The following is a 48,610-nucleotide window of genomic DNA, read 5'->3' as shown; positions in this document are numbered from 1 at the left end:
AACGCCATGGGCGAAGCCGTCCTGTCGCGCGACAAGGCCCGCCGCGAGGAAGCCTGGACCCGCCTGGAAGCCGTCTACGAGCGCAACGAGCCGGTCATGGGCGCCATCGTCGGCCGCGTGAAGGGCGGCTTCACCGTCGACCTCGGCGGCGCCTCGGCCTTCCTGCCGGGTTCGCAGGTCGACATCCGCCCCGTCCGCGACGTCGGCCCGCTGATGGGCCGCGAGCAGCCGTTCGCGATCCTGAAAATGGACAGGCCCCGCGGCAACATCGTCGTCTCGCGCCGCGCGATCCTCGAAGAAGCCCGCGCCGAACAGCGCACCGAGCTGGTCTCCCAGCTGCAAGAGGGCGAAGTCCGCGAAGGTGTGGTCAAGAACATCACCGACTACGGCGCGTTCGTGGACCTGGGCGGCATCGACGGCCTGCTGCACGTGACGGATATGAGCTGGAAGCGCGTCAACCACCCGAGCCAGGTGCTAGCGGTGGGCGACACGGTCAAGGTGCAGATCGTCAAGATCAACCCCGACACCCAGCGCATCTCGCTCGGCATGAAGCAGCTGCAGTCCGACCCCTGGGACGGCGTGGAAGCCAAGTATCCGGTGGGCGCGAAGTTCACCGGCCGGATCACCAACATCACCGACTACGGCGCCTTCGTGGAGCTGGAAGCCGGGGTCGAAGGCCTGGTCCACGTCTCCGAAATGTCCTGGACCAAGAAGAACGTCCACCCCGGCAAGATCGTCTCGACCTCGCAGGAAGTGGAAGTCGTCGTGCTGGACGTCGATCCGTCGAAGCGCCGCGTGAGCCTGGGCCTCAAGCAGGCCATGGCCAATCCGTGGGACGCCTTCGTCGCCGCTCACCCGATCGGCTCCACGGTCGAGGGCGAAGTCAAGAACGCCACCGAGTTCGGCCTGTTCATCGGCCTCGACAACGACATCGACGGCATGGTGCACCTGTCCGACCTCGACTGGGCCGTGCCGGGTGAAGAAGCCATCGCCAAGTACAACAAGGGCGACATGGTCAAGGCCAAGGTGCTGGACGTCGACGTCGAGAAGGAACGCATCTCGCTCGGCATCAAGCAACTCGCCGGCGACCCGATGCAGGGCGACACCTACCGCAAGGGCCAGACGGTCACCGTCACCGTCACCGAGATCACCTCGGGCGGCATCGAGGTGAAGTTCGGAGAGGATGAAGCCCCGATGACGGCCTTCATCCGCAAGTCGGACCTGTCTCGCGACCGCGCCGACCAGCGCCCCGAGCGCTTCGCCGTCGGCGACCGCCTGGACGCCCAGATCGCCAACGTCGACAAGGCCGCGCGCCGCGTGTCCCTGTCGGTGAAGGCCCTGGAAATGGCCGAGGAAAAGGAAGCCATCGAGAAGTTCGGCGCGTCGGATTCCGGCGCTTCGCTCGGCGACATCCTGGGCGCGGCGCTCCGCGAGAAGGCCCAAAAAGACTAAGTTTCGACCTCTTCGAAGCTTAGGCGAGATAGCGGCGGGCCGAGCGATCGGTCCGCCGTTTTCTTTTTACCCCGTCGCCCTATCGTAGCGGCGTGCGCCGGCCTGAGGCGCGTTAGGAGCTTCTGCTTGTCCTTGCGCCTGTTGCTTTCATCTGCCCTGGCGGCGTCCGCCGTGGCCCTGTCCGCCGCCGCGGCGGATCAGCCGGCCTATGCGCCGCCCGCGCCCTGGGTCGACGTCGCGCCGATCCCACCGCCGCCGCCGGAAGAGGGGGCGCCGGCGATCCAGTTCCTGGTCGAGGACCATCAGAGCCGGCTCGATCCGGCGGGCGACGCCTTCTACAGCCGTAGCGTCTTCAAGATTCTGAAGCCGGAAGGCCTGACTCAGGTGAAATCCCTGGGCACGATCTGGAGCCCCGACACCGAGACCGTCACCTTCCACACCCTGAAAATCATCCGCGGCGACCAGGTCATCGACCTGTTGGCCGACCACAAGGCCATGCTGGTCCTGCGCCGCGAGACCAACCTGGAACAGGCCAGCCTGGACGGGCGGATCACCGCCTCGCGCCAGGTCGATGGCCTGCAGACCGGCGACGTTGTCGATTTCTCCTACACCCGCACCCACGCCGATCCCGTGCTGCAGGGCCATTCCTTCGCCAGCGACGGGCTCTCCTTCCCAGGCGTCGCCGGGCGCTTTCGCGCCACCATCTCCTGGCCCAAGGGCGAGAAGGTGGACTGGAAGGCCCTGCCGGGCTTCGGCGAACCGAAGATCAGCACGACGAGCGACGGGCGAACCCTTCTGGCGTTGGACAAGACAAACGCCGAGGCGCCCAAGGCGCCGATCGGGGCGCCCCTGCGCTTCCGCCGCGTGGGCCAGGTGCAGGCGACCAGTTTCCAGAGCTGGAACGAGATCTCCAAGCTGATGGCCCCGCTCTACATCAAGGCGTCCACCGTGGCCGCGACCTCGCCGGTTAAGGCCGAAGCCGACGCCATCGCCGCCCGAACCAAGGATCCCAAGGAACGCACCTTTGCCGCCCTGCAGCTGGTGGAGAACAAGACCAGGTATTTCTTCATCGGCATGGGCGAGGGCGGATATGTTCCGGCCGAGGCTGATGACACCTGGGCGCGCCGCTTCGGCGACTGCAAGGCCAAGACTGCGCTCTTGCTGGCCCTGCTCAAGAACCTCGGCGTCGACGCTGAACCGGTGCTGGTGAACCTAGGGGCCGGGGACGGTATCGACGAACTGCCACCGTCGCTGGCGGCCTTCAACCACGTGCTGGTGCGCGCCAGGATCGGCGAGCAATCCTACTGGCTGGACGGCACCCGGGTGGGTGACACCAACCCGAAATCCATGGAGCCGCCGCCCTATCGCTGGGGCCTGCCGGCGCGCATAGGCGGCGCGACGCTCGAAAAGATCGTCGAACCGCAGATCACCGTGCCGGAGATCTATACCGTCATCCACCTTGACGCCTCGAAGGGCCTGGAGACGCTGGCGACAGCGAAAATCAGCATCACCTATTCCGGCATCCTGGCCACCCAGGCGCGCGCACTGGTGGCGCGGACGCCGCGGGCGGACTTCGAGCGCGGCCTGCGCCAGCAGTACTCCAATCCGGCCGGCGGCATGGAGGTCGAGCAGGTGAGCTGGCGCGATGATCCGGCGCGAGATTTCTTCACCATCGAGATGAGTGGCACCGACGACATGGACTGGCACAAGAACCAGGATCTGGGCGTGCGCGAATTCCACGTCGGCACGGGCGCGGCGCCCCGGCCGTTCCCCAAGCGTGAAGCCTCCACCAACCCGTCCGCCCCGTTCGCCATCCCCTACCCGTCCTATACGAAGAGCCGCACCGAGATCGTGCTGCCCGATGGCGGCAAGGGTTTCAGCGTGCGCGGGCAGAACGGGATCGTGAAAGTGGCCGGCTATGAGATCGCGTCTGGCAGCGGCATCCAGGGCGACATCGCGAGCTTCACCGTGGATCGCCATTCGGTGGTGATGGAGATCACCGCCGCCGAGGCCATGGCCGCCAATCACCAGATCCGCGAACTACGCGACGTGGAGAGTTTCGTGCGCGCGCCGCCCCAGGCGTCGGCCGCGGCGGGGTCCTGACCGGCCTACGTCCACAGGTTGTAGGGGCCTCAAGTGAACAAGCGTCACTATTGGGACGCGTAAACCCTTTTTACGCCTTGAATACAAAGGCGGACTCGCCCATGGTCACGCCGGTTCCTGGGGGCCGCATGATCAAATCCGAGCTCATCGCCAAACTCGCCGAAGAGAATCCGCACCTGACGCAACGTGACATCGAGCGCGTCGTCAGCGTGGTGCTGGAGCGGATGATCCAGGCGCTGGAAACCGGCGGCCGGGTGGAGCTGCGCGGCTTCGGCGCGCTCAGCGTCCGTTCGCGCGACGCCCGCGCCGGGCGCAACCCGCGCACCGGCGAACCGGTCGACGTGCGCGCCAAGCACGTGCCGTTCTTCAAGAGCGGCAAGGAACTCAGAGAGCGGCTAAACCTCACCGACGATTAGGCCCGACGACTCCCATTGTCAGAGGAGCAGCTGTGTCATGAGTGAGCCGGTGAAGATCAAGCTGAGCATATTCGGCGAATTCCGCGAGTTCATCGCCCGCGGCAATGTCATCGACCTGGCCGTCGGCGTGATCATCGGCGCGGCCTTCAACGATATCGTCAAGGGCCTGGTCGACAACATCGTCATGCCCCCGGTCGGCCTGTTGCTGGCCGGCCTCGACTTCTCGCAGATGAAGCTGGTGCTGAAGGCGGCGGACCCGGCGAAGAAGGCCGCCGAGGTGGCGGTGCAGTATGGCCTGTTCTTCAACACCCTGCTGCGGTTCGTCATCGTCGCCTGGGTGGTGTTCCTGCTGGTGAAGGGCGTCAACGCCATCCGCCGCAAGGACGCCGCGGCGCCGCCCAAGGCCCCGCCGGCGCCGACCGCGGAGGAATTGCTGCTGACCCAGATCCGCGACCTCCTGAAGGGGGGCCGCCCGACGACGGGCTCGCCGGCGGCGGTCAAGGCCGCGGTCGCCAAGGCCACGCCGACCCGCCGGGCCAAGAAGAAATAGCGGCCTAGGCTGCGGCCGGCAGCTATAAGTCTCATTTCGCGTTTCGAGGACGGGATGTCCGAAGCCGTAGCCCTTTCAGATTCGCAGGCCCCGCCGGCTTGGGCGGCGGGCTTGTTCGCCCGCAAGCTCGTCCCACTGGCGCAGCGCCCCGATCCCGCCGCCACGGTCTGGGGCATCGAGGCGGACCGCATCGCCGGCCAGATCTCCGAGCAGTTCACCGCCAACGCCGGCGAGTACCACGCCCGCTACGCCAACGCAGCGCACTTCCAGGGTCTGTTCGAGCAGACCATCGGCAAGCTCGATCTGAAGATTCCGGATGCGCCGCTTATCTTCGACATGGGCTCGGGCTCGGGCGTCAATTCCATCGTGCCCTGCTTCAACCTGTTCCCCGGCGCGCGGCAGCTGGCCAGCGACCTTTCCGGCGACCTGCTCTTCATGCTGGCCGATTACGCCGCCGCCCAGGGCCTCTCGGACCGGGTGGTCTGCGTGGTGATGGACGCCATGGGGACCAATGTGCTCGCCGACCGGTTCGACCTGGTGACCGGCGCCTCGATCCTGCACCACCTGGTGCGGCCGGCGCAGGGGCTGAACGCCGCGTTTCGCGCCCTGAAGCCTGGCGGCCAGGCGATCTTCTTCGAGCCCTTCGACGGCTATGGCCTCATCCGGCTGGCCTATGAGCGGATCCTGGCGGAGGCGGCGCTGCGCAACGATCCGCTTGAACCGCAGGCGGACAAGGTGCTGCGCGCCATGATCGGCGACATCGCCGCGCGGACCGCGCCCGACTGGCGCGCGCCGGGCTTCACCGACCTCGACGACAAGTGGCTGTTCTCGCGGGAGCTCATGGAGGGCATGGCGAAGAACGCGGGCTTCGAGAGCGTGCAGTTCCTGTCGCACAACAACCACGCGAGCCTCTACCGCGACGTCGCCATGGTGCAGCTGCGGCTGGGCAGCGGCCTCGACACGCTCGCCCTGCCGGACTGGGCCAACGCCATCCTCGACAGCTTCGACGCCGCCTTCCCGCAGGCCACCAAGAATTCGATCATGCTGGAGGGCTCGGTGGTCCTGACCAAGGCCGCCTGATCTGAGGGTTGGGGACGTCTTCGCCCTTGCGGCAGGCGCGCCTAACCCCCTAATCCGCACCCATGGGCGTCCAAGCCAAGATCTGCGGAATCCGCACGCCCGAGGCCGTGACCGCGGCGCTCGACGGCGGCGCGTCGTTCCTGGGCTTCATGTTCTTCGAAAAGAGCCCGCGCAACATCGCCCCCGACGCGGCGTGGCGGCTGGCCCAGCCGGCGCGCGGCAAGGCCAGGATCGTGGGGGTGCTGGTCGATCCCGACGACGCGCAGGCCGACCGGATCGCCCAGGTCCTGCAGCCCGACCTGATCCAGCTGCATGGCCGGGAAACGCCGGCCCGCGCCCGCGCCATCGCCCAGCGCACCGGCGCCGGGATCGTCAAGGTCCTGCCGGTTTCGCAAGCCGCCGACCTCGCCGCGGCCGCAGACTATGAGACCGTGACCGAGCACCTGATGTTCGAGACCAAGCCCGCCAAGGACGCCGAACGTCCCGGCGGCCTGGGCGTCCCCTTCGACTGGACCCTGATGGCCGGGCGCCGGTTCCAGCGGCCCTGGTTCCTGGCCGGCGGCCTCGATCCCTGGAACCTCACCCAAGCTGTGCAGCAATCCGGCGCACCTATCCTGGACGTTTCCTCTGGCGTGGAGCGCGGTCCCGGACTAAAGGACCCCGCCTTGATCGCCGCGTTCCTCGACGCCGCCAAACGCGCCTGAAGCGGCCAAAGCCAGCGACCCGCAAGCATCCCAAAAAGCGCCCCAGTGAACACCACAACTCGTCCCAACGACTACAGCGCCTATCCGGACGCCGAGGGCCGCTTCGGCGCCTTTGGCGGCCGCTATGTGCCAGAGACCCTGATGCCGCTGGTGCATCAGCTGGACGCGGCCTACCGCGCGGCCAAGGCGGACGAAGGTTTCCAGGCCGAGCTCGGCGGCTATCTAAGGCACTACGTCGGGCGCCCGAGCCCGCTCTACTTTGCCGAGCGGCTGACGAAGCATTACGGCGGCGCGAAGATCTATCTGAAGCGCGAGGAGCTGAATCACACCGGCTCGCACAAGATCAACAACTGCATGGGCCAGATTCTGCTGGCCATGCGGATGGGGAAGACCCGGATCATCGCCGAGACCGGCGCGGGGCAGCACGGGGTCGCCACCGCCACCGTCTGCGCCCGCTTTGGCCTGCCCTGCGTGGTCTACATGGGCGCGGTGGATGTCGAGCGGCAGAAGCCCAACGTCTTCCGCATGAACCTGCTGGGCGCGGAAGTGCGGCCGGTGACCAGCGGCTCGGCGACGCTCAAGGACGCCACCAACGAGGCGCTGCGCGACTGGGTCACCAACGTCCACGACACCTACTATCTGATCGGCTCGGTGGTCGGCATGCACCCCTATCCGGAGATGGTCCGCGACTTCCAGTCGGTGATCGGCCACGAGGTCCGCCAGCAGATCCTGGAGGCCGAAGGCCGGCTGCCGGACGCGCTGGTGGCCTGCGTCGGCGGCGGGTCGAACGCCATGGGCCTGTTCCATCCGTTCCTGGCGGACGAGGGCGTGCGCCTCTACGGCGTCGAAGCGGCCGGTGAGGGCGTCGACACCGACCGCCACGCCGCGGCGATCAACGGCGGCCGGCCGGGCGTGCTGCACGGTTCCCTGAGCTACCTGCTGCAAGACCAGGAGGGCCAGGTCACCGAGGCGCACTCGATCTCCGCCGGCCTCGACTATCCGGGGATCGGGCCGGAGCACAGCTGGCTGCACGACGTCGGCCGGGCCACCTATCTGACCGCCACCGACCGGGACTCGCTGGACGCCTTCAAGCTCTGCGCCGAGCTGGAGGGCATCCTGCCGGCCATCGAGAGCGCCCATGCGCTGGCGCGGCTTGACCAGGTCACCAAGGAGGTCGGCAAGGACGGGATCGTGGTGCTGAACCTCTCCGGGCGCGGCGACAAGGACGTGGCGACAGTGGCGGCGCACCTGGGGATGCAGATTTGAGCACGTCTCGCATCGACGCGCGCTTCGCCGCGCTGAAGGCGGAAGGCCGCGCCGGCTTCGTGGCCTATGTCATGGCCGGCGATCCCGACGCGGCGACCGCGGGGAAGATTCTGGCCGGTCTGCCGGGCGCGGGCGCGGACCTGATCGAGGTGGGTTTTCCCTTCTCCGATCCCATGGCCGAGGGACCGCCGATTCAGCGGGCGGCGCAGCGGGCGCTCGCCAAGGGCATGACGCTGGCGGGCACGCTGGACCTTGTGCGGGGTTTCCGCAGCGCTGACACGACCACCCCGATCATCCTGATGGGCTACATGAACCTGGTCATCAGCCGGGGCTTCGAGGCCTTCGCCCGCGACGCCGCCCAGGCCGGGGTCGACGGGCTGATCGTGGTGGACTGCCCGCCCGAAGAGGCCGGGCCGCTGGCCGACGCCCTGGACGCCGCCGGCGTCTCGCTGATCCGGCTGGCGACGCCCACCAGCGACGACGAACGCCTCAAGACCATCGTCCGTCGCACCTCCGGCTTCGTCTATTACGTCTCCGTGGCGGGCGTGACGGGGGTCAAGGAGGCCGACGCGGCAGCCGTGGCGCCGCATGTGACGCGGGTCCGCAGGGCGTCGGGCCTGCCGGTCGCCGTGGGCTTTGGCATCCGCACCCCCGAGCGGGCCGCGGAGGTCGCCCGGGTAGCCGATGCGGTGGTCGTAGGCTCCGCGCTTGTGGACGAAATCGCCGAAGCAGTGGAGATGAACGAAGACGTGACCACGCGGGTTCTTTCCAAAGCAAATTCCCTGGCTAAGGCTGTGCGCTCCGCGCGAACCGGTCAGGCGACGAGCTAGAAATGGCGACGGTCTAGAACCATGGCGATGGCTGAGAAACGAAACGACAAGCCCGAGCGTCCGCCGAAGGAACGCACCGGCTGGCTGTCGCGTATCGCGCCGGGCGTGCGCAACGCCTTCTCCAAGCGCGAGACGCCGGAAAACCTCTGGGTGAAGTGCCCCGACACCGGGGAGATGATCTATCGCCCGGACCTGGAAGCCGCCCTGTGGGTGACGCCCAGCGGCCACCACATGCGGATCGGGGCCGCGGCGCGCCTGCGCTACACATTCGACGACGGGGTCTTCGAGCGGATCGCCTCGCCGGTGATCGCCGACGACCCGCTGAAGTTCCCGGACGTGAAATCCTATCCCGACCGCCTGAAGGGCGCGCGCAAGGCCACCGGCGAGCAGGACGCGCTGGCCATCGGCTACGGCAATATCCAAGGCCAGCCCGCCATGGTGGCGGTGCAGGACTTCGCCTTCATGGGCGGCTCGCTGTCGATGGCGGTGGGCGAGGCCTTCGTGAAGGCCGCGCAGGAAGCGGTGAAGCGCGAGGTGCCCTTCGTCATCTTCACCGCCGCCGGCGGGGCGCGGATGCAGGAGGGCACGCTGTCGCTGATGCAGATGGCGCGCACGACGCTCGCGTTGAACGAGGTCAAGGCCGCGGGCCTGCCCTACATCGTGGTGCTGACCGACCCGACGACCGGCGGGGTGATGGCCTCCTACGCCATGCTGGGCGACGTGCATCTGGCCGAGCCCAACGCCTTGATCGGCTTCGCCGGTCGGCGCGTGATCGAACAGACCATCCGCGAGACCCTGCCGCCGGGCTTCCAGCGCGCCGAGTTCCTGCAGGAGCGCGGCATGGTGGACAAGGTCGTCGCCCGCGCCGAGCTGCCGGCGGTCCTGGGCTCGATCCTCCTGACCCTGATGATGGGGCGCGCCCAACGCACCGCCGCCTGATGTGACCCCAACCGTCGACCACGACCCGATCCGCGCCTCCGACGCGGTGATCCAGCGGCTGCGCGCCAACCATCCGGTGCTGATCGACCTGACGACGGGCCGCGTCGAGCGGCTGCTGGCCGCGCTTGGCCATCCCGAACGGCGCCTGCCGCCGGTGATCCACGTGGCCGGCACCAACGGCAAGGGGTCCACTGTCGCCTATCTGCGCGCAATCTTCGAAGCCCAGGGCCTGAAGGTCCATGCGATCACCTCGCCGCACCTGGTGCGCTTCGCCGAGCGCGTGCGGATCGCAGGCTCGCTGATCACCGACGCCCAGCTGGAGGACCTCACCGACCGGCTGGAAGACGCCAACGACGGCGCCCCGATCAGCTTCTTCGAGATCACCACGGTGCTGGCGCTACAGGCTTTCGCCGAGACGCCCGCCGACATCTGCCTGGTGGAGGTCGGCCTCGGGGGCCGGTTCGACGCCACCAACGTCTTCGACGCTCCGGCGGTCAGCGTGATCACGCCCGTCGACTACGACCACCTGGAGATGCTGGGGCCGGAGCTGGGCAAGATCGCCTGGGAAAAGGCCGGGATCATCAAGCGCGGCCGCCCGGCCGTGGTCGCCCGGCAGCCGGACGAGGCGCTGGAGGCCATCGAGCGCGAGGCCGACGACCGCATGGCGCCGCTGTTCCTGATGGGCCGCGACTTCGACGCCTGGGAAGAGCGCGGCCGGCTGATGGTGCAGATGCCCGACCGCCTGCTGGACCTGCCGGCCCCCAGCCTGTTCGGCGGCTATCAGTTCGACAACGCCGGGCTGGCGGTGGCCGCGGCGCTGACTTTCAACCACGATCTTGGCGAGGACGAGCTCGGCCGGGGCGTCTCCTCCGCCGTCTGGCCGGCGCGGTTCCAGCGCCTGACCAAGGGTCCGCTGGCGGCCCTCGCCAAGGCGCGGGGCTCCGACCTCTGGCTGGATGGCGGCCACAACCCACACGCCGGCCGCGCGCTGGCCGAGGCCGCCTCGCGGCTGGTGGACCGGGATCCCAGGCCCCTGGTCCTGGTGGCCGGGATGTTCGCGCGGAAGGACGCCGAGGGTTATTTCCGCGCCTTCGCCGAGATGCGGCCCAAGGTCTTCACCACCACCTTCGACAGCGACATCGCCGCCACCGCCGGCGATCTGGCCGAGGCGGCGCGCCAGGCGGGGCTTGCCGCTGAGCCGGTGGCCGATGTCACCGAAGGAGTGAGGAAGGCGCTGGATGGCGCAGGCCCCGCGCCGCACGTGCTGATCTGCGGCGGCCTGCACTTCGCCGGCGAGGTGCTGGCCATGAGCCCGGAGACCTGGCCGACCTAGCGAGGGAGGCCGGCTCAGCCACCAAAGAAAAGCCGCCCGCGCCGGTGGGCGCGAGCGGCTCAATTCTCAGTGATGGTGACGTCCTAGGCGGCCGCGGCGGCGACGCCGGCCTCGTTCAGCCATTCCAGGATCTTCTGCTTGGGCATGGCGCCGACCTTCATCGAGGCCATCTGGCCGTCCTTGAACAGCATCATGGTGGGGATGCCGCGCACGCCGTAGCGCGAGGGCGTGGTCGGGCTTTCCTCGATGTTCAGCTTGGCCACGGTGATCTGATTGCCCAGATCGTTGGCGATCTGCTCAAGCGCCGGCGCGATCTGCTTGCAGGGGCCACACCACTCCGCCCAGAAGTCGACCAGCACGGGGCCGGCAGCTTGCAGGACGTCCTTTTCGAAGGATTCGTCGGTGACCTTCACAGTGCTCATGGAAATCTCCTTGCGCGTCAGCCGGTTGTGGACTTTGGCCAACGCCTCTCGATCCGCCGATGTAGGCGCGCCCACCCCAGGTATCAACCTCAACCGGCGAGATCGGCAAGCGCTTTCGCCAGCAGGTTTTCTGGGATCGGCATGAGCTTGGGCCCATCGGTCCACACCAGCGCCGCTTCGACGCGGCGGTCGGGGAAGACCTCGGCCAGCACCGCGGCGTAGATCGCCATCTGGCGCAGGTAGGCCGGGTCGGTCTCCTCGGCGCGCGCGGGGCTGGGGCGATTGGTCTTGAAGTCGGCCACCAGCACCCGGTCCGGCAGCACCACCAGCCGGTCGATGCGGCCGGAAATCTTTAGGCCCGGCGGCAGCGCGGCGGCCGAACCGGCGATGGCGACCTCGGCGCGGCTGCCCGGCCCGAACACTTCGGCGAAGCGGTCGTCGCGCAGGACCGAGAGGGCTGCGGCGGTCATTTCGGACGCTTGCGCGTCGGTCAGGTCGCGCTCGCGGGCCAAGAGCGCCTGCGCGCCCGCCGCCCAGCCCTCCGGCGCGAGGTCCGGCAGGATCTGCAGCAGCCGGTGGATCAGGTCGCCGCGCCGGAAACGCCCGAGCCCGCCCACCGCCGCGAGCGGCGAGGGCGAGGGAACGCGCGCGCCCTCGCCCAGGTCCGACGGCGAGGCGTAGCGGCCCAGCAGATCGGCCGTAGCGACTTCGCCGGCCCAGATGGGCACAGCCGCGACGGCCCGCCTCGCGCCGGCTTCGGCGGCCATGGTCAGAGGGTCCGGCCCGTATCGGGTGGCGGTGACCTCCCCGCAGGCGACCTGGCGAACCTCGCCCTCGATGTCGGCGTGCTCGAAGCCGGCGCGAATTTGGGCCCACCAGCCCTTCAGGGTCTCCTCCTTGCGGTTCGCGGCGATGCGCCCGCAGAGCACCAGCCGCTCGCGGGCCCTGGTCAGCGCGACGTAGAGCAGGCGCAGGGACTCCTCGTTTTCCTTCCGCGCGCGCAGTTCGCGGGCCTCTTTCGACGCCTCGCAGTCGCCCTTAGCCGATGTGGACCACAGGAAGCCGCCGTCCTCGGTGGCCAGCAGGGGCGAACCCCGCGCGCCGGCGCCGGTGGTGGTCTCCGGCAGGAAGACGATCGGGGCTTCCAGGCCCTTGGCGCCGTGGGCGGTCATCACGCGGACCTCGTCGCGGCCGGCCTCCAGCTCGCGCTTGACGGTGATGTCCAGGCTCGCGAAGGCGGCGGTGAGGCCTTCCAGCTCATGGACGCCACGGCTCTCGGCGGCGAGCACCTGGGCCAGGAACTCGTCCAGGGCGTCCTCGGCCTCGTGGCCCAGCCGCCGAAGCAGGCGCTGGCGCATCGACCGGTCGGCGGCGTCGCGCATTCCCAGCACCCGGCTGTAGAACTCGAAGGGCCGCAGGTCGCGCGCCAGGACCTGCACGGCCGTCAGCAGGTCGGCGGCGCCGCGCCAGTCGGACGCCTCATCCGCATGGGCGAGGAGGGTGCGCCAGAGGCTGGTCTCCCGACCCTTGGCCAAGCGATAGAGGCTCTCGTCCTCCACGTCGCAGAAGGGGCTGCGCAGCAGCGCGGCCAGGGTGAGGTCGTCGGCCGGGAACAGGGCGAACCGCGCCAAGGCCAGGAGGTCGTCGAAGACGATGTGCTCGGAGAGCGCAAGCCGGTCGGCGCCGGCCACCGGGACCTTGGCGTGCTTGAGGGCGCGCAGGATCTCCTCGAACAGCGCCCCACGCTTGCGGACCAGGATCAGCACGTCGCCGAAGCGGGCTGGCCGCCACCCATCTCGGTCCGTCACCCGGTCGCCCCGCGTCACCAGCGCCTCGATCTCGCAGGCGATGTGGCGCGCCAGCCGCTTGTTGGCGCTGCCCTCGGCCTCCAGGTCGAGCGGCGCCGTCCAGGCGTCGCGCTCTTCGCCCTTCACCTCCCGTTCCAATGGCCAGAGATCAACGCAGCCGCGCTCGCCCTCGCGCATCGCCACATGCCGCAGCGCTTCGACGCCAGGCGGCACGCCGGTGGTGAAGACCGCATCGACGAAGTCCAGCACCTCGACCGTCGAGCGCCAGGAGGAGGTCAGAGGCACCCGTCGGCCGCGCCGTTCCGCCGCCTCGATCTCGGCGATGTAGCGGTCGGTCTCCAAGTGCAAACGCTCAGGATCGGCGCCCTGGAACGAGTAGATCGACTGCTTGTCGTCGCCGACCACGAACAGGGTGCGATCCAGAGGCCGGGGCTTGCCGTCGACCCCGGCGCCCGCGAAGAACTCGCCCGTCAGCGCGCGGACGATGTCCCATTGATCCGGCGCGGTGTCCTGCGCCTCGTCGACCAGGATGTGGTCGATGCCGCCATCGAGCTTGAACAGCACCCAGGCCGCGGCCGGGCGGCTGGCCAACAGGGCCTTGGTCTTCTCGATCAGGTCGGCGAAATCGAGCGCGCCGGCGGAGGTCTTCTCGATGCGATAGGACGCCAGGTAGGCCTCGGCCAGGACCAGGGCGTCGAGCGTTTCCAAGGCGACACGGGCGCCGCGCACGCGCTCGCGGACGACGGCCAGGCGGTCCTGTTCCTCCAACAGCCCCTGGCGGAGGTCTTCGCGGGCCTTGAGGCCGGAAGTCTTGAACACCCAGGTCGCCGGCGTGCCCTCGCCCTTTTCGGTGAACAGGGCGTCGAGCGCGGCGGCCAGGGTGGCGGCCGGGTCGGCGGCCACCGCGGAGAGTTTCGCAGCGCACTTCTGGTCGGTCGCCGTGCCGGCGTTCAGCACATGGGCGGCGTCCCGCCAAAGACCGCGCGGCAGGGCCGCCATCGCCTCGGCCTCCAGCGCCTCCGGGTCCCGCCCGGGCGCGGCCCCGCAGGCGTCCCAGACCCAGGCGGCCGCGCCGTCGTAACCGCCGCGCGCGGCGAAGAAGGCGGCCAGCGCCGCGCGCCGCGCCTCGAAGCCCAGGAACATCGACTGGAAGGACGCGAAGTCCAGAGCCACCGAGAACCGGGCATAGGCCTCGGCCACTCGGCCCTCGCCGGTGAGCGCATGCCGCGCCACGGCCTTGCGAGCCTCGTCGGCGATGGCAGACGCCGCGGCGTCGTCCATGACCCGGAAGCCCGGCGAGACGCCCGCTTCCAGCGGAAAGCGCCGCAGCAGCTTTTCGCAGAAGGCGTGGATGGTCTGGATCTTCAGCCCGCCGGGCGTCTCAAGGGCGCGGGCGAAGAGGGCGCGGGCCTCCGACAGACGGCGCGTATCGAAGTCGCCCGGCCCGTCGAGGCTGAGCGGCCCCTCCAGTTTGACGAGCTCGCGCGTCAGGGCCTCGTCACCCATTACCGACCAGTCGCCGAGGCGGCCGAACAGACGCCGCTGCATCTCGGCGGAGGCCGCCTTGGTGTAGGTGACGCAGAGCACCTTTTCGGGGTCGACGCGGGCCAGCAACAGGCGCGCCACCCGGTCGATCAGGGTCTTGGTCTTGCCGGACCCGGCGTTGGCCGTGACGAAGGCCGAGATCGCCGGATTGGCCGCGATCTGCTGCGGATCGTCGTGCGAGAGCGCGCTCATCCGGCTTCGCTCCCGGCGGGGCTACGCAGGATCGCGATGCGTCCTCCGAAACCTTGGGGAAGGAGGGTCATTCGTCGCCCTCCTCGCCGCTCGTCGACCATTCGAACACGCGGGCCAGATGGTCGTAGTCACTGGCGTACTGGTGGACGAACTGTGGGGCGGTGCGCGAAACGAACGGCTGCTCGGGGTCCCAATAGCGGGCGATCAGGGTTTTCAGGCCCTCCAGGGCCTGTTCGGCGGCCGCGTGGCTCTCGTCGCCGGCGGTGGCGCGGACCTCTTCCTTGCCGGCGGGCTTGCGGCCGGTGATCTCGAGATAGGTGAGCTCGCCGGGCCTCAGCGGGCCTAGGTCGGCGAAGCCGCCATGCGCCAGGATCGCCGCGCTCAGCGTCAGCTGCGGCGAGAAGCCCGTGTCGACCACCTTCTGCGATGGCGCCTTGCCGGTTTTGTAGTCGAGGATGTGGCCGAAGCCTTCGGGATCGACCTCGATGCGGTCCGCCTTGGCGGAGAGCCTGAAGGGCCGGCCCTCGATCTGGACCACAAGGTCGCCGGTCTTCTCCACGTGGATGCCGCGCCCGTCGCCCCGGCGCCGCGTCTCCAACTCGGCGACCCAGGCGGCGGCTTCGCGGGCCAGCGCCGCCTCGCGGGCCAGCGCCTCGTGCGGCATCCCGGCCCGTTCCAGCTCCTCAAGGTAGAAGCCCTCGAAGATCCGCGCGGCGTCCGGCGGGATCTCGCCGGGGTGATCCAGGGCAAAGCGTTCGAAGGCCGCGTGGATCGCGACGCCGCGGGCGCGCGCATCCACCGGCTCGTCGGGGCGGTCCAGGGCCCTGAGCTTGAGGATATCCCGCGCCCAGACCGAATAGGGGTCGCGGGTCAGGCTCTCGACGCGGGTCACGAACAGGGCCGTCGGCCGGTCGCCGGCCGGCGGGACCGGCGCCGGGCGCTTGGCGGGCGCATAGTCGGCCGGCGCGTCGAGTCCGCGGGCCCAATCCAGCGCCTCCGGCCGGCCGGGGATCGCGACGCCGGCGCCCTTGGCGAGCGTCTCCAGCCGCCAGAGCCAACGCGACTTCACCGAGGGCGCGCCGTCGCGGCGCTCGGAATGCAGCAGGATCACCTCAGGCGCGCACGCCGCCTGGGCGAAGTCGTGGGCGGCCAGGCCCACGCGCCGCTCCGGCGGCGGCAGGCCCAGGGTCTCGCGCATGGGGCGCGACAGGAACGGATCCAGCGGCGCGCCGCGCGGCCAGACGCCTTCTTCCAGGCCGGCCACGATCAGCCGATCGGCGCGCACCAGGCGGGCCTCGATGGCGCCCAGGATGCGCAGGCGTGGATGGGTGGCGCCGCCGCTGCGAATGGTCTCGCCCTCCATCAGCCGCTCCAGCAGATCGGCAAAACCTCGGGGGCTCGCTGGGGGCAGGCCGCGGCCCTCGGTGATCAGGCCGGCCAATAGTCGGCTCATGGCCTCGCCGCCGTGGCCGCTCCAAAGGCCGCCCGTATCGCCGTCATGGTCGGCGGCCAGCGCCTCCATCGCCGTGGCGACCGCCCGGGCGAACTCCGCGGGCGCGGCCGCCTCGCGGGGCAGTTCTGAGAGAATGGCCTCTAGTCTTGCGGCCAGGGCGGCGGCGTCCGGCTGCTCGGTCAGCTTCGTGTTCAGCCCGCGCCAGCTCCAAGGCCGCGCGCCCCGCAGGCCATGGCGCTCCAGGGCTTCCGGATCGCCCAGCCGGACATAGGGGTGCTTGAGGACGCCCAGCAGGGTGATCGGGTTCAGCGGATCGACCGCTGCGCGCGCGACCAGGCCGGCCAGCGCGCCGCAGGGACAGCCGGCCAGGGTCTCGCCGGCCGAGTTGTCGGGAACCACGCCCCAGCGGGCCAGTTTGGCGGCGACGCGGCGGGCCAGCGCCTGGTCGGGCGCCACCAGGGCCGCGGTGCGGTCCGGCGTCGCCAGGGCCTCGCGCAGCAGCAGGGCGGCCACCGTCGCGGCCTCCTCGTCCGAGCGCGCGCTGACCAGGGAAAGCCCCTCCAGGCCAAACCCCACACCGTTGACGACCGCGCCGTCCTCCTCGGTATTGAGGCCTTCGATGATCCGCAGCCAGTCGGCGGTCCGCTCGGGCGGCCGCAGCGCCTCGTTGATCACCCGCTGTCGCCAGCGGCCGCGCGCCGAGGCGCCTTTGGAAGCGGGCCAGGTCTCCACCTGGTCACGACCGGCGCCAGCCTTGTCCAACAGGCGCTTCATAGCGCCTTGCGGGTGCTGCTCGCCAACCTCGGCCCAGGCCTCGTCCGACAGCGCCTCGTCCAGGCCGGGGAGCACCACACAGCCCTGCGGCGCCTCGGCGATCACTTTCAGCAGAGCCGCGGTCGCCGGCGCCGTTCCAGTGGAGCCCGCAGCCACCAGCACGCCGCGCGGGGGATGATCGGTCCAAGCCTGGGCCAGGCGCCGCAGCAGCCGCACGCGCCGCTCGCTGACATCGATGACGCCCAGCGCCGCCAGCCGCTTGGGCCATTCGGTGAGGGCCATCTCCAGGAACCGGCGCGAGACCCGCCAGTGGTCGGCGAGGTCGGCCTCGACGAGGCCGACCAGCTTTTCGAACGGCTCCAGTTCCTCGATCTGCCGACTGTCGAGGAAGCCGCCCAGCGCGTCGGCCATCTCCAGCGCCGAGGCCGCGGTCAAGTCGCGGCCTTCGAGCAGGTCCCAATGGTCGGCCACCAGGCGGGTGAGTTCGAACCTTCGCCTCAAGGGCTCGATCGCGGCGGGCAGGTCGAGCGCCAGATCTCCCGGCTCGAACGGCGGCTCGCCTTCGTCGAGGTCGCCCAGCGGCCGCATCTGCGGCGGCAGCACGGCGCGGCCTTCCGCGGCGGTCACGAAGGCGTCGGCGAGCGCGCGGGCGCCGCGGCGCGTGGGCGTCAGCACGATGGCTTGCGAGAGCGCCTCGGGGCCGAGCGGGCCCAGCGCCTCGTGCAGGCCCCGCGCCAGATCCTGCGCGAACGGCCGGTAGGCTGGGATCGTGTACCAGCGCGGACCGGCTCGTTCGAAGAAGCTGGTCACCCCGATCGGGCTCCAAGGCGCGTTTCGGCCGCCTCGCGTGCGGCGGGATCGCCGACGTGCATCCAGTAGGCGTCCATCACCGTCCCATACAGTCGGCCCTCGCCCTGCAGCCGATGCCAGGTGGGATAGATCGAAAAGGCCCCGGCGCGCGGCTGATCGTCGAGGATCTGGGGCTTGAGGATGCCGAAACCGACGTTGGCGAATGGCGTCACCACATCAGGCGAGATGGAGTGGGTCAGGCGGCCTTCGGCGTCCATCAGGAAGCCCTGCGGCCCCTCGAAGCCAGTTCCATTGCCGCGCGCCACGAGCAACAGCAGGAGGTCCATGCGCGCCGGGTCCCAGGCGGCCTTCAGCGCCTCCAGCACCGGCGTCGCGCCATCGATCCACAGGGAGTCGATGTTGGCCACGAAGATCGGGTCATCGCCCAGGAGCGCCCGCGCATGCTGGATGCCGCCGCCGGAATCCAGCAGCCCGGCGCGCTCGTCGGAGATCAGGATCTCCAGGTCGGTGCGGCCTTTCAGATGCGCCTCCACCTGGTCGGCGAAGTGGTGGACGTTGACCACCGCGCGAGTGACGCCGGCCGCCGCCAGCTTGTCCAGCACCCGGTCGAGCAGGCTTCGGCCGGCTACCGGGATCAGCGCCTTGGGCGCCGCGTCGGTCAGCGGCCGCATGCGGGTGCCAAGGCCCGCGGCCAGCACCATGGCGGTCCTGATTTTGCCGCTCACGCCCGCGCCTCAGCGGGAACGAAGACGTCGAACCAGCGCTTCAGGCCGGCCAGCGCCGGGTCGGTGAGGTTGCGTTCGAGGTAGCGCCAGGTGCGCGGCATGAAGGCCTTGTACTGCGCCCGGCCGAGCAGCGCCTGGCGCGCGAACACCCGGCCGAGAATCCGCGCGGCGTTGGAGCTGGCGAGCGCCCGGTACTCGGCGCGGAAGGCGTCGGGGTCGAGCCGGGGCCGGGCGTCCAGATAGCGCGCCAGCATGGCGGCCTCGAGTTCAGGCGACACGTCGCGCCGCGCGTCCTGCAACAGGTGCGTCAGGTCCCAGGCCGGGTGGGCGCGCAGGGCGTCCTGGAAGTCCAGCAGGCCAACGCGGGCCGCGCCCTTGCGCTCAGGCAGCCAGAGGAGGTTCTGGGCGTGGTAGTCGCGATGGCAGAAGACCGTGGCGCCCGCCTCGCCGCGCACCCAGACCGGCGCCCAGAGCGCGTCCCACTCGGCGACGGCGTCGCGGCTGAAGGCCGGGATGCCCGCGAACTGCGGCCACCATTCCAGGAAGGTGTCGGTGGCGACCTTCAGGGCGAGCGTGTCGTAGGTCAGCAGCGGCCAGGTGAGGCCCTGCGCCTGCAGCAGGTCCGGCGGGCGTTGATCGTGCAACTGGACCTGCACGTCCACGGCGGCTTCGTAGAGCGGGCCCTCCGGCTCGCCCTGCGCGATCAGGGTGGCGAACAGGCCGTCGCCCAGGTCCTCCAGCACGGCGAGGCCGGCCTCGACATCGAAGGCCACGATCCGCGGCGCCGAGAGGCCGTGGTCGCGCAGGTAGTCGGCGGTGGTGACGAAGGCGGCGATCGAGCCGGCCGCCAGCCGCGCGGCGGCATTGTAGCCCAGCGCCATGCGCTCAGCGTCGCTCGCCAGGGGCGGACAGATCGGCGTTTCCAGCACCGGCGGCTGGTCCATCAGGATCAGCGGCGCTCCGCCCGCCGGATAGAGCCGGGCATAGGAGCGCGTCGAGGCGTCGCCGGCCAGCGGCTCGCGCCGCGCCTGCGCCAGGCCGTGCTCGCCGAGGAACCGCGCCTTCGCCGCCTCCCGCTCAGGGTTCAACCGGTCTTCCTTCCCACGCGCCATAGGATGTCAGCCGCGCGCGGCGGCCGGACCCCTCCAGCGAAATCTCTACATCGAGTCGATCCGGCGGAAGCCGCCCATCCAGCCGTTCGCCGAGGCGTTCTGGCCACTCGATCACCGCCGCCCCGTCCTCCAGGGCTTCGTCGAGCCCGATCTCATAGGCTTCGTCCGGATCGGTCAGCCGGTAGAGGTCGAAATGGGCGATCTTCAGGCCCCGGCCTTCGTAGAACTGCACCAGGGTGAAGGTCGGCGAGGGCACGTCCTCTTCGGGGCCGGTCAGTTCGCGGATCAGGGCGCGCGCCAGGGTCGACTTGCCGGCCCCCAGCGGACCCGACAGGCACACCGCCTCTCCGGCCTTGAGCGCGCGCGCGATCGCCGCGCCGAGCCGCGCGGTCGCCGCCTCATCAGCCAGGATCACGGCGCCAGGATCATGCGAAGGGCCGATCCGGGTCGGAAGGCAGAACGCGTTCCACATAGGCCTTCAGCTGCAGGATGGCGTCGGCCGCCTCGTCGTCGAGAGCCTGCGACGGGATCGCCGCGCCGATGGTCAGCGCATAGGCGCGGCCCTGCTTGTTCAGGAACTCATGGAAGAGCGTCATGTCCCGCAGTTCGTTGGAGAACCGGTTGAAGAAGTGGAACAGGCCCGACCAGGGCCCGCTCACGTGGATCGGCACGACCGGGGTCTCGTATTTGCGCGCCAGCGAGGCCGCAGAGGGCTGCCAGGGCGGGTCGCTGAGCAGGCCGTCCGGCTGGCGGCGCGCCAGGCGACCGGCCGGGAAGATCACCAGCAGGCGCTCGGCCTCCATAGCCTCTCGAGTCAAGATCAGGGTCTCGCGGGTCCGCTCGCGCGTGCGCTTGGCCTCGACCCATTCCACGGGGATCAGCACGTCGGAAAAGCGGGGCGAAACGCGGTGCGCGTCGGAGTTGGCGTAGAAGCAGAGGTCAGGGCGGATCGGCTTCAAGGCGTCATAGACCGCGATGCCGTCGGCGATGCCGGTGGGATGGTTGCAGACCACGATCGCGCGCCCGGTTCGCGGAATGTGCGCCAGGCCCCGGGCGGTGACCTGAAGCTGCAGCAGTTGCGAGATGTGGTCGAGCGCCGCGCCGCCGGGCAGGCCCTGGATCGCGTCGGCCATCCTGACGGCCTTGCGGTAGTCCAGCAGGCGATAGAGCAGGGGCCGCACCATCGGCCAGATGGGCGAGGCGGCCAGCTTCGGCGCCCGCTCGGCGATCAGCACATCGATGATGTGATCCCGCGGCCGCGCGGGGCTCAGCGTGTGGGCGGGCGAGGCGACCGTCATGACGCGAGGATGCGCTGGGCCGGGTGGCCTCGGCAAGCCGCGGTTGGACCCTAGGCGAGGAGGTCGATGATCAGACCGATGCCCGATGGAGGCTTGGCCCTGGGTTGCGAGCCCGGGTCCGCGGCCTCCGCCGACGCATCGCGCCCCTTCACCGCGCCGACCTGCGGCACAGGCTGGATCGGCGTGTAGACGACCGGAACGGGGATGGATGACAGCTGCAACGCGGTCTCTGGCCTGTTGAACGCGCCGCCAGACTAGGGTCCGGACCTTAAAGGATCATGAGCCGGGTTTGCGTCGGCGCGCCGAAGGGCTAAATGCCTCGCCATGCGAAACATCACCCACTTCATCGACGGCGTGTCCGTCGCCGGAACCAGCGGCCATTTCGGCGACATCTTCAATCCCAACACCGGCGAGGTGCAGGCCAAGGTGGCGCTGGCCAGCCTGAATGAGGTCGACACCGCCGTGCAATCGGCGGTCCGGGCGCAGCAGCACTGGGCGCTGGTCAATCCGCAGCGCCGCGCGCGGGTGATGTTCGACTTCAAGCGTCTCGTCGAAGCCAACATGAACGAGCTGGCCGAAATGCTCTCCTCCGAGCACGGCAAGGTGATCGCCGACTCCAAGGGCGACATCCAGCGGGGCCTGGAGGTCATCGAGTTCGCCTGCGGCATCCCCCACGCGCTGAAGGGTGAATACACCGAAGGCGCCGGCCCGGGCATCGACGTCTATTCCATGCGCCAGCCGCTGGGCGTCTGCGCGGGCATCACGCCCTTCAACTTCCCGGCGATGATCCCGATGTGGATGTTCGGCATCTCCATCGCGGTGGGCAACACCTTCATCCTGAAGCCCTCGGAGAAGGACCCCTCGGTCCCCGTGCGCCTGGGCGAACTGATGATGGAGGCCGGCGCGCCCAAGGGCGTGCTGAACGTGGTGCACGGCGACAAGACTGCCGTCGACGCCATCCTCGACCATCCGGACATCAAGGCGGTCAGCTTCGTCGGTTCGTCGGACATCGCCCACTACGTCTATTCGCGCGGCACCCAGGCCGGTAAGCGCGTCCAGGCCATGGGCGGCGCCAAGAACCACGGCATCGTCATGCCCGACGCCGACCTCGACCAGGCGGTGAAGGACATCTCCGGCGCCGCCTTCGGCTCGGCCGGCGAGCGCTGCATGGCGCTGCCGGTGGTCGTGCCGGTGGGCGCCAAGACGGCGGAAGCCTTCCGCGAGAAGATGCTGGCCGAGATCGAGACCCTGAAGGTGGGGATCTCCACCGACGCGGCGGCCCAGTACGGCCCGGTGGTGACCGCCGCACACCGCCGCAAGATCTCCGACTACATCCAGCTGGGCGTCGAGGAAGGCGCCGAACTGGTGGTCGACGGCCGCGGCTTCTCCCTGCAGGGCTACGACAAGGGCTTCTTCATCGGCCCCTCGATGTTCGACCACGTGAAGACCCCGATGCGCACCTATCAGGAGGAGATCTTCGGTCCCGTCCTGCAGATGGTCCGCGCTGAGAGCTTCGAGGAAGCGGTCGCGCTGCCGTCCAAGCACCAGTACGGCAACGGCGTCGCGATCTTCACCCGCAACGGCCGCGCGGCGCGCGAGTTCGCCAGCCGCGTCAACGTCGGCATGGTCGGCATCAATGTGCCGATCCCGGTGCCGGTGGCCTACCACTCCTTCGGCGGCTGGAAGCGCTCGGCTTTCGGCGACACCAACCAGCACGGGATGGAGGGTGTGCGCTTCTACACCAAGGTGAAGACCATCACCGCCCGCTGGCCGGAAGGCGCCACCGAAGACTCGGCCTTCATCATCCCGACGATGCAGTGATCAGCGCCGGCTGATCTGGTCCTTGGTGGCGGCGCGGGTCTTGCGGCCGGGTCCGCTCAGCTCATCGGTCTTGCGGCCGCGGGTGGCGTGGTTGGCGGAGTAGGCGGCGCCTTCGTCGGCGGGCTGGCCCCACTCCTCCCGCGGATCGGCTTGCTCGATCAGCGCCGGATCGACCTTCGGCTCGCGCTGGGCGTCGAGCTCCCGCTGGCCCACGCCCAGCCCCTGCTCGAGTTCGCGGGTCACCTCAGCCGGGGTGGGATCGAAGCTGCGGGTCTCGTCGGTCCCGGTCTTGTTCGCCATGGGGAGGTCTCCTTGCTGAGTGGGCTCTTTCCAACCCCTGGGGCCCCCGCCTGTTCCTTGGGCCTGTTCCTTGCGCATCGCGAGCGTCGCCGTTAGGCCGGGGCCATGGCCTCCGCGCTGCAAGCCGCCTACGACGCCCGCCTGGCCAAGGGCGAAATCCGGCCGGACCCGGCGCAGGCCGAGGGCCTGCGCGCCCTGCTGCGCCTGGAGGCCGACCTGGCGACCGTGGCGCGCGGCGGCTTGAAGGGCATGTTCCGCAAGCCGGAGAGCCAGCGCGGGGTCTATCTCTGGGGTCCCGTCGGGCGCGGCAAGTCGATGCTCATGGACCTGTTCTTTGAGACGGTCCGGTTCGGGAACAAGCGCCGCACCCACTTCCACGTCTTCATGGGCGAGATCCACCGGCTGATCGGCGAGTGGCGGGCCGGCGATCAGGCCGCGCGCAAGGCCCGCTTCGGCCAGCACAAGGGCGACGACCCGATCGTCCCGGTGGCCGATCTGGTGGCCGAGGGCGCGCGCCTCCTCTGTTTCGACGAGTTTCAGGTCACCGACATCGCCGACGCGATGATCCTGGGGCGGCTGTTCGAAGCTTTGTTCGCGCGTGGCGTGACGCTGGTGGCGACCTCCAACCGCCATCCGGACACGCTCTACAAGGATGGTATCAACCGCCAGCTGTTCCTGCCGTTCATCGCCCTGCTGAAACGCCGGATGGAGGTGGTGACGGTGGCCGGCGGCCACGACTATCGCCTCGACCGGCTGCGGGCGGCCGGCACCTGGTTCTCGCCGGACGATCCGGACAATCAGCGCAGCTTCGACGCGCTGTGGCGCGACATGCTGGGCGGCGAGGACGAGGTGGGCGCCACCCTGGAGGTGCTCGGCCGCAAGATCATGCTGCCGCACGCCTTCGGCGGTCAGGTGCGGGCGAGTTTCGCGAGCCTCTGCTCGGTGGCGCTCGGCCCCAACGACTATGTGGCGCTGGCCGCTGAGTTCCACACCGTGTTCCTGGAGGCCGTGCCGAAGCTGACCCCCGCGCGCCGCGAGGAGGCCCGCCGCTTCGTCATCCTGATTGACGCCCTCTACGAGGCCCACACGCGCCTGATCGTGCTGGCGCAGGCCCAGCCCGCCCAGCTGTACCCGGCCGGCGACGGCGCCTTCGAGTTCGAGCGCACCGCCTCGCGGCTCGAGGAGATGCGCTCCGCCGACTGGCTCACCGAGGACGCCGATTGATCTTTGCCGGGCGTTCCTGTCAAAAATGTTCAGTGGCCAAGCTCGGCCGCGGCCCCTAGCGTCGCGCCTTCGCTTGGGGGAAGCGGCAAGGGCGGTGGGGCAATGACGGCGTCCAGCTTAGGTCAATCGTCCCGCCGCCTGGCGCGCCCGCCTTTCGCGCCCAGCCATCCCTGGGATCGCAACTTTTTCCTGCTCTACGTGGGCCTGGCCTGGCTCGGCATCCTTTCGGGGTTCGTGCCGGAGATCGTCCACCACGTGTCGGCCCACGAGAAGGCGTTCCCGCTGATCGTGCATTTCCACGCCGTGGTCTTCATGGGCTGGCTCGCGCTGTTCAGCGTCCAGGTGCTGCTGATCCGCACCAGGCGCCCGGCGCTCCACCGGAAGCTGGGCTTCCTCATGCTGGGTCTGGCGGCGATCATGATGGTGCTGGGCCCAGCGACGGCGCTGATCGCCGACCACGGCAAGATCGGCACGCCGGAGGACGACCCCGGGTTCCTGGCGATCCAGTTCACCGACATTCTCGCCTTCGTCGGCCTGCTGAGTGCGGCGGTCGTGTTCCGTCACACGCCGCCGGTCCATAAGCGGTTGGTGCTGATGGCGACGGTCTACATCATCGACGCCGGGTTCGCGCGCTGGCTTGGAGGCGCGTTCCACAGTCTGCTGGGCGATGCGCCCTATTCCGCCTGGGCCTCGGCCTATGGCGGGACGACGTTGCTGTTCCTCGGCATCGGCCTCTACGACCTGATCACGCGCCGCCGTCTGCACCCCGCCTACCTCGCGGGCCTCGTCTGGGTCGTGGCGATGGAAATCACGGCGCTCGCGCTTTACGTCACGCCGGCCTGGAAGACCTTGGCCGCAAGCTGGATCGCCGCGGCCTAGGCCTGAAGGCTCTCCACCAGCGCCTTGGCGTAAGGGCGCAGTTCGGCGCCGGCGCGGACCACGATGGTCAGCTCGCGGATCGCCCAGTCGTCGGCCAGATCGGTGACCGCCAGCGCCATGGTCTTCACCGCCCGAGCCGCGGTGGTGGCCGGCACGACGCCGACGCCCACGCCGCATTCCACCAGCCGGCAGACCGCGTCGAAGCTGCGCAGCTGGACGCGCAGCCGCAGCGGCTTGCCCTCGCGCGCCGCCTTGCCGACCAGGAACCGCTGCAGGGAGCTCGAACGCTCCAGCCCCACCTGGTCGTAGTCCAGCGCTTGCGCGAAGCCGACGGGCCCGCGCCCAGACAGTGGGTGACCCTTCGCGGTCACCACCACGAAGCGGTCGGAGCGGAATGGGTAGGTGGTCAGCGCGCCGACATCGACGGTGCCGGCGACGATGCCGACGTCGGCGGCGCCTTCAGCGACCAGGCCGACGATCTCGTCGGAGAGCCGCTCCTCCAGGTCGACGCTGACCTGCGGGTGGTCGGCGAGGAAGGCTGACAAGGCCTCGGGCAGGAATTCGGTGAGCGCGTTGGTGTTGGCGAGCAGGCGCACCTCGCCCGAAAAACCGCCGGCAAACGCGCTGAGGTCCTCTTTCAGCCGCGCGCTCTGCGCCAGCATCGCTCGGGCGTGCTTCAACAGCGTGCGGCCGGCCTCGGTGGGCGTGACCCCCTGCCGCGAACGGATCAGCAGCGGCGCGCCCAGGGCGTCTTCCATGCCGCGGATGCGCGTGGAGGCGGCCGCGAGCGCCAGCGCGCTCCTTTCCGCGCCGGCGGTGATCGAGCCCGCGTCGGCCACGTCGCAGAACAGTCGCAAGTCCGTGAGATCGAAGCGCATCCTTCGCCTTTCGCGAAGGAAGACTACAGGAATTGCGCATTGTGTCAGCTTAGATGCTCAGGCGATGCTTCGTCTCTGGCGAATTCAATTCGAGCGGGAAGCGCCGCCATGCCCATCTTGCTGATGGAACCGACGAATCCGCCGCGATTCTGCGTCGCGGGCTTCGTTGACACCCCCTGCGCGGCGCTTAAGACTTTCGGCTTGGGACAGGGGACGGACGGGGCAGACGCATGACGGAAGCTTCCAGCACGCCGCGCGAGCGGCCGGTTTCGCCACATCTCGTCACAGGCGGCCTAGGCTCGCCGCTCCTCTGGCGCTGGCACATCACCATGTGGACCTCGATCCTGCATCGGGCGACCGGCGTGGCGCTCTATGTGGGCGGTCTGATCGTGGCGGCCTGGGCGATCTCCCTTGCGGAGGGCCCCGACGCCTACGCCGCCTTCAAGGGCCTGCTGGGCTCGATCCCCGGCAAGGTCGTGATGCTCGGCCTGACCGCCAGCGTCTTCTTCCACCTGGCGAGCGGCGTGCGCCACCTGATCTGGGACTCGGGCCGCGCCTTCGACGTCAAGTCGGCCAACGCCGGCTCGGTGGTGATCTTCGCCTTCGCCGTGGCCGCGACGCTCGCGGTCTGGGGCATCGCCAGCATGACGGGAGCGCTCTGATGGTCAGCTATCGCACGCCGCTCGGCCAGGCGCGCGGCCTGGGCTCGGCCAAGCATGGCGCCAGCCACTGGGTCGCCGAAAAGGTCAGCGCCATCGCGCTCGTCCCGCTGGTGATCTGGATGGTCTACGCCGTCCTGCAGCTCGCCGCCGGCGACTATGGTTTCGCGGTCCACTGGATCCAGAGCCCGCTGAACGCCACCCTGGTGGTGCTGACCCTGGCGATCAGCTTCTGGCACATGCATGCCGGCCTGCGGGTCGTGGTCGAGGACTACATCCACAAGACGCTCACCAAGTCGGCGCTGCTGCTCATCAACCTCTTCGTCTGCGGCCTCGCGGGCGCGCTGGCGATCTTCTCGATCCTCAAGGTCGCGCTCGGCGCCGGCGTTCTGGGAGCCTGAGATCACCATGGCGACCTACAATTTCATCGATCACAAGTACGACGTCGTCGTGGTGGGCGCGGGCGGCTCTGGCCTCCGGGCGGCGCTCGGCTGCGCCGCGGCGGGCCTGAAGACCGCCTGCATCTCCAAGGTCTTCCCGACGCGCTCGCACACGGTTGCGGCGCAGGGCGGCATCTCGGCCAGCCTTGGCAACATGGGCGAGGATGACTGGCGCTGGCACATGTACGACACCGTCAAGGGGTCGGACTGGCTGGGCGACCAGGACGCCATCGAATACCTGGTCAGGAATGCCCCGGCCGCGGTCTATGAGCTGGAGCACTGGGGCGTGCCGTTCTCGCGGACCGAGGAGGGCAAGATCTACCAGCGGGCCTTCGGCGGCATGACCCGCAACTTCGGCGAGGCGCCGATCCAGCGGACTTGCGCGGCGGCCGACCGCACCGGCCACGCCATGCTGCACACCATGTACGGCCAGGCCTTGGCCAAGAAGACCGAGTTCTTCATCGAGTTCTTCGCGCTCGATCTGATCATGGACGAGGGCGTCTGCCGTGGCGTCACCGCCTGGAAACTCGACGACGGCACCCTGCACCGCTTCCAGGCGCAGCAGGTGATCCTGGCGACCGGCGGCTATGGCCGAGCCTATTTCTCCTGCACCAGCGCCCACACCTGCACGGGCGATGGCGGCGGCATGGCGCTGCGCGCAGGCCTGCCCCTGCAGGACATGGAGTTCGTGCAGTTCCACCCCACCGGCATCTATGGCTCCGGCTGCCTGATCACGGAAGGCGCGCGTGGCGAGGGCGGCTATCTGACCAATTCCGAGGGCGAGCGGTTCATGGAGCGCTATGCGCCCACCGTGAAAGACCTGGCGCCCCGCGACATGGTCAGCCGCGCCATGACCATCGAGATCCGCGAAGGCCGCGGCGTCGGTCCGAAGAAGGACCACATCAACCTGCACCTGGACCACCTGGACCCCAAGGTGCTGCACGAGCGGCTGCCGGGGATTTCGGAGAGCGCCCGCATCTTCGCCGGCGTCGACGTCACCAAGGAGCCGATCCCGGTGCTGCCGACCGTGCACTACAACATGGGCGGCGTGCCGACGAACTTCTACTCCGAGGTGGTGACCAAGGCCGGCCGGAACGCCGAGAGCGTGGTGCCGGGCCTGATGGCGGTGGGCGAGGCGGCCTGCGTCAGCGTGCACGGCGCCAATCGCCTGGGCTCCAACTCGCTGATCGACCTGGTGGTGTTCGGCCGCTCGGCGGCGCTGCGCTGCGCCGACACCATCAAGGCCGGCGCGACCCAGGTCGAGCTGAAGCCGGCCATGACCGACGGCCACCTGGCGCGCTTCGACCGCTTCCGCAACGCGTCGGGCAAGACCTCGACCGCGGCGCTGCGGCTCGAGATGCAGCGGGCCATGCAGGAGGACGCCGCGGTCTTCCGGGAAGGCAAGAGCCTGACCTCCGGCGTCAAGCGGCTCGAGGCGGTGCAGAAGAAGCGCAAGGACCTCTCGGTCGCCGACAGAGGCATGATCTGGAACACCGACCTGATGGAGACCCTTGAGCTCGACAATCTGGTGGGCCAGGCGGTCGTCACGGTGGTCGGTGCGGCGAACCGCCAGGAGAGCCGCGGCGCCCACGCCCGCGAGGACTTCGCCAGCCGCGACGACAAGATCTGGATGAAGCACACGCTCACCTGGTTCGACGACGCCACGGGCAAGGTGAAAATCGACTACCGGCCGGTGCACGACTTCACCATGACCAACGACATTGCTCCGATCCCGCCCAAGGCGCGGGTCTACTGAGGTCCGACGTGGACGGGTCCCTACCTTCCGCCGAGGCGATCCACTGGTTCCATTCCCACGCCTTCGCGGATGGGGAGACGACCCAGGGCGATAAGCCGGCCGAGACGCTGCGCAAGGAGGCCGAGGTGGTCTTCCGCCACCCCGTGGCCGGCAAGCGCGTGCTCGATATCGGGGCCTGGGACGGCTTCTTCTCGTTCGAGGCGGAGCGCCGCGGCGCGGCCCGGGTGCTGGCCACCGACCACTTCTGCTGGTCGGGCGCGGGCTGGGGCACCAAGGCCGGGTTCGACTACGCCCACGCCAAGCTCGGGTCGCGGGTCGAAACGCTGGACATCGACGTGCCGCAGATCTCCCGCGAGACGGTGGGGACCTTCGACGTCGTGCTGTTCCTGGGCGTGCTCTACCACGTCAAGGACCCGTTCAGCTGCCTGGAGCGGGTCGCCTCGGTGACCGGCGAAATGATGGTGCTGGAGACCGAAACGGCCCTCGACGTCCTGCCGTGGCCGGTGATGCGCTACTACGAAGGCGCCGAGCTCAACAACGACCCCACCAATTTCTGGGCCCCCAACCAGCGCGCGCTCAAGGCCATGCTGCGGGACATCGGCTTCCGCCGCTTCGAGATCGTCACCCACCCCCTGCTGAAGCCCAACTGGAAGCGAACCCGCGTGGTGATGCATGCCTGGCGCTGACAGCAGGACCCTGGTGCGCGACACCGACGCCGACTGGCGCGAGCTGGGCCAGAAGAACCCCTATTGGGCGGTGCTGAGTCACCCCGACTTCCTGGCCGAGAACATCACCCCCGAGCGCGTCGAGATGTTCTACGCCTCGGGCGAGCCCTACATCGACGAGGTGGTGTCCGGGCTGGAAAAGACCACGGGCGCCAGGCCGTCGGGCCGTGCGCTCGACTTCGGCTGCGGTGTCGGGCGGCTCGCGGAAGCCATGACCCGCTACGCCGACCAGGTGACCGGCGTCGACATCTCGCCCGGCATGCTGGCGATCGCCCGCGCGCGCGGCGGTGCGGTGACCTACGCCGACACGATTCCCACCGGTCCGTTCGATTGGATCAACAGCTTCATCGTCTTCCAGCACATCCCGCCGGAACGGGGCGAGCAGATCATCGAGGAGCTGCTGAGCAAGCTCGCGATGGGCGGCATGGTCAGCCTGCAGATCACCGCCTGGCGCGACAAGAACCGCGAATGGCCGAAGGACGACGAGACGGTCACCGGCTTCTTCCGCAAGAAGATCAAGGGTGACCGGCTGCTGAGCCTGCCGGTCGGTCACATCCACATGTACGACTACGACCTGTCGCGGATCGTGCGCCTGCTGAACCTGGCCGGCGTCGAGGAGATGCGGCTCGTCCACACCAACCACGACGGCCACCACGGGGCCATCATCCTGGGGCGCAAGACCGCGCCCGCCGCCGATTCCTAGGGACCAACGCCATGGTTGAACTTGTCCTGCCGAAGAACTCCCGGGTCACCAAAGGCCACCACCATCCGGCCGCCGAGGGCGCCAAGAAGACCAAGACCTTCAAGGTCTACCGCTACGATCCCGAGGGGACCGAGAACCCTCGCTGGGACACCTACGACGTCGACGTCGAGGCCTGCGGCCCGATGGTCCTGGACGCGCTGATCTACATCAAGAACGAGATGGACCCGACGCTGTCCTTCCGCCGCTCCTGCCGCGAGGGCGTCTGCGGGTCCTGCGCCATGAACATCGGGGGCCGGAACACGCTGGCCTGCACGCATGGCTGGTCCGAAGTGCCCGGAAAAGAGGTGCAGATCAGCCCCTTGCCGCACATGCCGGTGATGAAGGACCTGGTGCCGGACCTGACGCAGTTCTACGCCCAGTACGCGTCGATCGAGCCCTGGCTGCACACCGAGACGCCGGAGCCGGTGAAGGAGTGGCTGCAGTCGCCGGAGGACCGCGAGAAGCTGGACGGGCTCTACGAGTGCATCCTGTGCGCCTGCTGCACGACCTCCTGCCCCAGCTACTGGTGGAACCAGGACAAGTACCTGGGCCCAGCGACGCTGCTGCAATCCTATCGCTGGCTGATCGACAGCCGCGACGAGGCGACCGGGGAGCGGCTGGACGCGCTGGAGGACCCCTTCAAGCTCTACCGCTGCCACACGATCATGAACTGCGCCCAGGTCTGCCCCAAGGGGCTCAATCCCGCCAAGGCGATCGCCGAAGTGAAGAAGATGCTGGTGGAACGCGTCGTCTGACATCGGACGGAAATACAGACGCCGGAGAAGGGCGGAGACTGGCTAATCGGGGAACGGGTCTTTGCGCAAAATCACGGGTTTGGGTCTCGCTGCGGCGCTGATGTTGACGGCGGCGCCCGCGATGGGCGTGCTGGCGGTTCCGGCGGCGGCGCACGCGCAAAGCGAGGCTGAAGCCGCCCGCTTCACGGCCTTCATCGACAACGAGTTCGAGCAGGAGCTGAAGCTTAGGCCTCAGCGGGCCACCGCACTTGGCCGCAAGCAGGACAACGACAAGTGGGACGACATCAGCGACGCCGGCCAGCTGAAGGTGCTGGAGTGGCGGCGCGGCAGCGTGGCCCGCATGAAGGCCCAGTTCGACCGCGCCAAGCTGCCGCCGGAAACCCGCGCCAGCTACGACATGTGGGCGATGGAGCTCGACCGGGCGGAAGCGACCTACAAGTACCGCCGCTACCAGCCGCCGTTCTATTCCTTCCTCTATTCGATCCACTCCGAGCTGCCGAACTTCCTGATCAACACCCAGGCGGTCAACGATGCGGCCGACATGGCCGGCTACAACGCCCGCCTGAGGAGCCTGGGCGCGGTGCTCGACGTCGGCATCGCCGAGAGCCGGCAATCGACGGCGGCGGGCGTCAACGCGCCGAAGTTCGAGATCGAGCGGGTGATCGAGGGCTCAAAGGTGATGATCGCCGGCCAGCCGTTCACCGCGTCCGGGGCGGACTCGCCCCTGTGGGCCGACGCCAAGGCCAAGGTCGGCAAGCTGAAGGCCGCCGGCAAGGTCAGCGACGCGCAGGCCGATGCGCTCCTGGCCGACGCCAAGGCCGGCGTGCTCGGCGTCAAGGCGCCCTACGAGCGGGTGATCGCGTGGGCTGAGGGCGAGCTTCCCAAGGCGCCGTCCGGCAAGACCGGCGCCGTCTCGCTGCCGGGCGGCCTGGAGTGGTACGCCGCGGCGCTCAAGCTCAACACCACCACCGACCTCACCCCCGAACAGGTCCACCAGCTGGGCCTGAAAGAGGTCGTGCGCATCCAGGCCGAGCAGGACGCCCTGGCCCGCAAGGCCGGCTTCAAGGACCGCCAGGCCTTCTACGACGACCGCGCCAAGAAATTCCCGCCGACGCCCTGGACCGACGCCATCCGCGCCGACTACCTGCGCCAGTACAACGCCGCGATCGCCCGCAACCGCAGCCTGCTGCCGTCGGTGTTCAACAACCTGCCGGTCTACAAGGCCGAGGTGGTCCGCGAGCCGGCGTTCAGCGAGGTGGCCGGCGGCGCCGCCCACGCGTCCGGCCCCAACGTCGATGGCACCCGGCCGGGCCGCGTCTATATCCACATGCTGGGCGTCACCGACGACCCGGCCAACATCACCGACCTGATGTGCCACGAGGGCATCCCGGGGCACGTGATGCAGGGCGATATCCAGGTCCGCCAGAAGGGCGTGCCCAAGTTCCGCAGCGCTTACCGCTATGTGGCCTATGGCGAGGGCTGGGCGCTCTACACCGAGTACCTCTGCAAGGAGATGGGCGCCTATCAGGACGTGGCGTCGGACTTCTTCCGCCTCGACGCCGAGCTGTTCCGCGCCGCGCGCCTGGTCACCGACACCGGCATCCACGCCAAGGGTTGGACCGAGGATCAGGCCGTCGACTACATGGTCAAGACCGGGCGGCGGCCGCCGCAGCAGGCGCGCTCGGAAGTCCGCCGCTACATCACCCTGCCGGGCCAGGCCACGGGCTACAAGATCGGCATGCTGAAGATCATGGAGCTGCGCCACAGGGCCGAGACGGCGCTGGGGCGCAAGTTCGATGTGAAGGCCTACGACGACCTGGTGGTCGGCGAAGGCTCGCTGCCGCTCGCCGTGCTGGAGCGCCAGGTCGACGAATGGATCGCCAGCCAGAAGGCCGGCTGACCTAACCCCTCGATGGATCGCGTATCATGAACCGTACTCTTACCGCCGCGCTCAGCCTGACCCTGATGACGGCGCCCGCCGCCGTGCTGGCCTTCGCCGGCCCGGCCGCCGCTCAGGCGTCCGCCGCCGCCCAGACCGCCGAGGGCGCGCGGTTCAACGCCTTCCTGGACGCGGAATACGCCCAGCAGCAGAAGTTCAGCCCACAGCAGGCGACCGCCCAGGGCAGCAAGGAGGATCAGGACAAGCTGAACGACCTCAGCGACGCCGCCGATCTCAAGCGCCTGGAATGGCGGCGCGGCAGCGTGGCCCGCATGAAGGCGCAGTTCCAGCGCGGCAAGCTGCCGCTGGAGGGCCGCATCAGCTACGACATGTGGCAGGATGAGCTGGACTCCGCCGAGCTCGCTTACAAGTTCCGCGCCTACCAGGAGGCCACCGGCGCCCACTCCGGCCTGCCGAACTTCCTGATCAGCTCACATCTGGTGGACGCGCCGGCCGACATGGTCGCCTACAACGCCCGCGTCACGGCGCTGGGCCACGCCATGGACCAGGCGCTGGACCGCGCCAAGGCCTCGGCGGCCGAAGGCATCCGCATGCCGCGCTTCCAGTACGAGCGCACCATCGCCGAGAGCAAGAAGCTGATCTCCGGCGCGCCCTTCGATGGTGGTCCGGACTCGCCGCTGTGGGCCGACGCCAAGACCAAGGTCGGCAAGCTGCAGGCCGCCGGCAAACTGAAACCTGGTGAGGCGGACGCCTTGCTCGACGGGACCAAGACCGCGCTGCTGACCGGCATGAAGCCCGGCTACGACCGGCTGATCGGCTGGCTGAACAGCGACATGGCCAACGCCAAGTCCGGCAAGGTCGGCGCGGTCACCCTGCCCAACGGCCTCGCCTGGTACGCCGCGGCCTTGAAGCTGCAGACCCGCACCGACCTCACCGCCGACCAGATCCACAAGCTGGGTCTCTCGGAGGTCGCCCGCATCCAGGGCGAGATGGACGCGCTCGCCAAGCAGGCCGGCTTCGCCGACCGCGAGGCCTTCTATCACGACATCAACGCCAAGGACCCGCCGCAGCCCTACAACGATGCGAACCGCGCCGAGATCCTGAAATATTCCAACGAGCTGATCGCCAACAACCGCACCCACCTGGGGGCGATGTTCAACGTCCTGCCGATCTACGGCATCGAGGTGATGCGCGAGCCGAGCTTCATCGAGGTGCCGGGCGGCGCGGCCAACACCAGCGGGGCCAGCCCCGGCGGCAAGCGGCCGGGCCGGGTCTATCTGCACATGCTGGGCAAGACCCCGCTGCGCGCCAGCCTGCCGGACCTGATGTGCCACGAGGGCATCCCCGGCCACGCCATGCAGGGCGATATCCGGGTGCGCCAGGTGGGCGTGCCGAAGTTCCGTCTCGCCGCCCGCAACGCCGCCTTCAACGAAGGCTGGGGGCTCTATTCCGAGCTGCTCTGCAAGGAGATGGGCGTCTATCCGGACTATGCGTCGGACTTCATGCGCCTGGATGGCGAGCTGTTCCGCGCCGTGCGCCTGGTCACCGACACCGGCATCCACGCCGATGGCTGGACCGAGGACCAGGCCGTCGACTACCTGAAGACCGTCGGCCACCGCAGCGACGACGTCGCCCGCTCCGAGACCCGCCGCTACATCACTGGCCCCGGTCAGGCCACCGCCTACAAGATCGGCATGATCCGCATCCTACAGCTGCGCGACCAGGCCCAGAAGGCGCTGGGCCCGAAGTTCGACATCAAGAGCTTCAACGACATGGTGATCGCGTCGGGATCGCTGACGCTCTCGGTGCTCGACATGCGGGTCAAGGAATGGATCGCCGAGCAGAAGGCGAAGTAATTCCTCTTCCCCGACGCGAAGCGCGAGGGGAGAGGGTAGGGTGAGGGGCGGCTCGGCCGTGCTGCCGCCACTCCGGCTTCAGCCAGGGCCCATCGTCGGATGCTCACCGCCACAGGCTTCGAGTATGGTCAGGCACACACCATCGCTGTTTGTGAGGACCGCCGAATTCCAGAAACGCAGCACGCGCAAGCCGTGCCGCTCGAGATAGGCCGTGCGCCGTTCGTCGTAGGCGATCTGATCCGCATGTTGTCCGCCATCAACCTCCACGACCAAGGCGGCCTCAGGACAGTAGAAATCGACGATATAGGGACCGGACGGAACCTGGCGTTTCCACCGCCAGCCACCCAGCCGGCGATCACGCAGAGCATTCCAGAGGCGCGCTTCCGCGGGGGTATCCTCGCGGCGCAGTCGTCGCGCGCGGTCTCGCTGCGTGGTGTCCCTGATGGTCCAGACCTTGGCCATGGCCGCATAGTGGATCATGGCTGGACCGCGCTGCAAGGGGTGGTTCGGAGCCGCCCCTCACCCTACCCTCTCCCCTCGCGCTTCGCGTCGGGGAAGAGGATGAGGAAGTTGACGCTCTCGTCACTTTTGGGCATCGAGACCAGATGAGCGATCCCAACGCACATGTGGTGATCCTGGGCGCCGGCCATGCGGGCGGCACGGCGGCGGCGCTGTTGCGGCAGTATGGGCACGAAGGGCCGATCACGCTGATTGGCGAGGAGCCGATCCCGCCCTATCAGCGGCCGCCACTGTCGAAGGCTTGGCTGAAGGGCGAGGCGGACGCGGACTCCCTGGCGCTGAAGCCCCTGGAATTCTACGCCGAGCACAACATCGATTTCCGGGCCTCGACGACCGCGACGAGCATCAATCGCGGCGCGAAGACGGTGGCCCTCTCCGACGGATCGAGCGTCGCCTACGACGTCCTGATCATCGCCACCGGCGCACGCGCCATCGCGCTGCCGATCCCGGGCGCGGACCTGGCCGGCGTCATGTTCCTGCGCACCGCCGCCGACGCCGAGACGCTGAAGGCGACGGTCGGGCCGGGGAAGCGCCTGGCGGTGGTCGGCGGCGGCTATATCGGGCTGGAGGTGGCGGCGTCCGGCCGGGCGCTGGGCGCGCAGGTGGTGGTGCTGGAGCGCGAGCCGCGCCTGCTGGCCCGGGTCGCCTGCGAGACCCTATCGGACTTCTTCAAGGCCCAGCACGAGGCGCATGGCGTCGCGTTCGAACTGGGCGCCACGGCGGCGGCGTTCGAGGGCGAGAACGGTCACGTGACCGCCGTGCGACTGGCCGACGGTCGGCTTATCGCCTGCGACGCGGTGGTGGTTGGCGTGGGCGCCGCCCCCAACGACGAGCTCGCCAAGGACTGCGGGCTGGAGACGGCGCGCGGCGTCGTGGTCGACCTCGACGCGCGGACCTCAGATCCCAACATCTTCGCCATCGGCGATGTGGCGCACCGGCCGATGCCGATCTATGGGCGCATGTTCCGCATGGAGAGCGTGCCCAACGCGCTCGAGGGCGCCAAGCAGGCGGCCAGCGCCATCGTCGGGCGCCCGCAGCCCGCCGGGGAGGTCCCCTGGCAGTGGTCGGACCAGTACGATCTGAAGCTGCAGATCGCCGGCTACGCCTTCGACGTCGACGAAATCCTGGTGCGCGGCGACCCGGCGAGCGCGAAGTTCGCGGTCTTCCACCTGAAGGGCGATCTCGTGCAGTCGGTGGAAGCGATCAATTCACCGCCGGAGTTCATGATGGGCAAACTGCTCATCGGAGGCCGCAAGCGGATCGACAAGGCCAGACTTGCGGACCCCACCGTTTCCATGAAAGAGGTCGCCGTCTAAACGGCGTTAAGTCGAGGGATAGATGGCGAAGATCACCTACATCGAGCACGACGGCACCGAGCACGTCATCGATGTGAAAAACGGCCTGACCGTCATGGAAGGCGCGGTGAAGAACAACATCCCCGGCATCGACGCCGACTGCGGCGGCGCCTGCGCCTGCGCCACCTGCCACGTCTATGTGGACGAGGCCTGGCGCGACAAGACCGGGACCTCGTCGGCCATGGAGGAGTCCATGCTCGACTTCGCCGAGAACGTGGAGCCGAACAGCCGGCTGTCGTGCCAGATCAAGGTGACGGACGCGCTGGACGGGCTGGTGGTGCGGATGCCGGAGAGCCAGCACTAGCGGCTTCGTCCTCGACCCAGTGGTCTTTTCGCCGGTGCAGGTCTCGCGCCGACTTGATCCGAACCAATCGGAGTTTGCCTGGCTGCGGCCCTTCGAGCGGGCAGATCATGAAATTGCCTCTGACCGACGTTTCTAGGGCGGTTTCGTTCTCTGGAAACAGCCGTTCGACATTCGGCGGGAAGCCCATCCCATCCGGTATAGCCATCAGGCCATCGCGCGTTTCAGGATGAATCCTGTAGGTCGGATGGCCGATATCTGGCGCCAGTGAACCTCGGAACTCAAAGCACCGGTATTGAGACGCCGCCGTCGCCGGTTGAATGCTGGCGAGCGCCAGAACGACTCCCAACAGCGGTCTCGCTTGCGTCATCCGACGCCACCCCGCCTTAAACCTCATGGTCAGATGCGAGCCTTGGGGCCTCGGCTTGTCAAGGAGCGGCCCTTGGCCGCCCGCGTCGCGGCGCGCCTTCGGCGCGTCCTTGAGAAGCCGAGACCCCAAGGCAGAATGGCCGCCATGAGATTTAAGCCGCAGCCTGCGCTTCACCCCTACCACTGCTCATCCCGGCGAAAGCCGGGACCCATTGGGCCGTGGGATCTGGTCAGCGCCGGGTAGGGTTCAGGCTCGGCTTGGGTCCCGGCTTTCGCGGGGATGAGCGGTGAGTTGAGACGTGGCGCCCAGCCGCCTAGCGCGACGGCGGCTTCGGCCCGGGCGCCGGCGGCGCGGCGTCTCCCCCGTCCGGCTTGCCGAAGTGCTTCAGGACATAGGCATAGACGGCGTCCTGCTCCTGCGGCGTCAGCTGGGCGCCGTTGTCGATCATCTTGCCGATGACCTCCGTCCAGTCGCTGGACGTTCGCGGCTTTTCGGAAATCTCCGACGCCTCGTGGCAGCTGGTGCAGGCGCGGACCACCACGTCCTTGCCCGGCCCGTCCGGCAGCACGTCATTGGGGTCGGCCGCCAGCGCCGAGGGGGCGAGGCCGAGGAGCAGCGTGGCGGCGGCGGAGGCGAGAATCGTGCGCGGGCTCATGGTCCAGCGGTAGCCCACCGGCGGCGTCCGCTCAATGCGGCGCGTCCTTGAGGAACCAACTGGCCCACGCCGGGCGCCAGGCGCGATGGGGCTTCGGCGCCGCGGCGGCGACGCAATCGCGCCAGGCGCCGTGCTCTCGCCCGCAGCCCTGGCAGGCGGCCAGCAGGTCGCCCTCGCCGCCGGGGTAGAGGGTCACGGCGGTCTCGCCGCACGCCGGGCACTCAAAGTCCGCAGTGTCCATCCCGCGACCCTGGCCCGGGTCCGCATAAGGATGAAATGTGGTTCGCTCGGGCGGCGCCCTAGAGCGGTGGAACGGCCGCGCGGGGACGGGCGGCCCAATAGGCGGCGTGCATCTCGTCGCGCCGCAGACCGCCCAGGCCGGCGGCGACGGCGGCGGTGAAGCCGCTGAGCAACAGGCCGATGCCCATGAACAGCGAGGCCTGGGCGGCGACGCCGGCGGCGTGGACCGGTTCGATCTGCACCGCGGCGGCCGCGACCGCCTGGGTCGCCACGTGGCCGGCGGCGGGCGCGAGCACGGTCACGGCCAGCAGCACCCCGGCGACGGTGCTCACCGCCCAGACCAGCAGGCCGTGGGCGGTGTCGCGGAAGTGGACCTCGTGGTCGTGGACATTGACCCACTTGGTGCGCAGCCGGCCGGCCAGATAGCCGCCGAGCGCGGTGCTCAGCACCTGGATGGTCACCAGGATGGCGCCGAGCGTCGGGTTGAAGTCGTCGGTGGAGGCTCCGGCCAGGGGCCAGGGCGAACCGAGCTTCAGGCCGAAGCCCGCGCCCAGCGCCAGCATCACGATGGCGGCGGCCAGCGCCGTGGCGGCGCCGGCGATGATGGCGGACCAGGAGATAGCGGACTGGCCCTCCTCGGTAAGCAGATCGCGTTCCATGTCAGGCTCCCTCGCGCCGATCAGAAGTGATGGGTGCAGAAGGCGAGCAGCAGGATGATCGGCAGGGGCACGCCCAGGAACATCAGCAGAATCGATCGCACGTCAGGCCCTCCAGTCCACGGATTGGTGTCCGGTCAAAACACCGAAGCGGAGGCGGTAACGTGGGCGGGCGCCGGGTCGTTCCCTTGCGGACGATCCCCGAGCCCTCCTCCTCGATGGAGGAGGGTTGGGTGGTGGTGTGACCTCTGAGCAGAGGTGAAGGGCGCAGCCGGGCGCTGGCGCCTGACAGTACGCTTCACCTCATCGCCCGGGACACACCACCATCCCCGCCCTTCCTCCATCGAGGAGGAAGGGAGTCTCGCCAGGCCGGTCAAGCTTAGGCGAAGGTCTCGCCGACCATCCGTTCACTGAGCGCCCAGAGCGCCTTGGCGCGGTCGGGGTTGAGCGCGTAGGCGCGGATACCGCCGCGGGTGTCGAGGCCAGGGGTCTCGTCGGCGGGCTCGGCGACATGACAGTCCTCGCAATAGAGGCCGCCGACCTCGGCCGCCGGGGCGACGATCGCCGCCCAGCAGGAGGTGGCCGCGCCCTGCGGGATGGTCTTCCACTCGAAGGCCGGGCCGCCGCTGGCCTTGGCGGCCGCGGTGATGTTGTCGAGCATCCCCTGGATCAGTTCCGGGGTCATGTGGCGGCCAAGCTCGGTCTGGATGCCGCCCGGATGGACGGCGACGGCGCGGACGCCGCGGGCCTTGTGGCGGCGGTCGAACTCCACGGCGAATAGGATGTTGGCGGTCTTCGAGCGGCCGTAGGCGCCGAACGGGGTGTACTCGGTGCGCTCGAAGTTCGGGTCGTCCAGGTCGACGTCGGAGAACCGGTGGCCGGCCGACGATAGGTTCACCAGCCGCCCGCCGTCCTTGATCAGGTTCGCGATGCGGTTGACGAAGACGAAGTGGCCCAGGTGGTTGGTCCCGAACTGGGTCTCGAAGCCGTCCTTGGTCTTGCCGAACGGCGTGGCCATGACGCCGGCGTTGCAGATCACCACGTCGAACATCTCGCCCTTGGCGTTCAGCTTGTCGGCGGCGGCGCGCACCGAGGCGAGGTCGGCGAGGTCGAGCTCGATCAGTTCCAGCGAGCCGCCATTGGCCGCCTGGGCACGGACTTCGGCGGTGGCGGCCTCCGCCTTCTTGAGGTCGCGGGCCGCGCCGACGACGGTGGCGCCGTGCGCGGCGAGTGCGCGGCAGGTCTCGACGCCCAGGCCGGCGGAGGCGCCGGTGACCAGGATGCGCTTGCCCTTGAGGTTGACGCCTTCGAGGACGTCGTCGGTGGTGGATTTTTCGCCAAAAGCGGTGAGGGTTGCGGTCATGGGGGAAGGCTCCGTCGGTCAGGATCGTTGTGGGTCGCACGCCGGGTCGCTATATGAAGCGGAGGCGGCCTCCGGTTAAATACGGAGGTAGCCTCCGTTTATCAAGGGCCGCTCCGTGAAAGTTTTGTTTTGACCCTCGCCGACGCCAAGACTGGGGACGACAGGCCGCGCAAGCCGCGGGCCGACAGCCTGCGCAACCGGGAGCAGCTGTTGGAAGCGGCCAAGGCGGCGTTCACGGCCATAGGCGCCGACGCGCCGCTGGAGGAGATCGCGCGGCGCGCGGGCCTCGGCATCGGCACCCTCTACCGCCACTTCCCGACCCGCGACGCCTTGCTCGCCGCGGTCTATCGGCGTGAGGTCGAGCAGCTCGCGGGCTCGGCGCAGACCCTGCTGGCCGAACGGCCCGCGGGCGAGGCGCTGCGGGCCTGGCTGCATCTGCTCGTCGACTACATGGCCACCAAGCGAGTGATCGCGCCCGCCCTGCAGGCTTCGCCCGGGGAGGGCCAGGCGGCCTATGCCTCGTCGGGCCCGGCGATCACCGGGGCGATGAACCGGCTCTCCCGCGCGGCCATCGACAGCGGCGATGTGCGGGGCGATATCGGGCCCGACGACCTCTACCGGATGCTGATGGGCCTGAGCTACGGCTACGACCGCCCCGACTGGGAGGGGAGCGCGCGGCGGCTGATCGACATCCTGATGGCGGGGCTGAAGCCCCAGGCCTGAGGGTCAGGCCCGGCCTAGGCCGGATCGAACCGCAGCACCTGGATCTTTGGATCGGCGCCCGGCGTCAGCGCCAGCTCGCACGCCGCCTCGCCGCGTTCGCCGGCGAAGTGGAGCCGGCCCGCGAGCGCGTGGCGGGCTTCGATGCGGGTGAGACGGCTGTCGCCCAGCCGCGACTTCAGCTCGCTCAGGGCGCGGTTGCGGCTCTCCAGCGGCAGGTCGGCCAGCAGGTTCGGGGCGAACCATGCCTGGATCGCATCGAGCCGCCCGGCGGCGAAGGCCTGCGCGACGGCGTCGGCGGCGGCCTGCAGGGCCGGCGAGACGGCCACAGGCCTGGCGCGCCAGAGGCCATGCGCCTGCAGCACCCCGGCCGCCTCGACATTGGCGGCTTCCGGCCCGGCGTAGGTGACGTTGGCGAAGGCGAAGAGCCCGATGCCGGCGTCCGGCGAGAAGAACATGTTGGAGCCGAAGCCCGGCAGGCCGCCGGAGTGCGCCAGGCAGCGGCCAAGCTGCGGGTCATGGGTGCTGGCCAGGCCGTAGCCGTAGGCGATCGCCACCGGCAGGGTCTCGCCGCCCGCGGTGCGGGTCCGCGCGGGGCCCGGCATGGCGTGGCTGACCGCCAGTTCGCGGCGCGTGGCGCGGCGCACCGGACCGGTCTCGGCCTCGTCGCGGGGCGGCCAGGCGTCCAGCAGGAAGGCGACCCAGCGGGCGTAGTCCTTGGCCGGCGTGATGATCCCGCCCATGGCGGCGATCTCGCCATCCGGCTCCGGCGGCTCCTCGCCATAGGCGCCGCCGCGCCGCCAGTAGCCGCGGGCGCGCTGGCCGTCTGGAACGGCGTCCGGGTCGAAGCGGGTGGCGTCCATGCCGAGCGGCCGCAGAAGGCGTTCCCCGATGACCTGCTGGAAGGGCCGGCCGCAGAGGTTGCTGATGATCCGGCCCAGAATCCCGTAGCCCAGGTTGGAATATTCGAAGGCCACGCCCGGCGCCTGGGCGAACAGGCCGCCGTCCCGCAGGAAGGCTGTGAAGTCGTCCGGCGTCATGCGCATGGCGCGGTCGGCCCAGGGGTCGTCGGTGACGAAGCCCTCGGTGTGGCTCAAGAGGTCACGCACGGTGATCGGCGGGCTGTCGGCGGTGGGCGGCGGCAGGTCGGCCAACTCCGGCACATAGGTCAGCGCCGAGGCTTCCAGCGACAGGCGGCCCTCGTCGCGCAGCATCAGGATGGCGGTTGCGGTGACCTGCTTGGTCATGGACGCGATGCGGAAACAGGTGTCGGCGGTGACCGGCGCGCCGGTTGCTAGGTCGGACACGCCATGGGTGAAGAGGTGGGCCAGGCCGCCGTCCTTGACCACGCCCGCGACCACGCCCGGCGCCTCGACGCGCTCAGCGAAGGCGGCGTAGACCGCGTCGATCTCGGCGGCGGCGGCTGGGTCGAGGGACGCCATCCCTAGTTCCTTAAGCCCAGCTCGGGCTGGGCGGCGCCGGCCATGGCCTCCTCGGGCAGGTGGCAGGTGAAGGTGGCGCCGGCGCCAGGCTCGCTTTCGAGCGCCACCCAGCCGCCGTGCAGTTCGGTGAGCGCCTTGACCAGCGCCAGGCCCAGGCCGGGGCCGCCCCGCTCGCGGCCGATGAAGCGGTCGAAGATGTGCGCCTGGACGTGGAACGGGATGCCGCGGCCGGTGTCGGAGACCTGCAGCTGGAATTCGCCCAGCCCCTTCTTGGCGGCCAGCGTCACCGTGCCGCCGGCCGGCGTCTGGCCGAGCGCGTTTTCCACCAGGTGGTTGAGGATCTGGCCCAGGCGCCGCGCGTCGCCGCGGATCAGGCCCAGGTCCTTGGGGTAGTCGACCACGATCTTGACGTTGGCGGCCTGCGCCTCCGGCGCCCAGCGCTCCGCCTGGGCGTCCAGCAGGTCGCCGACCCGCACGTCCTCCAGGTCGAGCGCCATCTCGTCGGCGTCGATCTGCGCCATGTCGAGCACGTCGTCGATGGAGCGCGCGAGCTGGGTGGCGGCGGATTTGACAGCTGCGGCGTGGCTGCGGCCGCGCTCCGACAGCGCCTCGCCGGAGCGTTCCAGCAGCTCGGAATAGCCGATGATCGTGGTCAGCGGGGTGCGCAGTTCGTAGGAGACGTTGCCGACGAAGTCGCGCTTCAGCCGCTCGGCGTCGGCCAGCGCCTGTTCCTTGGCTTCGAGCGCCGCCTCGACCTTGCGGGCGTCGGTGACGTCGGTGAAGGCGATCAGCGTCGCCCCGTCCGGCAGGGGCCGCGACTGGTAGACCACGATACGGCTGTCGGAGGTCTTGACCTCGCCGGTCGTGGGGGCGCGGGCCTGCGGGTCGGGATCGGCGACACGGCCCTTCAGCTCGGCCCAGAAATTCTTGTCGTGCAGCTTGGGGATGCAGAGGTCGACCACGCCCTCGAAGTCGCCGGCCGCCTCGACCTGGGCGGGCGTCACGTTCCAGAACCTGGCAAAGCTCTCGTTGTGCAGGCGCAGGCGGCCGTCGGAGCCGAACACGGTCACCGCGTCGGAGAGCTTGTCGAGGGTCGCCTGCTGCACCTGAATCAGCCCGTTGTACTGGCTGGTCAGCTTCAGCTCGTCGGTGATGTCGGAATAGAGCAGCAGGATGCCGCCCATCGGATGCGGCTGGCGCACCACCTTGAGCGTGCGCCCGTCCGGCAGGCTCCACATCTCGTCCGGCCCGCCGGCCAGCTGTTCGTAGCGGTCGAGCTCGGCGGCCTTCCACTTGGTGTAGTCGGCGGTCTCCGGCAGGCGGCGGCGCTGGCGCAGCCGGTCCAGCACCTCGCCGTGGCTCGGCTGCTCGGCGAGCCAGGCGGGTTCCAGCCCCCACATGTCGGCAAAGGCGGTGTTGTGGAACATCAGCTTCTTGCCGCGGCCGAAGACGGCGACGGCCTCGGCAATGTGATTCAAGGTCTCGTCATGCGCCTCGACGTTGCGCTTGAGGAGTTCGCGCAGGTCCTCCTGCTCGCTGACGTCCTCGGTCCAGACACCCACGCCGCCGCCTTCCAGCGGCTGGGCGGTGACGTGGAAGGCGCGGCGTTTGCCCGCCACCGTGGCCCAACGGACCGTGTCGCGGCGCTGCCCGAGGTTGGCGGCCTCGCTGGCGAGCGCATCGGCCGAGCGGTCGAAGGCGACGCCGCGGGTGGCGGCCTCATCCAGGCTGGCGGCGTCCACGGCCTTCAACCAGGCGGCGTTGACCCAGACCGGCGAGCCATCGGCCGCGGCGATCCAGGCCGGCGTGGCCCTGGCATTGAGGAAGGCGGCGAAGCGAGGGGCGGTCGGCAGGCCCGCGTCCTCAGCCTGGGCCGCCGAGAGCCGCAGCCAGGCCATGGCGCCGGCGGCGCGGCCCTCGACGGCGATCAGGCCGCCACCCTTTTCCGTCGAGGCGCCCTGCACCTCGAAGGCGCAGGCCTCGCCGCGCTCGAAGAGGGCGCGTAGCCGCCGCGCATGGTCGGGGTCGGCGCGCATCAGGGCGTTGACCACCCCCTGCGGATCGGGCTCGGCCAGGCCGAGCGCCTCGGCGCAGACGGCGAGTGATTCCTCGCCCGAGGCCAGCAGCGCGCGCCCGTCCTCGACCGCCAGCAGGGCGGAATCGAAGGCTTCGGCGGAGGCCTGGGCGGCGTCGGCCTTGGCCTCGAAGCCCGCCAGCCGCGCGGCGATCTCGGCCACGCGCGCCTGCGCCTCGCGCCGCTGGACCAGCGCCCACAGGATCGCGCAGATCGCCAGGCTGACCGCGCCCGCCGCCGCCGCAAGGATCAGTTGGTGGCTGCTCATGCCCGCACTTTGGCCCGCCCTCAGCGCCCTTTGGCGAATCGCCTCGTCGGCACCCTAAGCCGGGCCGGACTTCGCCGCATCCGCCCCGAGTAGAGTTGGGCCGCGTTGAGATGCTACGCCATATTGGCGCATGATCGGAGCAATGACCGCGATCCTCTACCCCGTGGCGGCGAACGCCGAGCTGGCGATGGCCGCGCCGCTCGGCCGCGCCGCCCGCGAGCGCGAGGCGCTGGGCGTCGCCGGCGAGGCCGTGGTGTTCACCACCGATCCCGTCGGGCCGGCCTTCGCCACCCGCGACGGGGCGGCCGAGGCCTACGCCGGGCCGGTGGGCGAGAGCTGGGCCAGGCTCGCCGAACAGATCCTGCCGGGCCAGAAGCTCAGTCCCGTGAAGCCGGTCTACGCCGACGGCCGCCGCTGGCCCGCGCCGGCTGCGGCGCCGCCGCGCACCGCCTGGCGGCTGATGGTCTCCTACTGGCGGATCGCCACCGCCGAGCGGCCGATCGAGACGCCGCAGGCCCGCGCCGCTCGGCGGGCCCGGTCGACGCCCGACAGTGAGACGCTGCGCGCCATGGCCCGCCAACCGTTGCGGCCCATCGAGCCGCAGCAGCCGCTGGACATCGGCCTCTTCGAGGTCCGGCCGCCGGACGCCCCGCACATCGTGATGCCCGACGAATGAGGTCCTGGTGAGCGAGCCCCATCCGTTCGGCAAGGCGCCGTCGCTGGACGACCTGGCGGCGCTCGCCGAGGCGGCGTTCCAGGCCCTGCCCGCGGGGTTCCGCAAACTGACCGGCGACGTGGTCTTCCGGGTCGACGATTTTCCGGCCGACGAGGTGCTGGACGATCTGGGCATCGAGGACCCGTTTGGGCTGACCGGCCTCTATCAGGGCGCCCACATCGGCCTGCGCGACGTGGGCGGTCCGGCCGCCGGCCCTTCGATGATCTTCCTCTACCGCCGCCCGATCCTCGACGAGTGGGCCGAGCACGGCGAGATCACCCTCGAGGAACTGGTCACCCACGTCCTGGTGCACGAGATCGGCCACCACATGGGCCTCTCCGACGCCGACATCGACGCCATCGAGGCGAGCGCGGGGTAGGTTGCCTCTCCCCCGAGACGAAGTCCGAGGGGAGAGGGTAGGGAGAGGGGCGGCTGGGACCCATCCGTCTCTCCCGATGGTCACCCGAGGATCCGCGGCGTCGCCGTTCATGGGTCATGGCTGGGCCATCGGCGGATCACCGCTGCATGAGCCGCCCCTCTCCCTACCCTCTCCCCTCGCGCTACGCGTCGGGGGAGAGGCGATACAAACCTGACGCCTGCGTCATCTTCATTGACTGATCAGCGTTTAGATGGTTGGATTTCAGCCAACGCCAGACGGGCTGAGTTCGCCCGCGCCCCAGGAGCAGACCCCATGGCCGCCGACGGCAACATCACCAAGGACCTGATCTACGACGCCGTCGCCCCGGACGACTTCGAGTCCATGCTGGAGCTGGACCGCTACGGCGCGCGCTCGACCGCCTTCGACAAGATCATCTCGGCCACCCACGACCACTTCTGGGATCCGCTAGACAAGAAGTACATCGACTTCGACGAGCCGTTCGACATGGAAAACACCATGATCCTGCCCGAGAAGATGATCGGGGCGCTGAAGCTCGACTACGTCAACGAGACGCTCGGCAGCGAGAAGGAACGCATCCGCTTCGCCAACGCCCAGACGCTTCGCACCTTCTCCTCGATCCTGCACGGCGAGCAGGGCGCGCTGAACCTGTCGGCGAGCCTCTGCCACGTGCTGAAGGACCAGGGCGCGCAGGAATATGCCGCCAACCAGACCCGCGAAGAGGCCCGCCACGTCACCGCCTTCGCCAAATACATCAAGGCCCGCTGGGGCCGGCCGGTGGAATGCGGTCCGATCCTGAAGGATCTGCTGGTGGAGATCATCGGCGCGCCGGAGGTCTACAAGAAGATCATCGGCATGCAGATGCTGGTCGAGGGCCTGGCCATGGGCGCCTTCGCCACCGTGTTCAACGAGACCAACGATCCGCTGGCCAAGAAGCTGACCCAGCTGGTGATGACCGACGAGGCCTTCCACCACAAGTTCGGGAAGATCTGGGCCGACCGCACCATTCCCCACCTGACCGAGGCCGAGCACGAGGTCATCGAGATGTGGGCGGCGCACTGCTTCCAGACGCTGCTCTTCAACCTCGTCGCGCCGACCCAGAACGTCAGCCTCTACGAGGAATTCGGCCTCGACCCCAACCGGGTGATCGAGGAGATGGGCAAGCTGGTCAACGACGAGACCCGCCGCGAGGAGATGAAGGAAGCCACCAACATCTTCCGCGTGCTGGTGAAGACGCTGGTCAACGCCGGCATCATCACCGAGCGCACCAAGGCCTTCTACGCCGTCTATGTCGATATCGACGAACTGAAGAACGAGGGCGACAAGATGGTCGGCGACGACATCGCCGAGGAGGGGATCAAGTACCTCCAGCAGATCAACTTCAAGGACCGAGCGCTGGCCAAGATCCTGATCGCCGCCGAATAGCGGCGAGCCCGCGATCTAGCGCACGAGGACGCCCGCTGGGATTGCCCCCGGCGGGCGTTTTCGTTTGAGGCCGAGTTTCGTTTCAAGCCCTACGCACAAGCGCCGCGAAGTCGCCGATTTTACCGCTCATGTGACAAGGTGAGATCTGGGGAGGGACCAATGCAAAATCGCCCGAAATCGGGACTGAAACTGGCGTTCGCGGCGGCCATGGGCGCGCTTGCCGTCGGGGCCGCCCAGGCCGCGCCGCCGCCGGCCTCGGACTATGACCGCGACGTGATCACGGTGGTGACGCTGTCGCGCCACACGGCCTATCCGTCGGCGACCTGCATGGTGTGGGAGAACGCCGAAGGCCTGGGCGTCGGCCCGGCGCAGCTGAACGGCTTCCACGGCGTCACCTTCAATATCAATGTGACGCCGATGCCGACCGAGGCGTCCAAGGTCCCGACCACCTTCGCCCAAGGGATCGCGGCGATGAAGGCGCAGTTCCCGACCACGCCTGCCTGGATGGTGAGCACGCTGGAAAAGCACCGCGCCGCGATCGAGGCGGCCTGCGCCAAGGACCAGCCGACGCCGTTCAAGGTCTATTCGCTGACCAAGAAGGATCAGGCGGGCTAGTAGGCCGTCGTGGCGGTCCCCCACATGAGGGCGCCGACCGCCGCGAACACCACGGCGACGACAAGCCAGAAGGCCAGATCGCCGCCCATGGCGGCCAGGCGATCAGACCGTTTCGCTGGCCTGAGATGCAGCGCACGCATCGCTATCACCTCGCTTTCTGTTTCTAGATCGTAACACGAGCTAATTCGTTCCCAGAGCGGAACCGTCGCGTCTCACGCAGGCGTGTTCGCCGGCTAGCGCACGAACCTCACGCGCCCCAGCAGGCGCGGCCAGCGGGGGTCGTCGTGCAGCGGGTCGCAGTAGGCGAGGTAGGGCAGGAACACGAGGTAGGGATCGTCCTGGGCCGCGGCGGCCTCCAGGGCGGCGAAGGCCTGGTCCGGCTGGCCGGCGGCGGCGCGCAGGAAGGCGATGTCGGTGAGCCGGGGCGTGAACATCACCTTCTGGGTCTCGAAGAGGTCGGCGCCGCCGGCGCAGAAGGCCGGGAAGCCGGCGGCGCCGTAGGTCGCGCGCAGGGCGTCGAGCTGGGCCCGGTCGAGGCCCCAGAGCTCCAGACCTCTTAGCAACGCCTCCGCGCCCGCCGGGATGTCGCCCAACAGCACACAGGCCCAACCCTTGGCGTACCAGCCCTCGCTGGCGAGCGGCGAGAGCGCCAGCGCCTCGTTGGCGGCGGCGACCGCCTGACGATAGCGGCGCGCGGTCATAAGGATCTGCAGGAGCGCGCCGCGGGCGGCGAGCGAGACGGGCTCCA

The 48,610-nt window shown here is 69.3% G+C and carries 47 protein-coding genes (1 of these 47 only partly in view); 28 read left to right on the top strand and 19 right to left on the bottom strand.

Annotated features, from left to right (window positions below):
- From rpsA to VKQ35_RS06325, 10 genes are all read left to right on the top strand, one after another.
- A partial coding sequence (rpsA, locus tag VKQ35_RS06370) for a 30S ribosomal protein S1 (protein WP_324359691.1) occupies window positions 1-1,452 on the top strand: 1,452 nt, incomplete at its 5' end.
- 171 nt (window positions 1,453-1,623) lie between these two features.
- A complete protein-coding gene (locus tag VKQ35_RS06365; RefSeq protein ID WP_324359689.1) occupies window positions 1,624-3,555 on the top strand; it encodes a DUF3857 domain-containing protein in 1,932 nt (643 codons plus the stop codon).
- Between the two features lie 128 nt (window positions 3,556-3,683).
- Window positions 3,684-3,971 (top strand): integration host factor subunit beta, encoded by a 288-nt coding sequence (locus tag VKQ35_RS06360; RefSeq protein WP_324359687.1) that lies wholly within the window; start codon window positions 3,684-3,686, stop codon window positions 3,969-3,971.
- Window positions 3,972-4,032: 61 nt separating this feature from the next.
- The gene (mscL, locus tag VKQ35_RS06355; RefSeq protein WP_324359695.1) at window positions 4,033-4,521 is read left to right on the top strand and encodes a large-conductance mechanosensitive channel protein MscL; all 489 of its coding nucleotides are present in this window, start codon (window positions 4,033-4,035) and stop codon (window positions 4,519-4,521) included.
- A 54-nt stretch (window positions 4,522-4,575) separates the two neighbouring features.
- Window positions 4,576-5,601, top strand: coding sequence for a class I SAM-dependent methyltransferase (locus tag VKQ35_RS06350; protein ID WP_324359685.1), 1,026 nt, complete (start codon window positions 4,576-4,578; stop codon window positions 5,599-5,601).
- Between the two features lie 62 nt (window positions 5,602-5,663).
- A complete protein-coding gene (locus VKQ35_RS06345; protein WP_324359684.1) occupies window positions 5,664-6,305 on the top strand; it encodes a phosphoribosylanthranilate isomerase in 642 nt (213 codons plus the stop codon).
- A gap of 45 nt (window positions 6,306-6,350) precedes the next feature.
- Window positions 6,351-7,571, top strand: coding sequence for a tryptophan synthase subunit beta (trpB, locus tag VKQ35_RS06340; RefSeq protein ID WP_324359682.1), 1,221 nt, complete (start codon window positions 6,351-6,353; stop codon window positions 7,569-7,571).
- Entirely contained in the window at window positions 7,568-8,401 is an 834-nt protein-coding gene (gene trpA / locus VKQ35_RS06335; RefSeq protein ID WP_324359680.1) for a tryptophan synthase subunit alpha, read from the top strand. Before trpB ends, trpA begins: the two co-directional genes overlap by 4 nt.
- A 21-nt stretch (window positions 8,402-8,422) precedes the next feature.
- Window positions 8,423-9,340, top strand: a complete 918-nt coding sequence (accD, locus tag VKQ35_RS06330) for an acetyl-CoA carboxylase, carboxyltransferase subunit beta (RefSeq protein WP_324359678.1) — start codon at window positions 8,423-8,425, stop codon at window positions 9,338-9,340.
- Window position 9,341: 1 nt separating this feature from the next.
- Window positions 9,342-10,673, top strand: a complete 1,332-nt coding sequence (locus VKQ35_RS06325) for a folylpolyglutamate synthase/dihydrofolate synthase family protein (protein WP_324359676.1) — start codon at window positions 9,342-9,344, stop codon at window positions 10,671-10,673.
- Between the two features lie 83 nt (window positions 10,674-10,756).
- Here the strand turns inward: VKQ35_RS06325 and trxA are convergent, their stop codons facing one another.
- The 8 genes from trxA to VKQ35_RS06285 form a co-directional block, all read right to left on the bottom strand.
- Window positions 10,757-11,095 carry a thioredoxin gene (gene trxA, locus VKQ35_RS06320; protein ID WP_324359675.1) on the bottom strand — a complete coding sequence of 113 codons (339 nt, stop codon included), beginning with the start codon at window positions 11,093-11,095 and terminating at the stop codon, window positions 10,757-10,759.
- Window positions 11,096-11,184: 89 nt separating this feature from the next.
- Window positions 11,185-14,640 carry a double-strand break repair helicase AddA gene (addA, locus tag VKQ35_RS06315; protein ID WP_324359673.1) on the bottom strand — a complete coding sequence of 1,152 codons (3,456 nt, stop codon included), beginning with the start codon at window positions 14,638-14,640 and terminating at the stop codon, window positions 11,185-11,187.
- A 67-nt stretch (window positions 14,641-14,707) separates the two neighbouring features.
- Window positions 14,708-17,677 (bottom strand): double-strand break repair protein AddB, encoded by a 2,970-nt coding sequence (gene addB, locus VKQ35_RS06310; RefSeq protein ID WP_324359671.1) that lies wholly within the window; start codon window positions 17,675-17,677, stop codon window positions 14,708-14,710.
- Window positions 17,674-18,402: a nucleotidyltransferase family protein gene (locus VKQ35_RS06305; RefSeq protein WP_324359669.1), complete on the bottom strand. Its 729-nt coding sequence runs from the start codon at window positions 18,400-18,402 to the stop codon at window positions 17,674-17,676. Before VKQ35_RS06305 ends, addB begins: the two co-directional genes overlap by 4 nt.
- Complete coding sequence (gene amgK / locus VKQ35_RS06300) at window positions 18,399-19,490, bottom strand: N-acetylmuramate/N-acetylglucosamine kinase AmgK (protein WP_324359667.1); 1,092 nt, start codon at window positions 19,488-19,490, stop codon at window positions 18,399-18,401. Before amgK ends, VKQ35_RS06305 begins: the two co-directional genes overlap by 4 nt.
- Complete coding sequence (gene tsaE / locus VKQ35_RS06295; RefSeq protein ID WP_414692314.1) at window positions 19,480-19,986, bottom strand: tRNA (adenosine(37)-N6)-threonylcarbamoyltransferase complex ATPase subunit type 1 TsaE; 507 nt, start codon at window positions 19,984-19,986, stop codon at window positions 19,480-19,482. Before tsaE ends, amgK begins: the two co-directional genes overlap by 11 nt.
- Window positions 19,940-20,812 (bottom strand): GNAT family N-acetyltransferase, encoded by an 873-nt coding sequence (locus VKQ35_RS06290; RefSeq protein ID WP_324359663.1) that lies wholly within the window; start codon window positions 20,810-20,812, stop codon window positions 19,940-19,942. The genes tsaE and VKQ35_RS06290 overlap by 47 nt, the downstream gene beginning before the upstream one ends.
- 50 nt (window positions 20,813-20,862) lie before the next feature.
- Window positions 20,863-21,033, bottom strand: a complete 171-nt coding sequence (locus VKQ35_RS06285; RefSeq protein ID WP_324359661.1) for a hypothetical protein — start codon at window positions 21,031-21,033, stop codon at window positions 20,863-20,865.
- 103 nt (window positions 21,034-21,136) lie between these two features.
- Between VKQ35_RS06285 and VKQ35_RS06280 the strand changes: the two genes are divergently transcribed.
- On the top strand, window positions 21,137-22,633 hold the full coding sequence (locus VKQ35_RS06280; protein WP_324359659.1) for a CoA-acylating methylmalonate-semialdehyde dehydrogenase: 1,497 nt from the start codon (window positions 21,137-21,139) through the stop codon (window positions 22,631-22,633).
- Here VKQ35_RS06280 and VKQ35_RS06275 read toward each other — a convergent pair whose 3' ends face one another.
- The gene (locus tag VKQ35_RS06275; protein ID WP_324359657.1) at window positions 22,634-22,933 is read right to left on the bottom strand and encodes a hypothetical protein; all 300 of its coding nucleotides are present in this window, start codon (window positions 22,931-22,933) and stop codon (window positions 22,634-22,636) included.
- Between the two features lie 105 nt (window positions 22,934-23,038).
- Between VKQ35_RS06275 and zapE the strand changes: the two genes are divergently transcribed.
- Both zapE and VKQ35_RS06265 read left to right on the top strand, forming a co-directional pair.
- Entirely contained in the window at window positions 23,039-24,157 is a 1,119-nt protein-coding gene (zapE, locus tag VKQ35_RS06270) for a cell division protein ZapE (RefSeq protein ID WP_324359654.1), read from the top strand.
- Window positions 24,158-24,259: 102 nt separating this feature from the next.
- Entirely contained in the window at window positions 24,260-25,036 is a 777-nt protein-coding gene (locus tag VKQ35_RS06265; RefSeq protein WP_324359652.1) for a hypothetical protein, read from the top strand.
- On the opposite strand, the gene VKQ35_RS06260 is transcribed toward VKQ35_RS06265, so the two are convergent.
- Window positions 25,033-25,914 carry a LysR substrate-binding domain-containing protein gene (locus tag VKQ35_RS06260; RefSeq protein WP_324359650.1) on the bottom strand — a complete coding sequence of 294 codons (882 nt, stop codon included), beginning with the start codon at window positions 25,912-25,914 and terminating at the stop codon, window positions 25,033-25,035. The two genes, VKQ35_RS06265 and VKQ35_RS06260, sit on opposite strands and share 4 nt — an antisense overlap.
- A 230-nt stretch (window positions 25,915-26,144) precedes the next feature.
- Here VKQ35_RS06260 and sdhC point away from each other — a divergent pair, with 230 nt between their 5' ends.
- The 8 genes from sdhC (at window position 26,145) to VKQ35_RS06220 (ending at window position 34,747) form a co-directional block, all read left to right on the top strand.
- Window positions 26,145-26,576 (top strand): succinate dehydrogenase, cytochrome b556 subunit, encoded by a 432-nt coding sequence (gene sdhC / locus VKQ35_RS06255; RefSeq protein WP_324359648.1) that lies wholly within the window; start codon window positions 26,145-26,147, stop codon window positions 26,574-26,576.
- Window positions 26,576-26,974: a succinate dehydrogenase, hydrophobic membrane anchor protein gene (sdhD, locus tag VKQ35_RS06250; protein ID WP_324359646.1), complete on the top strand. Its 399-nt coding sequence runs from the start codon at window positions 26,576-26,578 to the stop codon at window positions 26,972-26,974. Before sdhC ends, sdhD begins: the two co-directional genes overlap by 1 nt.
- Before the next feature lie 7 nt (window positions 26,975-26,981).
- The gene (sdhA, locus tag VKQ35_RS06245; protein WP_324359644.1) at window positions 26,982-28,769 is read left to right on the top strand and encodes a succinate dehydrogenase flavoprotein subunit; all 1,788 of its coding nucleotides are present in this window, start codon (window positions 26,982-26,984) and stop codon (window positions 28,767-28,769) included.
- Window positions 28,770-28,777: 8 nt separating this feature from the next.
- The gene (locus tag VKQ35_RS06240) at window positions 28,778-29,455 is read left to right on the top strand and encodes a class I SAM-dependent methyltransferase (protein ID WP_324359641.1); all 678 of its coding nucleotides are present in this window, start codon (window positions 28,778-28,780) and stop codon (window positions 29,453-29,455) included.
- Window positions 29,442-30,197 carry a class I SAM-dependent methyltransferase gene (locus VKQ35_RS06235; protein WP_324359639.1) on the top strand — a complete coding sequence of 252 codons (756 nt, stop codon included), beginning with the start codon at window positions 29,442-29,444 and terminating at the stop codon, window positions 30,195-30,197. The genes VKQ35_RS06240 and VKQ35_RS06235 overlap by 14 nt, the downstream gene beginning before the upstream one ends.
- Before the next feature lie 11 nt (window positions 30,198-30,208).
- On the top strand, window positions 30,209-30,991 hold the full coding sequence (locus tag VKQ35_RS06230) for a succinate dehydrogenase iron-sulfur subunit (protein WP_324359637.1): 783 nt from the start codon (window positions 30,209-30,211) through the stop codon (window positions 30,989-30,991).
- Between the two features lie 61 nt (window positions 30,992-31,052).
- Window positions 31,053-32,891 (top strand): DUF885 domain-containing protein, encoded by a 1,839-nt coding sequence (locus VKQ35_RS06225; protein WP_324359635.1) that lies wholly within the window; start codon window positions 31,053-31,055, stop codon window positions 32,889-32,891.
- A gap of 26 nt (window positions 32,892-32,917) precedes the next feature.
- A complete protein-coding gene (locus VKQ35_RS06220; RefSeq protein ID WP_324359633.1) occupies window positions 32,918-34,747 on the top strand; it encodes a DUF885 domain-containing protein in 1,830 nt (609 codons plus the stop codon).
- Between the two features lie 78 nt (window positions 34,748-34,825).
- Here VKQ35_RS06220 and VKQ35_RS06215 read toward each other — a convergent pair whose 3' ends face one another.
- Complete coding sequence (locus VKQ35_RS06215; RefSeq protein WP_324359631.1) at window positions 34,826-35,227, bottom strand: endonuclease domain-containing protein; 402 nt, start codon at window positions 35,225-35,227, stop codon at window positions 34,826-34,828.
- A gap of 125 nt (window positions 35,228-35,352) precedes the next feature.
- Between VKQ35_RS06215 and VKQ35_RS06210 the strand changes: the two genes are divergently transcribed.
- Complete coding sequence (locus VKQ35_RS06210) at window positions 35,353-36,582, top strand: NAD(P)/FAD-dependent oxidoreductase (protein ID WP_324359629.1); 1,230 nt, start codon at window positions 35,353-35,355, stop codon at window positions 36,580-36,582.
- Window positions 36,583-36,604: 22 nt separating this feature from the next.
- Window positions 36,605-36,925, top strand: coding sequence for a 2Fe-2S iron-sulfur cluster-binding protein (locus tag VKQ35_RS06205; RefSeq protein ID WP_324359627.1), 321 nt, complete (start codon window positions 36,605-36,607; stop codon window positions 36,923-36,925).
- Between the two features lie 680 nt (window positions 36,926-37,605).
- Here VKQ35_RS06205 and VKQ35_RS06200 read toward each other — a convergent pair.
- The 4 genes from VKQ35_RS06200 to VKQ35_RS06185 all read right to left on the bottom strand — a co-directional run bounded on the left by VKQ35_RS06200 (window position 37,606) and on the right by VKQ35_RS06185 (window position 40,206).
- Window positions 37,606-37,965 (bottom strand): hypothetical protein, encoded by a 360-nt coding sequence (locus tag VKQ35_RS06200; RefSeq protein WP_324359625.1) that lies wholly within the window; start codon window positions 37,963-37,965, stop codon window positions 37,606-37,608.
- Between the two features lie 13 nt (window positions 37,966-37,978).
- Complete coding sequence (locus VKQ35_RS06195) at window positions 37,979-38,188, bottom strand: hypothetical protein (RefSeq protein WP_324359623.1); 210 nt, start codon at window positions 38,186-38,188, stop codon at window positions 37,979-37,981.
- A gap of 58 nt (window positions 38,189-38,246) precedes the next feature.
- On the bottom strand, window positions 38,247-38,846 hold the full coding sequence (locus tag VKQ35_RS06190) for a hypothetical protein (protein WP_324359621.1): 600 nt from the start codon (window positions 38,844-38,846) through the stop codon (window positions 38,247-38,249).
- A 376-nt stretch (window positions 38,847-39,222) separates the two neighbouring features.
- A complete protein-coding gene (locus tag VKQ35_RS06185) occupies window positions 39,223-40,206 on the bottom strand; it encodes an SDR family NAD(P)-dependent oxidoreductase (RefSeq protein WP_324359619.1) in 984 nt (327 codons plus the stop codon).
- 129 nt (window positions 40,207-40,335) lie between these two features.
- Here VKQ35_RS06185 and VKQ35_RS06180 point away from each other — a divergent pair, with 129 nt between their 5' ends.
- On the top strand, window positions 40,336-40,929 hold the full coding sequence (locus VKQ35_RS06180) for a TetR/AcrR family transcriptional regulator (RefSeq protein ID WP_324359617.1): 594 nt from the start codon (window positions 40,336-40,338) through the stop codon (window positions 40,927-40,929).
- Between the two features lie 14 nt (window positions 40,930-40,943).
- Here the strand turns inward: VKQ35_RS06180 and VKQ35_RS06175 are convergent, their stop codons facing one another.
- Window positions 40,944-42,368 (bottom strand): serine hydrolase domain-containing protein, encoded by a 1,425-nt coding sequence (locus tag VKQ35_RS06175; RefSeq protein WP_324359615.1) that lies wholly within the window; start codon window positions 42,366-42,368, stop codon window positions 40,944-40,946.
- 2 nt (window positions 42,369-42,370) lie between these two features.
- Window positions 42,371-44,710, bottom strand: a complete 2,340-nt coding sequence (locus tag VKQ35_RS06170) for a PAS domain-containing sensor histidine kinase (protein ID WP_324359613.1) — start codon at window positions 44,708-44,710, stop codon at window positions 42,371-42,373.
- 142 nt (window positions 44,711-44,852) lie between these two features.
- Between VKQ35_RS06170 and VKQ35_RS06165 the strand changes: the two genes are divergently transcribed.
- The 4 genes from VKQ35_RS06165 (at window position 44,853) to VKQ35_RS06150 (ending at window position 47,862) form a co-directional block, all read left to right on the top strand.
- Window positions 44,853-45,386, top strand: coding sequence for a hypothetical protein (locus tag VKQ35_RS06165; RefSeq protein WP_324359611.1), 534 nt, complete (start codon window positions 44,853-44,855; stop codon window positions 45,384-45,386).
- A 7-nt stretch (window positions 45,387-45,393) separates the two neighbouring features.
- Window positions 45,394-45,804 carry a metallopeptidase family protein gene (locus VKQ35_RS06160; RefSeq protein ID WP_324359610.1) on the top strand — a complete coding sequence of 137 codons (411 nt, stop codon included), beginning with the start codon at window positions 45,394-45,396 and terminating at the stop codon, window positions 45,802-45,804.
- Between the two features lie 312 nt (window positions 45,805-46,116).
- Window positions 46,117-47,247 (top strand): ferritin-like domain-containing protein, encoded by a 1,131-nt coding sequence (locus VKQ35_RS06155; RefSeq protein ID WP_324359608.1) that lies wholly within the window; start codon window positions 46,117-46,119, stop codon window positions 47,245-47,247.
- A 159-nt stretch (window positions 47,248-47,406) separates the two neighbouring features.
- Window positions 47,407-47,862 carry a hypothetical protein gene (locus tag VKQ35_RS06150; protein WP_324359606.1) on the top strand — a complete coding sequence of 152 codons (456 nt, stop codon included), beginning with the start codon at window positions 47,407-47,409 and terminating at the stop codon, window positions 47,860-47,862.
- On the opposite strand, the gene VKQ35_RS06145 is transcribed toward VKQ35_RS06150, so the two are convergent.
- Both VKQ35_RS06145 and VKQ35_RS06140 read right to left on the bottom strand, forming a co-directional pair.
- Entirely contained in the window at window positions 47,859-48,002 is a 144-nt protein-coding gene (locus VKQ35_RS06145) for a hypothetical protein (protein ID WP_324359605.1), read from the bottom strand. The two genes, VKQ35_RS06150 and VKQ35_RS06145, sit on opposite strands and share 4 nt — an antisense overlap.
- Window positions 48,003-48,095: 93 nt before the next feature.
- Window positions 48,096-48,610, bottom strand: the end of a protein-coding gene (locus tag VKQ35_RS06140) for a transcriptional regulator (RefSeq protein WP_324359603.1). Its footprint extends 811 nt past the window's final position; the window shows 515 of its 1,326 coding nt (coding positions 812-1,326); the start codon falls outside the window, past its right edge; it ends in the stop codon at window positions 48,096-48,098.

The sequence above is a fragment of the Phenylobacterium sp. genome (assembly GCF_035309685.1).
In the GTDB taxonomy this organism is placed as follows: Bacteria; Pseudomonadota; Alphaproteobacteria; order Caulobacterales; family Caulobacteraceae; genus Phenylobacterium.
Note: the sequence above shows the minus strand (reverse complement) of the source record. Positions and strands in the feature narration are given on the sequence as shown.

Excerpts from the sequence above, each read along its gene's own strand:
- VKQ35_RS06360 (WP_324359687.1), top strand. The coding sequence starts at position 3,684 with ATGATCAAATCCGAGCTCATCGCCAAACTCGCCGAAGAGAATCCGCAC.
- VKQ35_RS06350 (WP_324359685.1), top strand. The coding sequence starts at position 4,576 with ATGTCCGAAGCCGTAGCCCTTTCAGATTCGCAGGCCCCGCCGGCTTGG.
- VKQ35_RS06345 (WP_324359684.1), top strand. The coding sequence starts at position 5,664 with ATGGGCGTCCAAGCCAAGATCTGCGGAATCCGCACGCCCGAGGCCGTG.
- accD (WP_324359678.1), top strand. The coding sequence starts at position 8,423 with ATGGCGATGGCTGAGAAACGAAACGACAAGCCCGAGCGTCCGCCGAAG.
- trxA (WP_324359675.1), bottom strand. The coding sequence starts at position 11,095 with ATGAGCACTGTGAAGGTCACCGACGAATCCTTCGAAAAGGACGTCCTG.
- addA (WP_324359673.1), bottom strand. The coding sequence starts at position 14,640 with ATGAGCGCGCTCTCGCACGACGATCCGCAGCAGATCGCGGCCAATCCG.
- tsaE (WP_414692314.1), bottom strand. The coding sequence starts at position 19,986 with ATGTGGAACGCGTTCTGCCTTCCGACCCGGATCGGCCCTTCGCATGAT.
- VKQ35_RS06290 (WP_324359663.1), bottom strand. The coding sequence starts at position 20,812 with ATGACGGTCGCCTCGCCCGCCCACACGCTGAGCCCCGCGCGGCCGCGG.
- VKQ35_RS06280 (WP_324359659.1), top strand. The coding sequence starts at position 21,137 with ATGCGAAACATCACCCACTTCATCGACGGCGTGTCCGTCGCCGGAACC.
- VKQ35_RS06275 (WP_324359657.1), bottom strand. The coding sequence starts at position 22,933 with ATGGCGAACAAGACCGGGACCGACGAGACCCGCAGCTTCGATCCCACC.
- zapE (WP_324359654.1), top strand. The coding sequence starts at position 23,039 with ATGGCCTCCGCGCTGCAAGCCGCCTACGACGCCCGCCTGGCCAAGGGC.
- VKQ35_RS06265 (WP_324359652.1), top strand. The coding sequence starts at position 24,260 with ATGACGGCGTCCAGCTTAGGTCAATCGTCCCGCCGCCTGGCGCGCCCG.
- VKQ35_RS06260 (WP_324359650.1), bottom strand. The coding sequence starts at position 25,914 with ATGCGCTTCGATCTCACGGACTTGCGACTGTTCTGCGACGTGGCCGAC.
- sdhC (WP_324359648.1), top strand. The coding sequence starts at position 26,145 with ATGACGGAAGCTTCCAGCACGCCGCGCGAGCGGCCGGTTTCGCCACAT.
- sdhD (WP_324359646.1), top strand. The coding sequence starts at position 26,576 with ATGGTCAGCTATCGCACGCCGCTCGGCCAGGCGCGCGGCCTGGGCTCG.
- sdhA (WP_324359644.1), top strand. The coding sequence starts at position 26,982 with ATGGCGACCTACAATTTCATCGATCACAAGTACGACGTCGTCGTGGTG.
- VKQ35_RS06235 (WP_324359639.1), top strand. The coding sequence starts at position 29,442 with ATGCCTGGCGCTGACAGCAGGACCCTGGTGCGCGACACCGACGCCGAC.
- VKQ35_RS06230 (WP_324359637.1), top strand. The coding sequence starts at position 30,209 with ATGGTTGAACTTGTCCTGCCGAAGAACTCCCGGGTCACCAAAGGCCAC.
- VKQ35_RS06220 (WP_324359633.1), top strand. The coding sequence starts at position 32,918 with ATGAACCGTACTCTTACCGCCGCGCTCAGCCTGACCCTGATGACGGCG.
- VKQ35_RS06215 (WP_324359631.1), bottom strand. The coding sequence starts at position 35,227 with ATGATCCACTATGCGGCCATGGCCAAGGTCTGGACCATCAGGGACACC.
- VKQ35_RS06210 (WP_324359629.1), top strand. The coding sequence starts at position 35,353 with ATGAGCGATCCCAACGCACATGTGGTGATCCTGGGCGCCGGCCATGCG.
- VKQ35_RS06205 (WP_324359627.1), top strand. The coding sequence starts at position 36,605 with ATGGCGAAGATCACCTACATCGAGCACGACGGCACCGAGCACGTCATC.
- VKQ35_RS06195 (WP_324359623.1), bottom strand. The coding sequence starts at position 38,188 with ATGGACACTGCGGACTTTGAGTGCCCGGCGTGCGGCGAGACCGCCGTG.
- VKQ35_RS06190 (WP_324359621.1), bottom strand. The coding sequence starts at position 38,846 with ATGGAACGCGATCTGCTTACCGAGGAGGGCCAGTCCGCTATCTCCTGG.
- VKQ35_RS06185 (WP_324359619.1), bottom strand. The coding sequence starts at position 40,206 with ATGACCGCAACCCTCACCGCTTTTGGCGAAAAATCCACCACCGACGAC.
- VKQ35_RS06175 (WP_324359615.1), bottom strand. The coding sequence starts at position 42,368 with ATGGCGTCCCTCGACCCAGCCGCCGCCGCCGAGATCGACGCGGTCTAC.
- VKQ35_RS06170 (WP_324359613.1), bottom strand. The coding sequence starts at position 44,710 with ATGAGCAGCCACCAACTGATCCTTGCGGCGGCGGCGGGCGCGGTCAGC.
- VKQ35_RS06165 (WP_324359611.1), top strand. The coding sequence starts at position 44,853 with ATGACCGCGATCCTCTACCCCGTGGCGGCGAACGCCGAGCTGGCGATG.
- VKQ35_RS06155 (WP_324359608.1), top strand. The coding sequence starts at position 46,117 with ATGGCCGCCGACGGCAACATCACCAAGGACCTGATCTACGACGCCGTC.
- VKQ35_RS06150 (WP_324359606.1), top strand. The coding sequence starts at position 47,407 with ATGCAAAATCGCCCGAAATCGGGACTGAAACTGGCGTTCGCGGCGGCC.
- VKQ35_RS06145 (WP_324359605.1), bottom strand. The coding sequence starts at position 48,002 with ATGCGTGCGCTGCATCTCAGGCCAGCGAAACGGTCTGATCGCCTGGCC.